Genomic DNA, 57,671 nt, shown 5'->3' on the forward strand with positions numbered 1-57,671 from the left:
ATCGCCGACGGCCGCCTCTGGATCCTCTCCACGCCCGCCGGCCAGTCCGGCTTCTTCTTCCGCGAATGGCACGACCCCTCCGCCGGCTGGGCCCGCTTCACCGTCAAGGCCACCGCCTGCCCCCGCATCCGCCCGGACTTCCTCGCCGCCGAACGCCGCGCCCTCGGCGAACACGACTTCGCCCAGGAGTACCTCTGTGAATTCCGCCCCTCTGAACACCAACTCATCCCACGCGACCTGATCGACCAGGCGGTCCTCCCCGGGGAAACCTGCTTCGGCGAAGAGGACGATGCCCTGCTGGCCGGCCCGGACCCGGACGCAGATCCAGCCGCCGCCGAACAGGAGGAGCCGGCCGCCTGAAGCCTGGCCGCCAGCCACTCACAAAGCAAAAGCCATGCGAAAACCAAACCCCCATTCCACTTACCACCTCGGGCTCGACCTCGGCTTCAGCCGCAACCCCTCGGCCCTGGCCTGCCTGGAGGACCTCACCCGGCCCACGGGCGAATTCGACTACGCCTACCGTGTGGAGAAGACCGAGACGGTGCTGATCCTCCGCGCCATCTTCCGGCTGCCGCTGCGCACGCCCTATGCGAACATCCCGCTCTTCCTGGCCAACTATCTGGAGCGGCTGGACGCCCGCACACCGCACTACCGCCCGGTCAAACATCTGGCCATCGACGCCACGGGCGTAGGCCTGCCGGTGGTGCAGCACCTCCAGCGCGCCGACCTGCCCGTCAGCCTGGAGCCCATAGTCATCACGAGCGGCGAATCCGTAGGCCAACTCGGCCACGCCGTCTCCGTCCCCCGCAACGCGCTCCTCCACAACCTCCGGGTCTTGTTGGAAACCCAAACCCTCCGCATCCCAAGCGGCCTCCCCAACCTCCCGGACCTATATGCGGAACTGGGAGGCCTGGGCGATCCCAAAGCAACAACCCCCAACGACATGGCCTTTGCCCTGGCCCTGGCCGCCTGGAGCGCCCGCCCCCACCCCTACGTCGGAGAGCGCGACCACCCTTTGCCCGTCCACCTGGTAGGCCCCAAGCCAAGGCTGTATTGAGGCAGTCGCCGCAGCAACATATGCATTGGTTCGTGGATGCCTCCAGCCGCTTCTGGGGTAGTCTTCAGGCTATGAAGGGCTCTAGACTGCCTCTGCGAACCCGAAGAGTTGCGGCCTCGCAAGTTTAAGCGGCCACGCCTACTCGCTCTGCCCACAAAAAGCCATGGAGTGACGTAATCCTTTCCGTCCAGCGACCCTTCCACTCCACGGCCTGAGAGGTCCGAAACCGACGCCGCTCTGAGCCTATCCCCCAAGTCATTCTCACCGATTCCCCCCTTCAATCGAGATGTGTCTGGGACCATGTTCTGGACCTCAAATGGATTGTCATTAATGTGCCTTGACCCTGTTCCAAGTACGAGGAAGCTAGAACCCCGCAGGTAATTCCGTGCTGGCGTTGGTTCGGAGAGCGGAGCAATTCGGCAGTGCGCGGCCCGGGGGCGACAGGTTCACATCAACAAGCGGCCTAGCCTATTGATGCAACACGCCTGACGCAAGAGCATAGCCCGTGCTAGCTCGCCTCAGACGATGGGCTGCCTCGGGCGTCAGCGTAGCTGACGTCGGCCCAGTCCTAGCATCGAGCCATTAGCTGTAGGCAGGCTTTGGGGTGGCTCAGTTGCATATTATTCGATATTCTGACCTGATATGCTTGATATGAAAGGTGATCCATCCGAAATGATGTCTGACTGGCTCCCCGACACCCCAACTCAAGCGGCCCCGCTCGGGTTCTTTGCCTATGCGTCTGCACCTCCCAGCATTCCCGAAACGATCAAAGCGGCCATTCAGGGCATCAATCGCAGTCAAGTTGCCAGTATCAGATCATGGGAAGATCTGGAAATCGGTGGGAAGATTATCATCGGCGACATTTGTGCTGCCATCGACCGTGCCGACTTCTTCTGTGCGGATGTCACAACAATAAATCCCAACGTGATGTTCGAGCTAGGCTACGCAATTGCTCAGAATAAGCGCATATGGCTAATTCGTGATGAGAGCTATGCCGATTCACGAAAAGAATTCGAGCAACTTAAGGTACTGACGACCGTCGCATACTCGCCATACGAGAACTCGGAAGAGATCATCAAAGCCTTCTTTGCCCACAAGCCTCACACCGCAACAGACGAAACTGTTTTCAGTCGATCGATTGAGCCCCTCCTTGCGCCCGCAGCTCCGGATGCACGCACTCTCGTCTACCTCAAGAGCCGTTTTGATAGTGAAGCAAGTGTGCGTATTACGCGAGTGCTGCAAGATACCACCCTGCCACTGACTATCGATGATCCTCGAGAGACGTCGGTTCGACCTCTAACATGGTATGGGCAGAAACTGTACGAAGGCATGGCATTCGTGGCCCACTTCTTGAGTGCTGCACGAGAGGGGCATCGCCTCCACAACGCAAGGTATGCGCTAGTCAGTGGTTTGGCTCGCGGCTTCAGGCTTAAGGCTCTCCTTCTGACTGAGCAAGACGACCTTCTCGCACCAGTGGACTACAGGGACGCCATTCGCGTGTACGCAACCCCGAGCGAGGCGGCTCGCCTTATCACTGAGTGGGTCGAGCCGATCACCGCCCAACATACGCCGAAGTCCATCAGTCCCAAGGCCTACGTCGACGTTGTCCGTCTCGCCACTGAACTAAAGGGATTTCACCTGCAACTTGGGGAGTACGTTGCCGAGAACGAAGCGAGTCGTCTAAACGAGTATTTTGTTGAGACGACAGCATATACCGACGTTCTGAATGGAACGCATACCGTTTTCGTTGGCCGCAAGGGAACTGGAAAGACCGCCAATCTATTACGCGCCGCAGATGCAATCGGTGGTGATGTGCAAAACTTAGTTGTACTGATAAAGCCACCTGGTTACGAAATCGAAGGGCTCGCGAGACTATTTGCATCATACAAGCAGCAGGATCAAAAGGGTTATGTGATTGAGAGCTTATGGAAATATATGCTCTATTCCGAAGTAGCGCATGCGCTTGCGCGCCAAGTAGAGGATGTTGCCCTTTGGCAACTGGCAGAGAAAGATGCGCAAGAATTAGTGGCACTTCTGGAAGAACCGAATAGTCCGTTCTCTGGTGACTTTACGGTGCGACTGGAAAGAGCCGTCAGCGCCCTGGCCAATTTAAAGCCAACCTTTGAGCCTGTCGAAGTATTTCGGCGAGGGATATCTGAGGCGCTGCATTCCGGCGCGTTAGGTCGACTACGCGAAAGGCTAACGGAGATTCTAGCAAGAAAACATCAGGTTCTGTTGCTTGTCGACAACTTAGATAAGCCCTGGACTAAGAGCGCCGACCTTGAGCAACTTGCTGATTTTCTATTGGGTCTACTTGGTGCTGCAAACAGGGTCGCCGAAGAATTTCGCCAGAAAAGCAGGCAAAAACGAACTGTTCGTTTCAATAGTGCCGTGTTTCTTCGCAGCGACATTTTTAACCGAGTTGCCAGTGTGGCGAGAGAGCCGGATAAATTATCCTTCACTCGGCTGCGGTGGGACGATCCTGAGTTACTGCTGCGTGTAGTGGAGGAACGCTATGTTGCCTCGCACGGGACGGCCAGCGACCCTGCCGAGATGTGGCACCGGTACTTCGGAACACAAGTGCGTGGCCTGCCGATGAGGGACTATCTGGTAAGCAGAATCCTGCCTAGACCGCGCGATATAGTATTCTTCGTCAAAGCTGCCCTATCATTTGCAGTCAACAGAAAACATGACCGAGTCGAGGAGCGAGATATACTCGACGGGGAAAGGCAGTACTCGCAATACGCGCTCGATAGTATCTTGGTTGAAAATGGTATCAGTATCCCGGAACTAGAAAGTGTCTTGTTGGAGTTTGTAGGTAGCCCGGCCATCATTACTGAGGCTGTAAGTCGCAGAATAGTGTCGCGCGCTGGAATTAGTACCGAAAAAGTCGACTCGGTAATTGCCCACTTGGTGAATCTTACATTTCTAGGGTTAGAAGTGACAAAGAATAAATTCGTTTACTCGGATGAGCCGAAAGAAGTGAAGAAAAATCGGGTTCTTGCTGAGCATTTTCGCCGCGAAAGTTTCATCGCCGAGCAGAGATATGAGATCAATCCTCCGTTTCGGTCATATTTGGAAATTAGAGAAGTATAGTATCCTTGATTGATCGTTCGATCGCCCCCCCCCTCCTGTCGATTGACAGGCAGAGGCATTGCTCCTCTGTCCAATCTGGGGGGAATGACTTGGCAGTTGGCTGGACTATGCATTAATCGATTCAACTATGAGCCGATTAAGTATTCTCAACCAAGGTTGTATTTTTGCCGTTTGTTCGCAGCTTTTCAAACTATAGCCGCCGGAATAGCGGGCGCCACCCCCTTTTCTCTACCCAGAGCACAGGCAGGCAGTTGTTAGGTACCTTGTTCTCAAAAACTACGGTAGCCTCGCTTCCCCCATAGCCAAGGGGCGAGTCAGGGAGAAGCTCCAATCCGTATTTGTATGCCACGTCACGTGCTCTATTGCGTTGAGCCTCCTGGATGAAGGCTGTAGATGACTCCCCGAAGACGCTTCCCGTTAGAGCCACCGTATCCATGACGTGCAAGCGAATTCGCAGACCCAGTCGATCAATGGCATTCTGCACGTTGGCCACTCCCGCCCCTAGCCCACAGATAACGCAAAGAAAGAATTTGTCCTCAACTATGGCGCTCATCTCTTGAAGATCCTTGCAGTGGCTCGTGAGGAGGCCGGAAAGAGTATCGCCCGTTCCAATGAAGTCATCAACCATCGCAACACCTTTAATGTCAGGTCGCTTCTTTGCTGCTTCTTGCAATTGCTCAATAGAAACGATATTGTCAGGATGAATCTCGTTCTCATCGCCATAACGTCGCGCGTACTCGGCCCCGCTGTGCCCTGGACCGTCCAGATAGGTGACTATAATATCACGACGTTTTGTACTTTCCCTGTACCTTCTGTGCCAAGTCGTGCCCCGGGTTAGAATGCCATGTGCCTCCCTGAGTTTTGCCCTTATCTGATCAGCCGAATAGAAATGGAGACCTTTTAGCACACATAGCATCAAATGGCGTTCCTCGAGAGTGGCAAACTGGCCGAGCCATGATCGAATCTGTTGCTCAGATATGCGTCTACCTAGGAAGAGGTCCCACGAATCAACAAGGGAGAGGATATCTTCATCTTTAATTCGGAGTGTTTCTTCGTCTCGGGAAGCCTGCGAAAGTCCTTCTTGGTCGACAAATGTCGTAAGAATCTGATAATAGCCCTGAGACACCAACCAATCTTGGAACAGTCGGACTTTGCAGGCATAGACTCCGTTTCGGCTTTCTAATACTTTACGCCGCTCGAAGCTTCTCAAATCGTGCTCAACCATGTGCTCATCCAATCCGAAGCCCTTTGCCCGCTTGGCAATCGAAGAGGATGTGGCCATCTCGCCGTTGCGCACACACTCGGTAAGAGAGAGCAGCACCTTGGCTCGACGAACCGCAATTTCTTCAGCGCGAGGTGGCGGATCGATGATTCCATCTTGCCAGAAGTACTGGACGCTATGGGCGCCCATTTCTGCGATTGTTTTGCTTACCCCTCTAGCTACTTCAACTTCAGTTACGTGAGAGTCACGTTTCTCAGTCATAGACTCGTAGATTGATCGACAAATCCATTTTGCAAAAAAGGGATTACCAGCTGAGTGCGCTTGTATGCTCACAATCGCAGAATCTGAATACTCCAAATAGGCAGAAGCAGGGCGCCTGACGAGATCAGCGAATGCGTTCCATTGCGATTCTTTGTCGAAGTAGTCGACGGGTATCTTTACGAACTTATTAAGAGAGTCTCCCTGATTGCTTAGGACATACTCCATCTTCTCACTTCCAACTAGCACAAATCCAAATTGTGATTTACTGCTAATGCTTCGGATCGTCCTGAAGAATGCGTCTCCAAGCGAGCCACGCTTGTAAAGATCGAGCGGAAGCTCGTCGAACTCGTCAAGAATAAATAGTAATCTATGGCGCGGTAGTCTATCCGTAATCTCTTCCAGGTACTCCGTAAGAGGTGAAAGCGCATCTATGAAGTGGGGTTGCGGTAAGTCAGTAAGTGATTTTATAGAGCGTCTAATGCTTCTACAGATTTGACGACCAAGAGTCTGTATGGTTGACGTCCCGTCGGGGGTTATATAATCACCTGCTTCCAAATACACCACGCAGTAATCGTGCGGGTGGAGTTCGAGAAGGCGTGTCTGAAGGGTCTTTGCTATCGATGTCTTGCCAACTCGTTTCTGTCCTCGGATGAAGGCAGATCCCATGTCGGAATTCGTTGTAAGCGCAAGGAGGCTCTCAATGATTGAATCGCGGCCAACGAGAATATCGAATTGCGAAACAGGCGATAGGCTGTATGGGTCATTCAGTCGCGCAGACTCCCAGTCAACATCGTCCTTTTGAGAATACACTTCAAGTAATTCCAAGAGAGAGTTAACGGTGTCGTCCGCGTTTCTCCACTCGACATGAATTTCGAGAAGAGCCAAGTCGCTTGGTTGCGTTACCAGTGCAGCTATTTCGACCAATGTCTCGCCAGGCTCCAGGCCGCCAATCTGAAGGGGAATAGCTGAGCAGGAGAGATTGTCAGAATGTTTCTGAACAGATATCTGAACTTCCAGGGCTACACCATCACTCGAGTTTCTGACTTGAATTGCGATAGGAATTGATTGGCCTAGCGATTTCAGCGGGTACTTCTTTGTCGAAGCGCAAACTGTTAGCGCTGCTGGGCGGCTGAATGGAGTCGCCTGGAAGTGTTGCAATAGGACTTCGCCGAGTCGTTTCGCGGCAACGCCGCAGAATCTCTCAGTATAGTCACCATCTATTGATTTACAATCATCGATGAATCGTGAAATGAGGGCTTGTGCGCGCCTGTATGCGACGATCGTTCCGGGTCCAACGCAGCCGGCGTACTCTTGGGCAATTTTAAAGATGGCGGACAGGTCAGAATCTCGCGCAGGTTTTGAGATGAATGGGTGGATTAATAGACAAGCCGTACCCGAGTTAAGCTTCTTTAGGTACTGGCTACGGAAGGTCTCGAGAGACTCAAGTGTCTTGAAGCTGTCAAGTAGTTCGTCTAGCTCTCTCTCTGTTCTTTGAACTAAATCAACGATAGCGCTGGCCTTCTGGAATGTCTGAGCGTCGCGACTTACCTTCGCTAAGCGATACACCGAATCATCAAGTACTTCATCAAATAGTTCAAAACAACGAAAGGCGATACGCGGCGAATTAATGACATTTGGATATGCTGCAAAGAGACGAACGAATAGCAGTGCGATTTCTTTTCTCTTTAGCGTAGAGTGTTCTCTGGACAGCAGCAGGGAGATTGGATCCGATGCCGTTGGGTCACCTTCGCACTTTGCAACAGCTGCAGCGGCCTTGCAGAATAGGATGAGAAGTCTTGCCTCGTGTTCCTCCGATTTCTTAGCATTAAGAGCTTGGGTCTGTCTGGAGAGCTCGGTGAGGGCGTTCAGGCAGCCATCCAGAACTGCGACTGGTCGGACTGTCATAAGGCTGGCCAGCATCTTCTCTAGTGCGTCGAGGGTCGGGGCGGGGTTGAGTTGGTGTGTCGGCATGCAAAGACAAAATCCCGGGGATATTCTATCGAATTAATCGATTCGGTGTCGGCACTCGAATATCTGGGGATCAATTCCGTATGTCTGCCTGGAGGGGGGACAGCCTGATGGACCCTTTCCAGAAAGGGCGACAGCCTGACCCGTCCCACCGCAATTGACCAGAATCCGAAAGGGCGGAAAGGGCGACAGCCTGACCCGCCCCGCCGCTATTGATCAGAATCCGATCTCCGGTTGGGCCTCCTCACCCACAAAAATGGCACCCGGACTCGAGTCCGCCATCCATCTCGACACGCCCTCCGCCCAACCTCCCCGAAATGACCGCGTCCATCTGCCCAACTCGCCCAATCCTGCGCCATATCCCACAAAAAATACAAAGTAGTCGGAATTCAGCTCGGACAAATTGCCATCGGGACGGGTGCCAGTGTCCCTAAACCAGCAAGGGTATAAACACCGCCGCGAAGACCCCACACCCGCCCCACTTCTCCCCCATTTCCACCCCACTCCGAAAATCAGTTCAGCAGATCGACATTTATCTTCGCCCTCGAATCAATCAGTTACGCTCCTCTTCCCAGAAATCGCTAGGTGCGCCGCAGTACAACCTCGGCCAAGGAGCAAGAACGATGGAAATGTTCAAACAGACTGCGGACGACTTCACACCGTCGCGCCGCTTTCTGCAAACCACTGGCGCCGAAAACGCTCTCCTCTTGGGAGACGATTCGGCCAACCTCATCACCTGCATCGAGGATCGCGCCCTCTTTGCCGGTCTGCGCGACGACGTGCACCAGCACTTCAACCCGGCCAACCGCTTCGAGCAGCACATGGCCGATTCCATCGCCGAAGAACTCTGGCGCAAATCGCGCTACGCCCTCGTCGAAACCACAGCCCTGTCCGCTTCCATCGAACGCGATTGGGAGGCCGTCAAAAAGACCTGCCCCAACGCCGACCCCGCCTACCGCACCTACTTCGCCTTCCGCAGCATGGACCCGCCGGACCTAGCCTGCGTCCGCACCACCCAGGACTTCGAGAACCGCTCCTGGCGTCGCAGCCGCGCCGACATCGCCGCCCTCCACGCCTTGCGGCACAAACCCCGCTGATGCTGGGCACCGGGAACCACCACCATGACGAAACAACCCATCTCCGAGCGCCGACTCGCTGCCAACCGCGCCAACGCCCAAAAATCGACTGGCCCCCGCACGCCCGAAGGCAAGCGCCGCGTCGCCCAAAACGCCAGCCGCCACAACCTCTATTCGAAGCTCCATCACCTTCCCGAGGAGGTCGCGGACCTCCTCTACCGCCAGGCGCTCGAGGAGACAGCGGACATCGCCGACCTGCGCTTCCGGGCCCTGCTCGTCCACCGCTTCATGCTCCGCGCTCACGAACGCCGCCTCTTCCAACTCGAAGGCAAACTCTGGGCCGAAGCCCTCCGGGTGAACGATGGAATCATCCCCAACGCCTCCCTCTGGATCCGCGGGAAGCAAGGCGACGTGGTCCAGGCCCTGGGCCGCTATCATGCCTGGATCTGCGTCCGCATCCGGCAGGTCCAGAAGGCCGCCTTCCCCTATCTCATAGGAGACGAAGCTCATCAGGCCTCCCTCCCCGCCAGGGCCGTAACCCTCCTGGCCTCCGTGGCCGGCTCCGCCACGCCCATAGCCGTATCAGTCCAGGCAGCCCCACCCCGCGAAACCGAGCGAGAGTCCTCAACCACCGGCAGTCCAAACCCCACCTCAATGAACCCGGGCCTGCAACTCCTCTTAAGAGGCCGCGGCTTCCGAGCCGTAAGACCCGTCCCAGCCCCCCAGGCAGTAAAGGCCATCCGCCCCCCCACCGTCCCCGGCCTAAGCCTCCGCTACCTGAACCAATCCCGCAAACCAAGCCCGTCCACCAAAACGGACACCCCTGCAACGAACCACGACCGTGAGGGAGTGGTCCCCACCGCGCAACGAACCCCGACTGGAAAGGAGTTCCGCATGCCCCTCCGAGCCGCCAAACCAGAGGAAGCCGCGCACCCGGCCCCAGTCCCCGAGCGTCAGCGACGGACTGACCCGACCCAATCCCCTCGCCCCGAGGCATCAAACCCAACGCCCGGGCCCACCCCAGCCCAGTCCCCAAGCGCAAGCCCCGCGTTATCCGCAAACGCCGCCGTGACGCCAAACGGAGCCGTGAGAACAAATAGAGCCGTGGCGCCAAACGGAGCCGTGAGCGTGAGCGAGCGGATAGCCAACCGAATCGCCCCAACCTCCCGATCCGTGACATCCCCAACCCCGCAATCCCCTCTCCCAGAAGCATCAAAGCCAATACTCTTGCCACTCGCCGCTCAGACCCCGAGCGCAAGCAACCGGATAGTCCCCCCAAAGCCCCCAACCCTCCCATCGGAAGAACCCTCAACCCAAGCGCCCACCGAGTCCAGCAAACCCCAAACACCCGAGCCCCAGCACACCACCGCGCTCACAGCCGCGCCAGAAAGGAGCGAGCGAGCCCCATCAACCCTCCAACCACCAACCAACCAGGGCGCCACCGCCCCGAACACAACCCCGCAATCCCCTCCCCGCGAGCCATCAAAGCCAACGCCTCCCCAACCCAACCCGCAATTCGACGCCGCACACCCCCGCGCCCCGGCCCCCACAGGCCAACCCTTGCCCTCTTCGTAAGGGCATAGCACGTAGCTTGGCCCACCCCATCCACGACCCCAACCACATCGTCCACACCAACACCGGCGGCCAGACGCACCCCAGGCGTCCCATCCCGCTTAGGTCATGATCTTTGACAATTAAACCCAGAACCCATCCAGCGCGCGAGCCACTCCGCCCGGAGGCCCCTTCCGCCTCCGGGCAATGCCGGCCGGCACAAGCAACCATTCACTCCATAGGAGCGATCAAACCCAAAACGCCCACAACCCGCCTCAACCCCGCCCCTCGCCGAACAGCCGCTCAAAATACTCCCGCGTCCGCCCCTGGATCTGCAACAATTCCAGCCCCAGCGGCTGGTCGCACAAATGCTCCGGCACCCACCGCCGCACCAGCTTCGTCAGCATCTGCAGTTGCCATTCCGAGTTCGGCAGGCTGCCCTCGGTATGCCCGGAGATCAGCCGCAAACCATGGTCCACCGCCCGGTAAAACGTCGCCGCGTTCTTCAGGAAATGAGCGTCGTTCGGATCCAGGTGCCCCATCTGCTCCAGCACCTCGATGCGGGCCGGCGTGTTCAGCACTTTGAAGAACAGGCCCGCACCCCGCAGCCGCAAATACATCAGCGAGAAGTCGATGTCGTAATACCCGCCCACGGCCGTCTTCAGCGGATTGTCCTCGCTCAGCTCCTTCTCGATCCGCATCCGCATGTGCCGCAACTGCTGCTTCGACCGGCCGCTCTGCCCATACCGCCGCCAGTCCACCTTTTGCAGGTCCGCCAGGAACGCCGTGGCCCGCTCCACGTCCCCAGCCACCGCCCGCGTCTTCATGTACGCCACGCCCTCCCACGCCTCCGCCGTCTTGGCGAAATACTCGTGGTACGTGCTCTCGGTCTGCACCAGCGCCCCGCCCTTGCCGTTCGGGCACAGCCGCGTGTCCACCGCGAACATCGTGCCGTCGCCCGTGTACGACGACAGGATGCTCACAATCTTCTCCGCCACCCGCGTCCAGAAGTGCAGCTCCGGCAGGTCTTCATCGGGGAGCACAAACAACAGGTCCGCGTCTGAGGCCAGGTCGAACTCCTGCATGCCCAATCGCCCCAGCGCGATCACCATCATCTTCGAGCCCGGCGCGGCAGTCTCCCCCGCCGTCTGCAGTACCGCCAACCGGTAAGCTGCCGCGATCGCCGCATCGGCCAGCGCGGAAGTCCGCTCCAATGTCTCGAAAATCGGAACCTGCAGGCAGATGCTCTCCACCTGCAGCCGGAACATCTGCCGCAGGAAGAACCGCCGCATCTCCACGGCATCCTCCAGCAGCGGCAGGATCTCTGCAAACGCCGTCGTCGACCGGCCGCGCAGCCGCATCGTCCGGATCTCTTCGAAGTACTCCGGCTGCCGCATCAACTGCTCGGCAAAATACGGACTGTGCGCGAACAGGTCCAACAGATACCCGCTCAACACCGCATCGTCGTTCAACGCGCCCAGCCACTCGTCCCGCTTGATCACGCGTTCCAGGAAATGCTCGAACGCGCTCAACGACCGCCCCAGCCGCGCCCTCGCCACTGAGCCCGCGAAGCCCGGCGCCTTCTGGTCCAGAAACCGGATCAGGTTGCTCGACGGAGCCGCATCCGGCCCGCTCGGCTCCGGCAATGTCTCCACGCTGACACCCCCCGGCGGAGGCTGCGCCGGCGTGTGCGTGTAATACATCGTCTGCTGCGCATGGATCACGCGCTCGTAGATCTCCTGCACATGCTCCAGATGCGCGTTCAACGTCATCAGCAACGCTTCCGGCGTGCTCTGGCCGCCCAACAGCCCCGGCGGCATCCGGCGCGCCACCAGCGCCTGCTCTTCCAACTTCTCCGGCAGCAGGTGCGTCTGGCGGTCCGCTGCAAACTGCAACCGGTGCTCCAGATGCCTCAGGTACTGATAGGCCGACGCCAGCCTCGAATACTCCGAGTCCGACAACAGGTCCTTGTCTCGCAACCGCACCAGCGCCAGCAGCGTCGACGAATTGCGGATCCACGTCTCCCGGCCGCCATGCAGCCGCTGCAGGCACTGCACCAGGAACTCTATGTCCCGGATCCCGCCTCGCGCCAGCTTCACGTCGATCCCCGTCGCCCGGCGCCTCGAACTCAGCTTCTCGTTCAACCGCTCCCGCGTCTCCGACATCGACTCAATGTGCGAGAAATCCAACGTCGTCGAATAGATCTTCGGCTGCACCCACTCCAGCAACTGCCGCCCCGGTTCCTTATCGCCCGCCGCCGTCCGCGCCTTGATCAGCATCTGCAACTCCCAGTCCCGGGCCCTGGTGTCGTAGTAGTTCTTCGCCGCGTCCATCGATAGGCAGACCTCGCCCAGCCGCCCGTCCGGCCTCAGCCGCAGGTCCACCCGGTAGATCATCCCTTCCGCCGTGTAGGTGCCCATCAGGTCCGTCAGTTGGTTCGAGATCTTCTTGAAGAACTCCTGGTTGCTGATCGGCTGCAGTCCGTCCGTGTTGCCCGGACCCTCGTACACAAACATCAGGTCGATGTCCGAGCTGTAGTTCAGCTCCCGCCCGCCCAGCTTGCCCAGCGCCAGAATCGAGTACCCGCACTCGTTCCCGTCCGCCAACCTCGGCAAGCCATACTTCTGCGCCAGTTCCGCCCGGATCCTGCCGTAAGCCGCGTCCAGCAGCGAATCCGCCAGGTTCGAAAGCTCTTCCGTAATCTCCGGCAGCGCCCCAAACCCCAGCACGTCCCTCAGCAGGATCCGCAGGATCTGCTTCCGCCGGAACTCGGCCATTCTCAATGCGGGCGAAGGCGATGACCCGGAAAGCAGCCAGTCCGCCAGCTCCGCATCAATCTCTTCCCGAGTCCGTCCGCGGTGCAGCCAGCCCGCATGCAGCAGGCCCAGCAGCCACACCGGATGCTGCAGCAGCTCTTCGGACAGGAAGTCGCTCGCCGAAAAGACCGCCACCAGCGCCTGCAAGCCAAACGGGGAATAAGCAATCTGCTGGAATTCGCTCGGATAGCGCGCGCAAAACGTCTCCAGCCGGCGCACCGCCACCTGCGGGTCGGCCGATTGGCTCAACAGGATTTCGAGTCCTTGCCGCAAATCCGGAGGGATGTCGTGTTCAACTGCCAGTAGAGGGTCGTGCAACGAGGCCGCCAGTCCGACTTAGACCTTCTGGTCTACTAGTGCGATTATAGCCCCGGGATAGATTCGGCCCGGCTGCACGACGCTGGCGTAGAACCCGCAACGGGCCCATTTCGCCGTGCCGGGTATCCCGTCCTTTTGATACACCGCCCGTTGAATCTTGCCCGGCTCGCCGCTGTTGTACACTTCCAGCGTCTTGCATGGCTGCCGCAGTTGCGTCAGCTCCAGCACCGCGTCGCCGGCCCGGAACCGCTGGCCCTCCCGCAGTTGGCGGAAATCGATGCCCTGCACCGTCAGGTTCTCGCCCAACGCACCCGGCGAGACCGTAAACCCCTCGGCCTGCAGCCCGTCCAGATCCTCCAGCGAGATCAGCAGCACCGCCTTGCGAGGCCCGCCGTGATACTTCAGGTTCCGCTGCACATCCCCCTCGAGGCCCAAAGGCCCAACCCACGCTTCCGGGATGGCAAGCTTAGGAACTCCGCCCTTCGAGATGCTCACTTGAACGATCTGGCCTGTCATTTATTTATGTGAGGCGCCGCGAGGGTGGAAGTAGTCCGCCGCGTTGAAGAAGTAAATGTGGGCGCCAGGGATGAAAACTCCATTCACTGACTCCCGATCGTAGGATTCGTCCTGCTTATTGTCCATGCCGAATGCGAGGTTGAGAATGGTAATCACACTCGCCTTGGGACTGACGAATTCGACAGAGCTGTAAAGCGACGAGGGAAGAGCCGGGGGGGCCTCCAGAGCGAGCCTCATCTCTTCGTAGAGCCGCAACGGCCCGATTGTATCCACATTCGGGCTGGCCAGTAGAAGTCGCCACTCATCATCTCTCAGCCACCACAACGCGGCAATGAGCGGGATCTGACGGCTGCGAATCCGTTGTACCAGGTCCCCTCCGTCGAGGATGTCGGGCATTACCAATGCTGTTTGACCCATGACAGTACCCCTTCTTCGTCGTGTCCAATCGCAAGGAGTAAATCCCTCGCTTCGGCTTCGCTCCGTGATTCGTACCGGCTCTGCTCCGACCAGCTACTGACAACCTTCCAGAAATTCTTGAAACTCGGCGACCCCACTTCCTTCGCCTGGCGTTCCTTTTCTAGCCCAGCCTTCTTCAGGAGCTTGGAAAGGTCGTGAATGTACAGGTCACTCAGGAAGGCCTTATCAGGGAAGTCGTACTGCTTGATCTGCTTGGCTACGCATGCCTTGAGGGCGCACTCAATAGAGTAACCAGACATGTAGAAAGCTGCCGACCACCGCTCTGCCGCAAGCAAGGCCTTTGCATCCTCAATCCGGTCTTCCGAAAGTCGCTGCAACTCGTCTCTATTCATGCCAAGGCACGCTCTCTTCTCATCGTAGCAATGCTGTCGGACGGCCTCCAGTGGAAGGCGAGACGATCAACCTTCCACTGGAAGTCAGAAAACATCCGGCCTAGATGTCGTAATACAGAGCGAACTCGTACGGATGCGGCCGCAACCGCACGGCATCCGCTTCATTCTTCTGCTTATACGTGATCCAGGTCTCCAGCAGCTCTTCCGTGAAGACATCGTCTTTCAGCAGGAAGTTGTGGTCCTCTTCCAGGCACTGCAGGGCTTCATCCAGCGACGCCGGCATCGAGGGGACGGCCTTCAACTCCTCCGGCGACAGGTCGTAAATGTCCTTGTCCAGCGACTCGCCCGGATCCACCTTGTTGATGATGCCGTCCAGGCCGGCCATCAGCATCGCCGCGAACGCCAGGTACGGATTCGCCGACGGATCCGGCGGCCGGAACTCCACCCGCTTCGCCTTCGGGCTCGACGAGTACATCGGAATGCGCACCGCGGCCGAGCGGTTCCGCCGCGAATAGGCCAGGTTCACCGGCGCTTCATAACCCGGCACCAGCCGCTTGTACGAGTTGGTCGTCGGCGCAATGATCGCCGAAAGAGCCCGCGCATGCTTCAGCAGGCCGCCGATGTACCACAGCGCCATCTGGCTCAGCCCCGCGTAGCCGTCACCGGCAAACAGCGGCTGCCCGCCCTTCCACAGGCTTTGGTGGCAGTGCATCCCACTGCCGTTGTCGCCAAACAGCGGCTTCGGCATGAACGTCACCGTTTTGCCGTGACGGTAGGCCACATTACGGATGCAGTACTTGTACAGCATCATGTTGTCGGCCGACTTCACCATCGTGTCGAAGCGCTGGTCGATCTCGCATTGCCCGGCCGTGGCGACTTCGTGGTGATGGCACTCGATGTCGAGCCCCACCTTCAACATCGTCTCCACCATCTCCGCGCGCAGGTTTTGATAGTGGTCCGTCGGCGGCAGCGGGAAGTAGCCTTCCTTGTAGCGCGGCCGGTAGCCCAGGTTGTTGGCCTCGCGCCCGGAGTTCCAGCGCCCCTCTTCCGCGTCAATAAAGTAGTACCCGCTGTGCGGATTCTGATCGAACCGGATGTTGTCGAAAATGAAGAACTCGGCTTCCGCACCGAAGTAGACGGTATCCGCGATGCCGCTGTTCTTCAGGTACAGTTCGGCCTTCTTGGCGATCCAGCGCGGATCGCGGTCGTACTTCTGCCGCGTGATCGGATCCTGTATATCGCCGATCATGCACAGCGTCGGCGTCTCGAAGAACGGATCCATATAGGCCGTGTTCGGATCCGGTATCAGCAGCATGTCGCTCTCATTGATCGCTGCCCAGCCGCGGATGCTTGAGCCGTCAATGCCGAAGCCTTCCTCGAAACTGTCCTCGGTCAACTGGCCGATAGGGTATGAAATGTGCTGGGCGAGGCCGGGCAGGTCTGTGAACCGCAAGTCGATCTGCCGTGCGCCCTGCTGTTTCGCGTACTCGATTACTTCATTGGGGGTCATCGTTATATTGGTCCTCTGGGGCCGTCGCAGTGTCGATTCTAACAGCGCAAGCCGGGGGCAGGAAGCGGAAACCCCTGTGTCATAAGGGCAACTGATGCCTCCAGACGCCGGCGCCACGGCCTGGCGGAACACCTATCGTCCAGGCGGGCGGCGTGCGCCGCTCTTTGCCCGCCCTTCTAAGTGATGACAGGTGAATAGGTTACGGGCATCGCTGGCCCCTCATCAATTCCACAAACCAAGCCCATAAAAAAATCCGATTACTAAAGACGCCCAAACCCGTTGCTGGCACAGGGGGGCTGTGGCGGATAATCAGTCTTTGGTTGTACTTGCTCGGTCGAAACTCGGTCGGGTGTGTCGTTGGGCCGGAGTCGACGCAGGTTGATGGTGCCCCTTCGATTGGTTCGTTCACGGCTTTCCACCCAGGAGAGAAATCTTAGATTCGTACGTCAGAGGAGATAGATGTCTAACCCACTGCAAGACTTTCTGAACCTTTCTTACGCAGAGCTCGAAGACCTGAATTTGGCTGCCAAGGAGCAACGTAAGAACCGCGTTCCCGCCGAGCAGATTCAGGAAGAGCGGCTGAAGTACCTTACCGATGAGAAGCGGATCAAGGCCGTCACTGTCCTGTTTAGCGACCTGGAAGGCCGCCTGCACATGCTCGACTATGACAAGAAGTTTCTTGTCAAGAGCTGGGACAACCTGACGTTCGATGGATCCTCCATCCGTGGCTTCACCGCGCAGCGCGAGAGCGACCTCCGCCTCGGCATGGACTGGAGCGCCTTCTACTGGGCGCCCTCCGACATCTTCGGCTCCGGCAAAGTGCTGGTGTTCGGTGAAGTCATCGACAAGGACGGCTCCGCCTATACCGGCGACATCCGTGGCGTCCTCAAGACCTTCTCCAACGCCCAGTTCCAGAAGAACGGCTACACGCTGAACGCCGCCAACGAGATTGAAGGCTTCCTGTTCAAGGGCGCCGACGCCGAGCGGACTTACAACGAGACCGGCAAGTTCGAGTACGTCAACACCGGCGGCTACTACCACTCGCTGCCCGGCGATCCGCTGCGCCAGTTCATCGACACCTCCGCTGAAGTGCAGCGCGCGATGGGCTTCGAGAACGAGAAGGATCACCCCGAAGTCGCCCCGTCCCAGTTCGAAATCAACTACGGCTACGGCGAAGTGGTTGCCGCCGCCGACCAGATCCAGCTCTACAAGCTGATCTGCCGCCAGGTCGCCACCAAGATGGGCCTCTCCGCCAGCTTCCTGCCCAAGCCGGTCGTCGGCGTCAACGGCAGCGGCATGCACACCAACGTGTCGATCAGCAAGAACGGCAAGAACATCTTCTGGGATCCCAAGGGCGAAGAGAAGCTCAGCAAGTTCGGCTGGCAGTTCATCGACAGGATCCTCACCCACGGCAACGACATCTGCCTGGCCCTCAACGCCAGCGTGAATGCCTACCGCCGTCTCGATCCGCACTTCGAAGCTCCGAACCAGATCAAGGCTTCGGCCGTCGATCGCGGCTCCATGGTCCGCATCCCCATCGGCAACGAGCGCAGCTCACGCGTCGAAGTCCGCTCCGTCGGTCCCGACGCCAATCCGTACCTCGTGCTCTTCTCGGTCTTCAAGACCGGTCTCGAAGGCGAGATCGCCAAGATCAAGAACCTGCGCCAGGCCGACCGCTACCTGCCGGACAACATCTATGACGCGCTGGCGAACTTCACCAACGCCGAATGGACCAGCACGATGCTCGGCGCCGACGTCAAGGCTCGCTACGCGGAACTGAAGCAGGCTTCCGCCGACCGCTGCCCCCGCCTGCTGGGCACGTTCGTCAAGCCGCAGGAAGTTCAGTACCATCACGAAGTCTACAACCAGTTCCTCTGGAACCAGTTCTAGAACAATCTCAACCTTCAACCAAAACGCCCCGGCACCCGCAGCCGGGGCGTTTTGCTGTCTGTGCGCCTATCGTGGGATTGTTTACGACTGTTGCAAATGTGACAAATCAATTTACCTTGATGACATCATGGGGGCGAAAGTTGATTTGAGCATCGGCCTGATCGATTTTAGTATCTAATTGGGGTAACTCATCCCTTAGCTTCAGGGATGTAATTTTGAGGTCCCAATGTACAGAATCGTCAACGCCACAAGTCTCACTATCCTTTTGGCGGCTGCGCTGTTTGGGCAGGCCGCCACCTCAGTCAACGGTACTGTCACCGATCCAAGCGGGTTACCAGTCCCGGATGCGAAGATTCAGCTCCGCGATCCGCAGACAGGCTCCAGCCGCGAAACCACTTCTGATTCACAAGGCCGTTATGCGCTGCCGCAGGTGAAGCCGGGTCTTTATCAGATCACCGCGAAAGCCAGCGGGTTTAACGACTTAATCGTAAATGAAGTCCGGCTGCTGGTAAACACACCCGCTACCGTGAACTTAACATTTGAAAGTGTCGGCTCCGTATCAACAGTAGTCTCCGTCTCGGCCGAATCCACACAAATCAACACCACTGATGCATCTATCGGAAATGCGATCGGCGAGAAGCCGATTCTCGAACTTCCGCTCGAAGCCCGCAACGTTGTAGGGCTGCTCTCCATCCAGCCCGGTGTCACCTATTTGGGGGAACCGGAGCCGGGCGTGCAGAGCGACTTCCGCAGCGGCTCAGTCAACGGCGGCAAGTCCGACCAGGCCAACGTGACGCTGGATGGCGTCGATGTGAACGACCAGCAGTTGCGCAGCGCTTTCACCAGCGTGCTGCGCGCCACGCTGGATTCCGTGCAGGAGTTCCGCACCATCACCACCAACGCCGGAGCCGAGTTTGGCCGCACCAGCGGCGCCCAGGTGAGCCTGCTTACCCGCAGCGGCTCCAACGACCTCCACGGGGCGCTCTACTACTTCCTGCGCAACACCGCCACCAGCGCCAACAGCTTCTTCAACAACTCCGCCGGGGTGCCGCGCGAGAAGCTGAACCGCAACCTGTTCGGCGGCCGGTTGGGCGGTCCCATCCAGAAGAACCGCCTGTTCTACTTCCTGAATTATGAAGGCCGGCGTGACAGCAGCGAGATCAATGCCGTCCGGGTGGTGCCCAATGCCGACTTCCGGAACGGGCTGTTCCACTATGTGCGCAAGGACGGCAGCATCGGGTCCCTCGGGCCGGCTGACTTCAAGCGGCTCGACCCGCTGGGCATTGGCCAGAACCAGGCGGTGCTCGACCTGCTGAAGACCTACCCGATGCCGAACGATTCGACCTCCGGTGACCTGTTGAATACAGCCGGGTTCCGGTTCAATGCGCGCGCTCCGCTGACGTGGAATACCTATATCGCCAAGGTCGACTGGACGGCCGACGCCTCAGGCCGGCACGTCTTCTTCCTGCGCGGGAACCTGCAGAATGACGACTACACCAACTCGCTGGGCGTCCCGAAGTTTCCCGACCAGCCGCCGCAGCGCAAGTATCTCGACAACAGCAAAGGTCTTGCCGTGGGCTACACGGCGACCCTCACGCCTTCGCTGATCAGCAGCTTCCATTACGGCTTCACGCGGCAGGGGTTGGACAACCTCGGCTCGCTGACGGCGAACTTCGCGGACTTCCGCGACATCGACGACCGGTTTGCCACCACCAGCACGTTGTCGCGCATCACGAGCGTCCACCAGGTGTCCGAGGACTTCTCCTGGAACCACGGCGCGCACAACGTGGCCTTTGGCGGGGTGATGCGCTTCATCCGCAACAACCGCCGGGACTTCGGCAACTCGTTCTCGAACGCGCTGACGAACGCCAACTACCTGTTGGGCAGCGGCCGCGAGTTCGAGGTCGCCGACGCGCAGGGCGGCACGGCCTACCGCCGGCAGTTCGTGAACCTGCTGGGCCTGATGACGCAGCTCACGGCCAACTACAACTACGATCTGCAGGGCAACCTGCTGCCGCTGGGGCAGGGCATCCAACGGAGTTTTGCCTCGGAAGAGTACGAGATGTACGTGCAGGATACGTGGCGCGCCACGCGCAGCCTGACCATCACGGCCGGTCTGCGGCTGTCGCTGATGCCGCCGGTCTATGAGCGCAACGGCTACCAGACGAATCCGAAAGTGCCGCTGGCGGACTGGTTCCTGCAGCGTCAACTGCTGGCCGACTCCGGCCAGTCACAGGCGGGGGTTGCTCCGGTGGAGTTCGACCTTGCTTCCCGGCTGGGCCGCGACCTGTATCCGTATCATAAGAACTGGTCGCCCCGGCTGGGACTTGCCTACTCACCGCAGGGCAACGACGGCTGGTCGAAGAAGCTGTTCGGCGGGCCGGGCAAGACGTCGATCCGCGCCGGCTTCGGGCTGTTCTACGACCTGTTCGGCCAGGGCATCATCACCAACTACTCCGGCAGCGCGCTGGGCCTCACCAGCCAACTGCAGCCGGCGCCGACCTTCACAGCCAGCGATGCGCCGCGCTTCACCGGCTTCTATAACTGGGATTCGTCGATCCTGCCGCAGGCGCCGGCCGGCGGCTTCCCGCAGGTGCAGCCCGACAACTTCGCGATCACGAACTCGATTGACGAGAAGCTGAAGGCGCCGTACACGATGAACACGAACTTCAGTATTTCGCGCGAGTTCGGTGGTGGCCTGATGATCCAGGGCTCGTATGTGGGACGGCTTTCGCGGCGCTCGCTGATCAACTTCGACATGGCGATGCCGACGAACCTGCGCGATCCCTCCTCCGGCCAGACCTATTTCCAGGCGGCGCAGCAGTTGGCGCTGATGGCCCGCGCCGGCACCTCCACCGCGAACGTGAAACCTATCGCGTTCTGGGAAAACATGTGGCCCGGGGCCGCCTCCGGGACCCGTACCGCGACGCAGAACATCTACAGCCTGTTTGCGGGCGCCTATCCCGACATCACCTCGGCTTTGACGGCCATCGACCTGCCGGACGAGACCGGCGAATGCTTCCCGTCGTGCAGCAAGCTGGGGCCGTACTCGATGTTCAACAGCCAGTTCTCTTCGCTGGCGGCCGCCCGTTCCGTGGGCAAGGGCTACTACCACGCCATGCAGTGGACCGTGCGGAAACGCTTCTCCACGGTCCAGTTGGACTTCAACTACACCTACGGCAAATCGATCGACTACTCCTCCTCGCGGGAAGTGGCTTCGGCTACCGGCGGGCAGATCATCAACTCCTGGAACACGCGCCAGATGAAGGATGTCTCCGACTACGATGTCACTCACCTGGTGAGCGCGCTGGGCGTGTGGGAGCTGCCGGTGGGCAAGGGCAAGCGCTGGTTGAGCAGCCCCAACCGTGTCACCGACAACCTGTTGGGCGGCTGGCAGTTGAGCGGCATCTGGCGTCAATCCAGCGGCTTCCCCACCGGCGCGTTTGCCGGTGGTGTCTGGCCGACGAACTGGAACGTGCCCAGCTTCGCTTCGCAGACCGGGTTCGTCCCCAAGACCGGCACGACCAAGAACGCGGGCGCGGCCATTGACGGCGCGGCCGGCGGCCCGAACATGTTCTCGGATCCCGCGACCGCCATCGCGGGTTACGACTACGCTCTGCCCGGGGAGAGCGGCCAGCGCAACGGCCTGCGCGGGGATGGGTTCTTCACCATCGACCTGGGCATGGCCAAGCGGTTCACTTTGTTCACTCACCGGGATGTGCCGCACACGCTGCAGTTCCGGGCCGAGGCTTTCAACGTGACCAACACGGTCCGTTTCGACGTGGCGACCTCGAACACGGATATCAATGATCCGGGTTCGTTTGGTAAGTACACTTCGCAGTTCGGCAGCCCGCGCGTCTTCCAATTCGCGCTGCGCTACGAGTTCTGAGGTTAGGTGAAGGCGGGGGCCGTGACGTGTCGCGGCCCCCTGGTTTATGCGGCGTTCAACTCGAGTTCGACGACGGAGACTGAGCCGGCGGGGAAGGTCCATTTCGGCGCAGAGCCCGCCGGGAGCTTGGTTTCCACGGGTTTGAAGGCATCCGGTTGGTCGAGGCCGACGTACTGGCGCAGGTCCTCCGGAGCAATCGCGATCACCCGACCGCCCTGGATCAGGCTGCCTTTTACGGCGAAGGACACTTCGACTGAGCCGCGGTAGTTCAAGTTAGCTACGTGGAGATAGACGCGGCTGCCCGTGCGGCTGGCCGCGATGTCCAGGCCGGAGGGAGCGCTCGATACGGCAACGCCCTGCTTCCCGTTGTGCCGTTTGAAGAGGCGGGCGATGGAGCCTACCGGCATGGGGTAAGTGAGGCCGCGCGGCGTCTGGAGGGTGAGGGCATTCACGGTCCAGCGATTGCCCTGGAAGTCGGCGGCGGTGGCGATCTTCACCGTTGCTCCATGCCGTTGGTAGATGTTGAGGGACCGGGCGTGATAGGCGGCGGTGAGCCACTCGGCCAGGATCGGGTTGGCATTGTGCGGCGGCAGGCTCAGGTGGCCTTCGGTGACGGCGATGCCCTTCTTCATGCCGGAGGCTGCGATGACGTCCTCGAGTTCCTTGACGCGGGTTTCTACGTTGTTGGAGAGCTCGAGCAGCTCTTCCCAGGCGCGTTCGGGTTCCTTCTGGTAGCGGAGCCCCTTGAGCACCGTGTCAGGCCGCTTGGGGCTCTGGCCCATCAGGTGGATGGCGACCATGTCGATGTGTTCGCCGGCCTGCTTCAGGAGCTCTGCCGCCCACAGCTCGTCGGTCTTTTTGCGCCGGTCGCCCCAACCGATGAGCTGAATCGACGGATCGCGCTGCCGCATGGCGCGCGCAAACTCGATGGTGTGCTGGATGGACTGTTCGCGGCTGAAGGTCATATCGCCGTAGGACGTCTCGTTGCCGAGTTGCCAGAGGCGGATGTTGAGAGGCTCCGCGGCGCCGTTCCTTTTGCGCTCGGCGTGGCCGGGGTCGTTGGCATAGGAGACCCAGTCGGCGGCTTCACGGGCGTCGCCGGTGCGGTCGCCTTCCGGCGTGGTATGGAAGCGTTTCTCGCCATCGGCCAGGAAGTTGACGCAATAGAGCGGCTGGGCCCCAACTCGGCGGCAGTAATCGACAAACTCGTGGGTGCCGACGCGGTTGGTCTCCTTGCCGCCCCAGAAGTAGTTGCGAATGGCGGGGCGCTTATCGGCCGGACCGACGCCCTCGCGCCATTTGTAGTGGCGGGAGTAGAGTCCGCCAAAGCGGATGACATCGGGCGCGAGGTCGCGCGTGGCTTCGACGAAGTCCTGCCGCCAGTCGTCTTTGTCATAGTCCCAGGCGGCTTCGACGCTGCTATCAGTGGTGCCCAGGGGTTCCATGAACTGCATGTAGAGCCAGGGGGAGATGTCGAAGAGTGGGGCGGGATCGACCACCAGGTTGCCCGCGGCCGCGGCCTGGACCGCGGCCGCACTACCCAACGCGGGTAGGACCCGTACGAAGGCTCTGCGATCGATTCCGTGACTGGACATGGGACTGCACCTCTGGAAGAGTTTCCGTCCCTATCCTACTGCACGGCCGGCGGGCTGGTTTCTAGCGCTGGATCTCGTCAAAGAACTGCTCCAGGGCCAGGCGCACCAACTGGCTGCGGGTGCGCACTTCGGTCTTCGCGAAGAGCTGTTGGAGAGAGGCCTTTACGGCGCTCTCCGAGATGAGGAGATGGGTGGCGATCTCCTTATTGGACAGGCCCTCGAGCAGGCAGCGGAGGATCTGTTTGTCACGCTCAGTCAAGCGGGGCGCCGGAGCCGGAGGCGCGGCGATGCCGGATTGGACCAGCGTGCGCAGGTACTCCTGCTCGATGAGGATCCGGCCGGCCGCGACCTCGCGGATGCAGCGATGCAGGGCTTCCGGCGACTGGTGTTTGTGGAAGATGCCGGAAACGCCTTCGCGAATGAGGCGCAGCGCTTCGCTATCGGGCAGGCCGGCGGTGACCAGCAGGGTTCTGCCGGTGAACCTGCGGGCGCGCAACTGCTCCAGCAGGTGGACGGCTGTGCTTTCGCCCAGGTCGTAGTCGAGGATCAGCACGTCCGGGGAGACGCGCGGAATCGAATCGAGGGCATCGGCGGCGGAACCAACCGCTCCGGCCACATGCAGGGTCTCGTCGGAGGCGAGCAGGCGAATGAGTCCCTCGCGGAAGAGGGCGTGGTCATCCACGATGAACAAGCGAATCGGATGCTCCGGCCGTGAGGGGCGGGACTCCACCATCATGCAATCTCCTTACAGGCTTGAGAGTCAGGTCAAAGCGGCAGCCTGAGGACCGCGGGACATGGACGAGGTCGCCCGAGAAGCTGCGGGCGAGGGCGCGCGAGATGTACAGGCCGAGGCCGGAGCCGTCGGAATTAGAGCGAAAGGGATGAAACAGAGTCTCGGGCTGGGAGACGCCGGGGCCGGAGTCGATGAAGGCGATGCGGACCGAGTCGCCGCCCACCTCCACCTCGACGCGGAGGGTTCTGACTGCGCCGCCGTCCACGGCCCGCAGGGAGTTCTGGGCGAGGTTGAGGAAGATCTGGAGAAGACCGTGCGAGTCGGCCTGGACGTCGGGCAGGTTGGCGGGCAGCAGCCATTCGAACTGGCCATCGATCTCGCGCCAGTCGGTTTCGACGACGACGCGCAGGTTGTCGAGAACGGCGGCCAGTGAGGCCGAGCGGGCGGTGGTGTTCTTGGCGAGTTCGAACGAGGCCAGTTTGGTGAGGCCGCCCACCAGTTGGTTGAGAGCCTGGAAATCGGCATCGACGGCGACTTCGGGGCGGCGGCCCAGGTTGGAGGCGACCATCGAGGCGGCGGAGCACAGGTTCCGGATCTCGTGCGAGACGGCCCCGGCGAGCAGGCGGTTGTAGCTGAGCACGTGCCGGAAGTTCTCCATCTCGCGGTCGCGCACCTCTTCCGAGACGTCGACGACGATGGCGGCCAGGTGATGATCGGGCCCGTCGCCGTAGGTGGAGAACCAGGTGGCGATGGGGAACATGGTGCCATCGGCGCGTTTGGCCCAGGTCCAGGCGGAGGTGCGGACCTGGCGCTGGCCGGCATGCAGCTTTACGGCGCTGCCGAGGGTAGGCACGAGTCCGCCGATGTCGCGGTCCATGAGGGTATCGGGTGGAGTGATGCCGAAGATGTCGTGGGAGGCCCGGTTGGCGGCGATGACCTTGCCGTCGTGATCCAGGGTGAGGATGGCGGCGGGGCTGCTTTCGGCCAGGATCCTGAGCTGTTCCTCGGCACGGCGGCGCAGTTCCTGCTCCAGTTTGAGGCGTGCGTAGTGGGCGATGACGATGCGCCGGTTGCGGCTCATCTCGAAGATGAGCAGGCCCATGCCGGAATAGGCGAGGAGGGCCATGGTGTAGCGGAGCCCGAACTCCAGGCCGGAATACTGCGGGGTGAAGAGACCGCGCAGGAAGGCGCAGGCGGCCGCCACCGCCAGGATCTGCCAGCGGCTGAGGGCGGTAGCCGCCACGGCTATGGGGAAGACGTAGAAGATACCGAGTGATACGTCGAGCTTGGAGCGCCACTCGAAGAGAACAAGAATGGCTACGAGTACGGCGGCCAGGGGCACGACCGTACGTGGTCTAAGTACTGTTTCTGAAAGGGGAACCCCCAGAATTGACAGCCTCGTCGGCAAGTGGAATCTCCTTCCTGTCGCATGCTGTCGTTTTTAGTTCAGACGGGCGAAGCCTTACTTTAGATACCAATCTTACGATAGACGAGAGATAGCCCGCCAAGGCGTTTGATTCCCAACCGATATCTGGTTCGGGACGAAAGCAGCGGGTAGTGTGGGGTCAGACACTATGATTGTTCGCGACCACCTTCCGCTGAAGCGAATCTGGCCGCAAGTATCGCAGCGGCTGTTACTGCTTCTCTTTTTCGATATCTCCGTGAGCGTGTTGTACACGTTTGGGGGATTCACCTTTCTGGCAATTCCGTCTGTCCCCCTGGCTCCGATGGCAGGGGCGTTGAGTATCTTCCTGGCGTTCCGCACCAATTCGGCGTATGGCCGGTGGTGGGAGGCGCGTACGTTGTGGGGCGGGCTGGTGAACAGCTCGAGGACGTTTGCGCGGCAGGCGTTGACGTTGATCGACGGCACGGGCGGCGATATGGCCTGTGTGACGGATCTGCGCAATCAACTGGTGAGGCTGCAGATCAGTTTTGTGCGGGCGCTGCGGTGCCATTTGCGGCGGCAGAATCCGTTCCCCGAACTGGAGCGGCTGCTGCCGCCTGAGGTCACCAGCCGGCTGCGGGCGCATACGAATGTACCTTCGGCGATTCTGCTGGAATCGGCGGCCATCCTGCGCAAGGCCAAAGAAGAGGGGCGGATGGACTCGTTCCGCTGGATCGCGATGGAGAACACGTTGACGGAGTTGACGAATATCCTGGGCGGCTGCGAGCGCATCAAGAACACTCCGTTGCCGCGCCAGCACGACTATTTCCCGCGCATTCTGGTGATGGCGTTCTGCCTGATCCTGCCGTTTGCGCTGGTGGAAGGGCTGCGGATGCTGACGCCGATCGCCTCCACTTTGATCAGCTTCATCCTGGTGGCGCTGGATACGGTGGGGCGCGAGATTGAGGCTCCGTTTGACAACACGGTTCACGACACGCCGATGACGAGCCTGACGCGAACCATTGAGATCAACCTGTTTCAGCAACTGGGCGAGCGCCGTGTGCCCGCCGAAGTCCACCCGGTGGACGGCTTCGTTTACTAGACAAATCGTACATAGGAGAAACCCGATGAGGAATCAATTTGGGAGACGCCTGCTCTTTCCCACGAGCTTTTCCGATGCCTGTTTCCGCACGACGCCCGTGCTGTCCGAGTGGATGGACGACCCGGAGGCGCGGCTGACGCTGCTGCACGTATATGACGCGAAGAAGAGCGGACGGCGGGAGATTGAACGGCAGTTGCAGTCGTTCTTCGCCGAGGCGGATCAGTATGGGCGCTGCGAGCGGATTCTGCTGGCCGGCGATCCGAAGGCGCAGATCCTGGAGCATTGCCGGCGGCACCGGTACGACCTGCTGTTCCTGCCGGCGTCGGAGCCGACGGGCTTTCCGCGGATTGGGCACCGGTCGTTGCGGGCGAGCCTGCTGCGGGAGGGGCATGTGCCGGTCTGGACGAACTCCGACTTTTCCAGGAGTGGCGCCTTGCGGCAGGCGCCGAAGAATGTGGCTTATGTGATGACGAACGAGCCAGGTTGGAAGGAGCACTGCGTGGAGGCGGCCGCCGCGGCGGCGCGTTGGAATGCGGTGTTCCACGTGATGTACGTATTCCCTGTGCCCGATGTGGATGACGGGACGATCGCCAGCGATCTGTTCACGGGCCGGGAGACGGGTCCGCTGGAGACGCTGCGGGCGATCGTCTCTCAGTTGCCGGTGACTTTCAAGGTGCACACTTCGACGGGCCACGAGCGGTTTGAGGTACGGCGCCTGCTGAAGGATGCGCACGCCGATATCGCCTTTATCAGCAGCGCCCGGGCGATGACCCGGGGACTATTCGGTTTGCGGATGAGCCCGATTCTCAACTCGGTCCAATGCCAGTTTGTGTGTTTCCCGGACAATCCGAGACCGGAGGTGCTGGAACAACCCAGGCTGGTGGACCGGGTGGCCTTACCGGACGCGGGCTAGCGTGCAGGGGACGCTGCTGAGGAGATGGCCGAGTGCGCGGAAGCCAGGGCTGCCTGGGCCGCGCCGGCCAGCAGCGTATTGTCTACGCCGAGGGCGATCATGGTGTAGCCGTCTTCCAGTGCCTGGCCGATGTTTTGGGGCGTGGGGTGCACGAGGTGCATCCCCGCCGCGATGCCGCGGCTGTTACAGGACGAGCGGAAGGTGCTGAGGGCCTGGACCATCTCCGGGCAGTCGAGTTGTCCGGTCTTGCCGAAGGAGCCGCTGAGGTCGAGCGGTCCGATGAAGGCTCCGTCTACGCCCTGCACATCGAGGATGCCGTCGAGGGCGTCGATGCCGTCGCGATGCTCAATCTGCATCACGATGGCAATTTCCTTGTTCGCTTCCTGGATATAGGGCGTGAAGTCGAGGCCGTGCGAGTTGGCCCGGCTGTAGCCGTAGCCGCGGCGACCCAGCGGCGGATACTTCGCCTGGTCCATGGCGGCCTGGGCCTCGGCCGGGGAGTTCACCATGGGAATGATGAGTCCGCCGGCTCCGGCATCGAGGACGCGTTTGATCCAGATGGGGTCGTTGAAGGGGAGGCGGGCAATGGGCACCGCTTCGTAGCGCTCGATGGCGCGGAAGAGGTTGGCGGTGGATTCCAGGTCGATGACGCCGTGTTCGAGGTCGACGGCAATCCAGTCGAAACCCACGCGGCCGAGCACCTCGGCGATGGCGGGATGGCCCATCTGGATCCAGGCTCCAAAGGTGGGGGTGCGATCGAGCAGCGCTTTGCGGAAAGGGTTCTTCATGACTTTTTCCCGGGGTCACAGGCATCCAGCATGCCGTCGGTGATGTATTTGCCCAGCAGGTAGTGCTTGCGGTCGGGGTACCAGAGATAGCGCTTGCCCTTGGACTCGAAGTAGCTGGTGTAAGTGGCGATTTCAGTGCGTTTCTCGGTGCCGAGGGGTTCGGCGTGATTGTCGACGAGGATGCGCGGCTGGCCGAAGCGGATGGGCTGGATGGGGTGGTTGGGGATTTCGCGGCCGACGGTGTACCAGGCGGGGGTGCGGTTTTTGAGCCAGGCTCCGGGGCCTGAGGGGCCGCCATCGTTATTGAAGAAGACGAGCAGGTAGCGGCCGTCGCCCAGGCGGTAGAGCGGGCAGGGGGCAATGGGGTTCAGGATGGGCGCGCCTTCTGGTTCGTAGCAGAGCGGGCGGGGCGTACCCCAGGTGCGTGCGCCATCGGGGGAGAGGGCGAAGTAGACCTTGCCGGTGTAGGTGCGCATGACGCAGAGCATGCGGCCATCCTTCAGGGCGTGGAGCGTCGGTTCCTGGATGATGCTCTTCTTCGGCTCCGGTTCGGCGTAGAGGCGGATTCCGGGGCCTTTGGGGTAAGTGGTGACCTGAAGTTTGGCCGGGTCCTTCTCGCGCAGGATGTTGTCGAAGGACAGGAAGGCGACTTCCGTGTTGCGGCCCCAGTTGCGGGGATCGGGGTCGGCAGCTTTGCTGGCCCAGCGGGTGAAGCCGGCGAGGACGCGGCCGTCGGGGGCGTAGAGGGGATTCTGGTAGACGATCCAGGTCTCGGGGATTTTGGGATCGGGATGGCTGAAGTCGGTGCGGCCCACGGGGTAGTCGTGGAATTCGCGGCTCCAGGTCTGGCCGCCATCCTCGGACCACTTGATGCGGAGGGCTCCCGTGTCGGCGGGGCGGACGTCCTGGATCCCGATGTTCTTGTTGTAGACGCAATAGACGCGCTTGAGCCTGGGGGCGACGATGGGGAACGCCCAACTGGCTACGCCGACCATGCGTGGTTGGCCGGGTTGGGGGCCGTCGACCTCGATGGGCGTGGTCCAGGTGCGGCCCTGGTCAGTGGAGCGGCTGCTGACGATGCGATGATTTGGAGCGTTTTCGCCGGCGCCTTGCGTCCAGATGGCGAGGAATGCGCCGTCGGGGAGCGCGACGACCTGGAAGTGCTGATTGGTGTTGTCGGCGCCGCCGGGTTTCTCCGGAATGTAGACCTTGAGGTCAGGCTTGGAGACGGCCCAAGGCGGGTCCTCGGCGCCGTGGAGGCAGGCGGCTAAGGGCAGGGTCAGGAAAGAACGCCGGTGGATCATCGTGGTCAAGTTCCTATGCGCCGCTGCTGGGCGGCAGGGATTGGAGTACTTCCGGGTTGAGCAGGTTCATCTGGCTGTAGGCGCCCTGTTCCGCGAGCAGGACATTGCGGAGTGAGTGCTGGGCCATGCGGGTGTTGGCGTCGGCGGTGTTGCTGCCGATGTGGGGCGTGAGGACGGTGTTGGGCAGCGTGCGGAGGTCCTTCGCCGGGTGGACGGGGGCGTAGGGTTCCGTTTCAAAGACATCGAGGGCGGCGCCGCCGATGGCACCCTGGGCGAGCGCGTCGTAGAGGGCGGCTTCGTCGACCACGGCTCCGCGGGCGGTATTGATGAGCCAGGCACCGGTTGGGAGGAGCGCGAGGCGCTGCTGGTTCACGAAATGGGCGTTGGCGGGTGTGGCCGGGATGTGGAGGCTGGCGAAATCGGCTTGGGGGAGCGCCTCAGCGGGGTCGCTGGTGAGTTTGGTGAAGAAGCCGGGTTCGCGCGGCGGGGTGTTTTGGATGACGCCGATGACGCGCATGTCGAAGGCGGCGGTGGCGATGCGGGCGACAGCGGAGCCGATGGGGCCGCAGCCGATGATGACGAGGGTTTTGCCGCGCAGTTCGCGTCCACCGACGGGAGCCCAGGCGCCCTGGGTCATGGCGGCGGCGACTTTGGTGGTGTGGCGGGCGGCGGCGAGAAGGAGAGAGATGGCGTGTTCGGCTACGGATTCGTTGAGGACGCCGGGGGTATTGGTGCAGAGGATGCGGGCCTGGGTGGCCTGGGCTTTGTCGATGCCGTCGTGGCCGACGCCGAAGCGGGCGAGGACGGCCGCGGGCTGGAGGACATCATATAAGGAAGAGCGGTAGGGCTGGATGCCGACGATGGCGTGGCGGGCGCCGTGGTGTTGGATGGCGGCGCAGAGGTCGGCTTCGGCGGGAGCGGAGGGGAGGCAGTTCAGGCCGGAGGCGGTGAAGATGTGTGCGCCTTTGGAGAACTCGGGTTCGGTGATGATGATGGTCGGCACAATTGAGATATCAGAATACTTCAACAACCAACTGAAGACAAGCGCGTATTTTATGTTCTCTGATATCTCACTAGCTTGCCCGGTAGACGGATCGGGCGTAAACTAGCTCGTGGTGATTCCATGAGCTCCTTCGCTGGCAATCTGACCGAACAGGTCTACATGACGATTCGCAACCGCATATTGCGAGGTGAACTACGGTTTGGAACGGGGCTTTCGCGCCGGGTCCTGGCCGAGGAACTGGGCGTCAGCATTGTCCCCGTGGGGGATGCGCTGCAGCGGTTGGAAAGCGATGGGCTGGTGGAGAGCCGGCCGAGGGTGGGGACGCGGGTGCGGATTCCGACGGCGCGGTCGATTCGCGGTCACTATATCCTGCGTGAGGCATTGGAGACGCAGGCGGCGCGGATTTTCGCGGAGAAGGCGAGTCCGGAGGAGCGGGACGAGATCCAGCGCATGGCGCACCAACTGGATGCGCTGCATGTGCTGCAGATTCCGGAGGATGACTCGGGTCGGGACCGGCTGTTCGAGATCCACCGTTTCCACATGCGGTTCCACATGCGGATTGCGGAGTGCACGGGTTGCGACGAGTTGTGCCAAGCCGTGGAAAAAAATCAGGTTCTGATCTTCAACTGGCTCTATGACACTGCTTTGGGGAACCAGCCGCCGCCGGCCGCATGGCATTCGCAACTGGCGGAGGTCCTGGTGTCCGGGGGGCCGGAGCAGGCGGATGCGGCGATGCGGAAGCACACGCGGTACCGGATGGAAGAAGTGCTGGCGCAGATGGAGCCGTACTTCGGGTGGAACGAGTCGCATGTGCAGACGTTTTCGAAGAGGTCGCGGAAGCATGGGCAGCAGGCGGCCGCGGCTCCGGCGGCTCCTGTACAACCGGATGGTGCGGAATGATGGGGCTGGGGGCCTCCTCAGCCGGCGGAGTCCAGACGAAGGTCCGGTTCCGGGTGCTGGCGATGCTGGTGCTGCTGGCCGGGATTACGTATCTGGACCGGGTTTGTATTTCGGTGACGGCTCCGCGGATGAGTGCCGATCTGGGGCTGAGCCGGATGCAGATGAGTTTTGTGTTCGGCGCGTTCACTTTGGCGTACGCCATCTTTGAGATTCCGACGGGGTTGTGGGGCGATAAGGTAGGGACGCGGCGGGTTTTGACGCGAATCGTGACCTGGTGGTCCTCTTTCACGATGCTGACGGCGGGGGTGTTCAGTTTTCCTTCGCTGTTGGGGACGCGGTTCCTGTTTGGCGCCGGAGAGGCCGGGGCGTGGCCGAATGTGGCGCGGACACTGTCGCGCTGGTTTCCGCAGCGGGAGCGCGGGACGGCGCAGGGGATCTTCTTCATGGGCGCGCACCTGGGGGGCGGAGTGACTCCGCTGCTGGTGACGGCGCTGCTCGTCCACTTTCACTGGCGGGCGCTGTTCCTGATCTTTGGCTCGATTGGGTTCCTTTGGGCGATCGCGTGGCGGTACTGGTTCCGGGACGAGCCGCACGAGCACAAGGCGGTGAGTCCGGGGGAGTGCGAGTATATCGAGTCGGGCCGTGCGATCTCGGCCGGGCACTCGTTGGAGGGCGGCGGCTGGAAGCGGCTGCTGTTGAATCCAAGTGTGTTAGCGCTGTGCGCGATGTACTTCACGCAGACATATGGGTTTACGTTCTACGTGACCTGGCTGCCGACCTATCTGGAATCGTCGCGCGGTTTTTCGGCCGGTCTGCTGGGGATCTTCGCGGGCCTGCCGCTGACCTTGAGTGTGCTGGCGGATCTGTTTGGCGGGATCACGACGGACCGGTTGACGGCGAAGCTGGGGCTGCGAGTGGGGCGTGCGGCGGTGGGCGGCGTATCGCTGGCCTGTGCCGGCATCTTCCTGATTGCGGGGACGATGGCGCCGAATCCACTAGTGGGGGCGACGTTCATTGCGCTGGCGGCGGCTTCCTCGAACTTCCTGCTGGGGGCGAGTTGGGGGGCGGCGGTGGACATTGGGGGACCGCACGCGGGGATGGTCTCGGCGGCGATGAACACCTCCGGCCAGATTGGCGGGTTTTTGAGCCCGATCATCCTGGCATACGGGGTGGACCACTATGGGAGCTGGATGGGTCCGTTGTATCTGACGGGGGCGCTTTACCTGGCTGGAGCGGTGTGTTGGTTGTGGGTGGACGCATCCCGGCAGATGGATTGATGTTTTCTGAGATATCACAATTGACAGAGACCAATTCCGGTGATAGAGTTCTGATATCTCAGAGTTGTAACCGGAAAGGGTCTCCATGTCGAAAGCTCACCAGCTAATGCTCGCCCTCGTTGCGGCGACGGCTATCGCCCACGCTCAATCCAGTTCTGGAACTATCCTCGGAACGGTCCGCGACAGCCAGGACGCCGTTATTCCCGGAGCCGTAGTCACGGTGACGGATATTGCGAAGAAGACCGTGCGCACCTTTACGACGAGTTCGGCAGGGGAGTACGTGGTGACCTTCCTCGACCCCGGCCAATACGCGATCACGGTGGAAGCGGCGGGCTTCAAGAAATACAACCAATCGGGCCTGACGGTGCGGGTAGCGGACCGGCTGACGATGGACTTCCATCTGGAGATCGGCCAGATGGTGGACCAGGTGACGGTGGAAGCGGTGACGCCGCTGGTGAATGCTGTGACGAATACCTTAGGCCAGGTGATCGAGAACCGGCGGATTATTGACCTGCCGCTGAACGGACGCGAGCCGTTTGCGCTGGCGACGCTGGCTCCGGGTGTGCTGCCGACGCCGAATAATACGGCCCAGCACCAAGGCGGGTCGGTGCCGAGCATCAGCGGCGCGGCGAACTTCACGAGCGAAGTGACGATTGACGGCATCCCGAATACGGCGCCGCGCAACCAGGGCCGGTTCAACTTCCTGATCTACACGCCTTCAGTGGATGCGGTGAGCGAGTTCAAAGTGCAGACCAATTCGATGAGCGCTGAGTATGGCCGGTTCAACGGCGGTGTGATCAGCGTGGTGACGAAGTCGGGCACGAACGAGATTCACGGGACGGCGTACGAGTTTCACCGGAACTCGTATTTCGACGCCAACACCTTCTTCAACAACCGGGCGGGCATTCCGTTGGGCGCCCTGCGGCGCAACCAGGCAGGCGGCGCGATTGGCGGTCCGGTGGTGCTGCCGAAGATCTACAACGGCAAGGATCGCACGTTCTTCTTCTTTGACTATGAGGCGTTCCGGGAGAGCACGGTGGCCTCGGCGAACTACACGGTGCCGACGGCGCTGGAGCGAACGGGCGATTTCTCGAAGACGGTGAATGCCGCGGGTGCGGCGGTGGTGATGTATGACCCGACCACGACACGGGTGGGTTCCGCCGGCACACTGATGCGGGATCCGTTCCCGGGCAATGTGATTCCGACGAACCGGATCAATGCCGTGGGCAACAATCTGGTGAAGTTCTTCCCGCTGCCGACGAATGGGCGGCTGACGGCGAACCTGGACATTGGCGCGGCGCGCGTGAATCGCGATGATACCTTTGACATCCGGATCGATCACTATGTTGGGACGAGCCACAAGATCTTCGGGCGGGTGTCGCGCCAGGAGCCATTCACGGGCGAGCCGAACTACTTCAACAACATTGCGAATCCGGGCAATCCGTCGCTGACGCAGCACCGGCGGTCGGCCGCATTGCAGGACATCTGGACGCTGACGCCGACGACGATCGTGAACTTCAACTACGGGCTGTCGCGGCAATACGGCACGCGTACGGCGTGGGGTGATGGCTATGACATTACGCAGCTCGGGTTCCCAGCCAATTTCCAGGCGAATCAGCAGGTGAGCGCGCTGCCGACCTTCTCGATTAGCGGCTACTCTGGACTGGGGAATGGCAACCAGAATTACAGCTCGCAGATGTCGCACATCCTGCAGGCGACGGTGACGCGGATCCAGGGCTCGCACACGCTGAAGGCCGGTGCTGACTATCGTGTGTATCTCGACAACCAGTTGCAGAATCCTTCGGCGCAGGGCGCGCTTTCGATCAGTTCGGCGTGGACCCAGGGTCCGAATCCCAACCAGGCGAGCACGACGGCAGGCAACGGCATCGCATCGCTGCTGCTGGGGATTCCGGGCGGGTCGCTGATCAACCAGCCGGCGATTGCCTCGGCCAGTCGCTACTGGGCCGGGTTCGTACAGGACGATTGGCGGATGAACCGCAAGCTGACGTTGAATCTCGGCTTCCGGTATGAGGTGAATGTTCCGCGCACAGAGCGATTTGACCGCATCAGCATCTTCGATGTCGGCGCGGCGTCGCCCATTGCGGCCCAGGTGCCTTCGATTCCCGGATTGCGCGGGGCGATGGCATTCCGCGATGCGAGCGACCGCCAACTGGTCGCGGGCGATAAGAACAACTGGGCTCCGCGGTTTGGGTTCGCGTATCAGTTGAACAAGGACACGGTGCTCCGCGGCGGATACGGCATCTTCTTCGGGCTGTCCTCGACGGACGCGGCCGGTGCCGCGGGCGGCTTTGTGGATGGCTTCCAGGCGACTACCAGCATTGTGACGTCGCTGGATGGCACGACACCGATCGCGAGCCTCTCGAATCCGTTCCCGAATGGCTTCAACCAGCCGTTGTCGCGCAGCCAACTGACGGACCGTTCGCTGCTGGGTCAATCGAATACTTCCGGCTTGCTGTCGCTGGCCACTCCGTACTTCCAGCAGTGGAACTTCTCGGTGCAGCGATCACTGGGCCAGGACCTGATTGTGGAGATCGCCTACACGGCAAACAAGGGTACGCATGTGCCGTATACGAACTTCAATCCAAACACGTTGACACAGGCGCAGAACGCGCTGGGCGCGGTGAATCAGCAACTGGTGGCGAATCCGTTCTACGGCATTATTACGGATCCGACCAGCTCGCTATCGCTGGCGACGGTGCAGCGCGGGCAACTGCTGCGGCCTTACCCGCAGTATGGGTCGGTCAACCTGGTGAACCCTTCGATCGGCAATTCGAACTACCATTCGATGCAGGCGCGCGTGGAGAAGCGGTTCAGCAAGGGCTACACGCTGCTGGCGGCGTATACGTGGTCGAAGAACATCACTGACTTTTCGAACGCGGCGGTGGGTTCGACGACGGGCGTGATGGATCCCTTTAACCTGAGGCTGGAACGGTCGCTGGATTCCCAGGATGTGCCGCACCGGCTGGTGTTGAGCGGGGTGTATGAGCTGCCTTTCGGCCGCGGCCGTTGGATGGGATCGCACTGGAACCGGGCGGTGGACATGCTGTTTGGCGGATGGCAGATGAACGGCATCGCCAGCTTCCAGAAGGGTGAGCCGCTGGTGATGAGCGCGATTTCGGGGACAAGGCCGATCCGGCTGCAGCAGAGTGGAGAGCTGAGCGGCTCGACACAGAGCCGGCTGTTGAAATACTTCGATACCAATGCGTTTGCGGTGCCGGCCGCGTTCACTTTGGGCAACAGCTCACGGACGGCTCCTGATCTGCGCGGGCCGGGGATTGCGAACTACGACCTCTCGTTGTTCAAGACCTTCGCGATCTATGAACGGTTGAGGGCCCAGTTCCGCTTTGAGACGTTCAATGCGATGAACAGGGTGTGGTTCGGGATGCCGAGCACCTCCATTGGTTCAACGAGTGCGGGTGTCATCAGCAGCCAGGCGAACTCGCCGCGGCAACTGCAACTGGCGCTGAAGTTCCTGTTCTAATCGGAACAACGACCATGACCAGACGAGACTTCTTCGCCACGAGCGCGATTCTAGGTGTTCCTTTGCATGCGGCCGGGCCGGGCCAGCCGGACTGGCGCAACGTCAAGCACGGCTGGCAGATTCCACGGGAAGGCTATAGCGATCAGCCCTACGTTGTGGTGACGCGCGATGGCAACTGGCTGTGCGTGTTGACGACGGGGCGTGGCGTGGAAGGGGAACCGGGGCAGCACATCATTTCGACGATCAGCACGGACCAGGGACAAACCTGGTCCGCGCCCATCGACATCGAGCCGGCGGATGGACCGGAAGCGTCGTGGGTGATGCCGTTCATTGCTCCGGGTGGGCGGGTGTACGTCTTCTATACATACAACTCAGAGAATCTGCGGCTGGACACGCGCAGCAACAATCCCAGGGTTGGGCGGCGGGTGGATACTCTGGGCAAGTACGCATACAAGTACTCGGACGATCACGGGCACAGCTGGTCGAAGGAGCGGTACTTTATTCCGATGCGGCCGATGCGGATCGACCGCGAGAACGCCTGGGCAGGGGAGTTGATGTACTTCTGGGGGGTGGGCAAGCCCATCCTGACGAGCAAGAAAGAGATGATCTTCGGGTACGCCAAAGTGGGGAAGTGGGGCGATCCGGGCAGCATGGTGACGTCGCAGGGCGTCTTTATGAAGAGCTCGAACATTGCCACGGAGAAGGATCCGGCGAAGCTGCATTGGGAGCTGCTGCCGGAAGGGGAAGAAGGACTGCGGGCCCCGAAGAATCCGGTGTCGGATGAAGCGAACCTAGTGGAGTTGAGCGACGGCAGCCTGTATTGCACGTATCGCAGCATCGACGGGTATAACTGTGCGGCGTATAGCAGGAACGGCGGGAAGACTTGGACTCCGCCGGCGTACGCGACGTACACGCCCGGAGGCCGGCCGATCAAACATCCGCGGGCGGCGAACTTTGTGCGCAAGTTCAGCAACGGGAAGTTCCTGCTGTGGTACCACAACCATGCGGGCGAAGCCGTGCACGCGCAGAAGTGGCCGTATTACACGGGCAGGAATCCGGGCTGGATTACGGGCGGTGTGGAAAAGAACGGGTTCATACACTGGAGCCAGCCGGAGATCCTGCTGTACGACGACAACCCGGATACGCGCATCAGCTATCCGGATTTTGTCGAGGACAAGGGGCGCTACTACATCACCGAGACGGTGAAGACGTACGCCCGTGTGCATCCGATTGACCAGACGCTGCTGGATGGGATCTGGAACCAGCTGGACAACAAGACCGTGGCGACGGGCGGGCTGGTGGCTACGGCGGCCGGGCCGGCTATGTCCGTGGCGCTGCCGAAGCTGGCGGAGCTTTCGGCGGGCGGCGGTTTCTCGCTGGAGTTCTGGGTGAAGCTGAGCGAACTGTCGGAGGGCCAGGTGCTGTTCGACACGGTGACTTCGTCGGGGCAAGGCGTATCGGTGCGGACGAGCGACCGGTTCACGCTGGCGCTGGCGATGAATGACGGGCGGACACGCGCGGCGTGGGACAGCGATCCGGGGACGCATGCGGGTACGCTGCGGTCGGGCACGTGGCAGCACGTCGTGTTCATTGTCGATGGCGGACCGAAGATCATCAGCGTGATGATTGACGGGATCCTGAACGATGGCGGAGCGGTTCGCGATTACGGGTGGGGGCGGTTTGGCGCCGAGCTCGGCGATGTGAATGGCGAGGCCCAGGCCAAGGTGGGCCCGAAGGTCTTTGGAGAGATGCGCAAGCTGCGGGTTTACAGCCGGGCGTTGCGGACCTCTGAGGCTGTTGGCAACTATCGCGCCGGCATCGACGCGTAAGAGAGTTTTCTCCCTCTGCCGGGGCTCGGCGAACTGGCCATCGCGATTCGCCGAGCCCCGATGAGCCGCTGTTTCCCGGCGGCTACTCCCCTATTGGTGACTGCCGCGTTGACGCTTCGGTTGCGCAGTGCTATCGTGAATCGACGATAGACTATGAAAAAGAAACCTGAGCCGACGCCGCTGTGCTGTCCCCCGTTGGAACCGCAGGCCGAGTCGCAGTTTGTGTCGCTGGAGGGGGCTGGCGCCGATGAAGAACTGGCTCGCCTGGCCAAGGCGTTGGGGCACCCCGCGCGGGTGCGGATCATCCGGATGCTGTCGTTGAAGGAAGCGCGTGTTTGCAGTCAGATTGTGGACGAATTGCCGCTGGCCCAATCGACGGTCTCGGAGCATCTGCGAATCCTGAAGGAAGTGGGGCTGGTGCGGAGCAGCCAGGAGGGTACGCGCATTGGCTATTGCATCAACTACAACACGCTGCGGAAGTTGAAGGCGCTGGTCGCGATCATCTAGGAGTTTGTCTGCCCATCGTCATCTGACGAAATGAGTATGAATGGGGCCCGGTGCCCGTGAAGTATACGAATATGTCCTCTGCCACAACAGCCCGCCTGTCTTTCCTGGACCGCTACCTGACCCTGTGGATCTTCACCGCCATGGCCATTGGCGTTGGGTTGGGGTACGGGATGCCGGGGATTGTCCCATTTCTCGACCGGTTCAGCGTGGGCACCACATCGATCCCCATCGCGATCGGCCTGATCCTGATGATGTATCCGCCGCTGGCGAAGGTGAAGTACGAGGAGATGGGCCGCGTGTTCCAGCACCGGCGAATCCTGGTGCTGTCGCTGATCCAGAACTGGGTGGCCGGGCCGATTCTGATGTTCACGCTGGCGGTGCTGCTGCTGCGGGACAAGCCGGAGTACATGACCGGGTTGATCCTGATCGGCCTGGCGCGCTGCATTGCGATGGTGATTGTGTGGAACGACCTGGCTGGTGGAGATCGTGAGTATGCCGCGGGCCTGGTGGCGCTGAACTCGCTGTTCCAGGTGTTCTTCTTTTCGGTCTACTCTTACTTCTTCCTGGCCACGGTGCCGCGCTGGCTGGGGCTGCGGGCGGTGGAAGTGGACATCTCGATGGGCGCGATCGCGCAGAGCGTCTTCATCTATCTCGGTGTTCCGTTCCTGGCCGGGATGCTCACTCGCTTCGTGCTGCTGAAGGCGAAGGGCCGCGACTGGTATGAGCAGAAGTTCATTTCGCGGATCAGTCCGCTGACGCTGATCTCCCTGCTGTTCACCATTGTGGTGATGTTCAGCCTGAAGGGCGAGATGATCGTCCAGTTGCCGTTCGACGTCATCCGGGTGGCGATCCCGCTGACGATCTACTTTGTCCTGATGTTCTTCGTCTCGTTCTGGATGAGCCGGAAGGTGGGGGCGAACTACGCGGAGTCGGCTACGTTGTCGTTCACTGCGTCGTCGAACAATTTTGAGCTGGCCATTGCGGTGGCGATCGCGACGTTTGGGATCCACCACGGGGCGGCGTTTGCCGCGGTGATTGGGCCGCTGGTGGAAGTGCCGGTGCTCATCGGCCTGGTGAATGTGGCGTTGTGGATCAATCGCAAGTGGTTTGGGGGCGTATTCGGGGCGGTGGAAACCTGCCGGCCCGGGCGGGTGTGAAGGAAGGAATCCCGATGAAGCGAATCCTGGTTCTGTGTACGGGCAACTCGGCCCGCAGCCAGATGGGCGAGGGCCTGTTCCGGCAGGCCGGGGCGGGCGCTTACGAGGTGGAGAGTGCCGGCACGAAGCCGAGCCTGGTGCGGCCGGAGGCCATCGCGGTGATGCGGGAGTTGGGGATCGATATTTCGGGGCATCGCTCGAAATCGGTGAAGGAGTTCGAAGGGCAGTCCTTCGACTACGTGGTGACGGTGTGCGACAACGCGCGGGACAGTTGCCCTGTTTTCCCTGCGGGCACGCAGCGGATTCACTGGAGTTTCGAAGATCCGGCGGCGGTGGAGGGCAGTGAGGCCGAGCGGTTGGATGCGTTTCGCAGGATCCGGGACCAGATTCGCGCGCGTGTGGACGAATTCGCCGCGCGGCACGCAGGCTGACAAGCTCCGGTTAATTCGTCATTTCATTTTTTACCGGCTATTCTGATACAACCTGAGTGGGCCGTTTGCGCCGCGCAAAGGGGGTTGTTTCGAATGCACCGAATCGCCGGGTTATCCAGTTGTCGAGGACAAAGACCGTGTGGGCGACGCCTGCCGGTGTTGCTCGTGCTGGCTCTGGCGGCCACCGCGTTCGGTCAGGCGCAGACCGGGGCTGCGGCGCCCGCACAGCGTCCTAAGCAGGTTCTGTTTATCGGCGACGAGAAGGGTTTCCGGCATGAGGCGATCTCTCATGCGATGGCTACTGTGGAGCGGTTGGGCCGGGAGACCGGCTTGTGGGAGACGCACCTGCGAACCGACACGGAGCCGTTGACGAAGAAGAAGCTCGAATACAACGCCAAAAACCTGAACGATTTCGATGCTGTGATTTTCTATACGGGCGGCACGCTGCAGATGGACGAGCAGCAGAAGGCGGACCTGCTCTCGTTTGTACACGAGGATGGCAAGGGCTTCCTGGGCATACACAGCGCGGCTATCACTTTTGTACAGTGGCCGGCTTACGGCGAGATGCTGGGCGGCTATTTTGACGAGCATCCATGGGGCACTTTCGACGCGCCGGTGGTTGTCGAGGATCCGAACTTTCCGGGGATGCAGAAGTGGCCCGCGGCTCTCCAGCTAAAAGACGAGATCTACCAGATGAAGAACTACTCGCGCGCGAACACGCGGGTCCTGATGCGGCTGGATGCGTCGAAGGTGGATCTTGCCAACAAGAAGGTGAAGCGGGCTGATCGTGATTTCGCGGTGAGCTGGGTGAAGAGTTATGGGAAGGGACGCGTCTTCTACACGACGCTGGGCCATGTCCCCTCCAATTGGGACCGGCCGGACATGCAGGCGATGATGATTGGAGCGATCGAGTGGGCCACGGGTCAACTGGATGCGGATCTAACGCCGCGGCCGTTGCCGGCGAGTGCGCAGAAGTAAGAGGAGTTCACGGAATGATGCAGACGCGGCGCGGTTTTGTTCGGGTGTTAGCCGGGGGCGCTGCCTGTGCTCCCCTGATCGCGGGCAGACGCCTAAACATCGGCATTGGAGCGTATACGTATCACGCGATTTCGGTGGACGCGATGATCGAGCAATTGCGGGCCCTGAAGGTCACCGAGATCGAGATGTCGCGCGGCGAGTTCATGAATTTCAACAAACCGCCGGCCGAGTTGTTCGGGAGCTTCCGGAGCAAGATCGACGCGGCCGGGATCCGCTGTGTGTCGTACTATGCGCCAACCATCAAGGATAGGGCGGATCTGGATGGCGCGATCCGGTTCGCGCGGATCCTGGGCTGCTCGAACATCACGGGCGACCCGACGGGCACGGTCCTGAAGTATGTGGATGAGCGGATGAGTTCGGAGGGCATGAGCTTCGGCATCCACAACCACTATTTCAAGAACCGGAAGTTCGACTACGAGAGTCCGGAGGACATTCTGCGGGCCTTGGACGGCCTGTCGAGTACGGTGGGCTGCACGTTGGATGTTGGCCACATTGTGTCTTGCGGGCATGACACCGTGGATGCCGTCAGGAAGCTGGGATCGCGGCTGAAGCTGGTCCACCTGAAGGACATTCAAGCGCGGGGCGGGGAAGTGAACGTGCCGTTGGGGCAGGGGCTGTGCCGGATTCCCGAGGTGATGAGGGAGTTGCGGCGGATCGGATTCAAGGGTCTGATCGCTTTGGAATACGAGAAGGACGGCGACATCCTGGACGATGTGCGCCGGCAGATTGCGGTTGCGCGGAAGCTGGCGTAGGCGGCGTGGGCGCGAGCTGGCTTGCCGACACCAATCACGATGAACCCGGCCAGCCATGCCTGGCGCCCCGGGGTGGCAGTAGCCGGACTGGATCGCATCTCGATGGCGCCGGACAAACCACGCCCGGCGCCCCCTGCTGCAATGCAATGTTCGCGGACTAGTCAGTGACTACGGCGCCGGTCGTGGCGTTCACGTAGGTAAAGTAGCCGTCCTTCGCGCTGCCCCACATGATGTACCACACGGGAGCCGGGAACCGGGACGAGTTACCGAGAGTCATTGTGTACTTCATGCCTGCGTGAGTCTTCAGCCAACCCGCGGCCTTTTCGCTGGCAGTCTTGAAAGCGGCGTCAGAATCGACAAGGAACTCACCATTGACGAAAGCCTTGCTGTTCGGCGTAGCGCCGCCCCAAGTCTGCTTGTCGCTGATGTTCATGCCCTTATGGATGTCGGGGCCGCTATCGGCCACAGCCCAACTGAACGTCCGTGCTTCCTTCTTGCTGGGGGAAACGAAGACCGCCGTCCAAAGACCAGCCTTGCCGTCTTCATTCTTGATGTTCGCGACCTCGCCGCTCTTCAGATTGAGCGTCAGGAGATCGGGCGCCCAGGTCCGGGCGACTTTATACATCTCGAAGTAGGCCATGCGGGCCGCGACGGGCCCGGCAGGCTTCGCGGCTTCCTTCTTGGCCTCGGTCTCGGCTTTCGCACTTGGCGGTGGAGCCTCAGAGCAGCTCGACAAAAGAATGGCGGCAACAGTCACGGTTGCGGCAGAGAAGAGTTTCATACCCATTAGTCCATACCTCCGGACAGCACAATCATACACACTCGCATCGCCGATTACATCCCTCCCCCGCGGCCCGGCGGATGGCGCGGTGTTCATCTGCGAGCACCTCAACGAGTGAGGGTCTGAAGCTCCCCGCGGCAAGCGGTCTTTCTCTGCATCCGTTTATGGACGCTCGGCTGACGCCTCTTGATGATCGAATACAGGTAATTTAGGATCTGATTAAATAATATGCATGCAGACTGAAGTTTAAGGAACCCAGCCAGGCAGCGGCTCGTAGTCAGGAAGGAGTCTGACAAACTCCGGGCGCGCCGCGGCGCTCCACACAGAAACCATGAACCCATCGAATGTCCGCTACCACGCCCTGGACAGCATGCGAGCCTCCATGATGTTGTTGGGGATTTATCTGCACGTCGTTGTGGGATACTCCGGCGACGGGCACTGGCCCTATATCGACCCACATCCCAACACAGCCTTGTCGTTCACGCTCGGCATCATCCATTCCTTTCGCATGCCGGCGTTCTATGTGATGGCTGGTTTTTTCGGCGCCCTGCTTTGGAATGGGCGGGGGCCGGCCTCTTACATCAGCAATCGAGTCAAACGGGTTCTGGTGCCATTCGCCCTGTTCTGGGCCCTGTTGTTTCCCGTAATGGCGGTAATCGTCATCAGCCTGGAGAAGGGCACCCAGTACGTGATCCCCGCTTTTCTCAGCGGCGCAGTGTTGCGGCGGCTGCATCCGCTGCATCTGTGGTTTCTCGAGTATCTCCTGATTCTCTATGCCGTCGGCGGAATAGCCGCGTGGGCTTCCCGGTGGTTCCCCTCGGGACTGATGCAGCGCATCCAGTCCCTGTACCGCTGGGCCCTGCTCAGGCCGTACGCGCCCGCCCTATTCGCTCTTTTCTCCTGGCTGCAACTAACAGCCATGCGCGGGAATTTGAAAGACTGTGACGGGTTCATGCCGGAACTGCCGATCCTGCTGGCCTACATTCCGCCATTCACTTTCGGATGGCTGCTCTACGCGAATCGCGATCTCCTGGATAGATTCAAGCGGCATATCGGCATTTATGCGGCGCTGGCCGTGCCGGCATTCCTGGTATATGGCCTGGTTCCCGGCGGCACTCATCCGTACATAAAGGCCGCGGGCAACGTTTTGCTGTGCTGGTTCAATATTTTCATCTGCACGGGTCTGTTCCTGAAGTTGTGCAGCCGGCCGAGCCCGCGCTGGCGTTATATGTCTGACGCCTCCTACTGGCTGTTCATCATGCACATGCCGGTTGTTGTGGGCCTGCAGGTGGCGCTGCTTCCACTGCCGTTGCCGGCGTTGGCCAAGGTGCCCATTGTCCTTCTCCTCGCCGTCGGGATGCTCATCCTCTCGTATGACCTCATGGTCCGCTCTACCTGGATTGGAGCGCTGTTGAACGGACGGCGGTATCCGCGGCGACTGCCGGTGGATACTCCGGAACCGCAGCCGAAGATTGGGGACATTCGCCGGATTGAATCTGCCTGATGTGGGACCTGCTGGCCGGGCCGGAATGGGGCACGATGGGCCGACTGCAAACGACGAAGCCGCAACCCGATGGGGCTGCGGCTTCGTCGTTTGGAACGAGTGGCGGAGGACGGCTAGAAGGTAATTCTCAGCCGCAGGCGAATGGCGCGCCTGCTATCGACACCGTCCTGCGTGTAGCTTGTCAGCAGCCGGCCGAAATCTGGATTCGCCTGGACATCCTGGATCTCCGGCTTCAGCGTTGTCGGGTTGACCTTCATGGTGAAGTTACCCAGCGAGCCGATGTCGTAATTGTCGGGCGACTTCAGCGGGTGGTTGAGGACGTTGTTGGCGTCGGCGCCCAACTCGGCTTTGATGCGCTCGCCAAAGCGGAACGACTTGCGGACCCCGAGGTTCAGTCCGTAGGTGCCGGGTCCGGTCAGCAGGTTGCGGACCGCGACCTTGGGATTCGTGAACAGGTCTCCGCCCAGTGGCATGAGGCCGAAGGCATCGGGATTCCAGATGCGATCGCCGCTCTTGAGATTCGGATCGCCATTGACCACCGGCCGGAAGGCAGTGCCGTAGAAGCCGCCGGTGGCATCCACCGAGCCGGAAGCCAGGTTGCCGGGCGTGATGGGGTCGCAGTTGTCGCACAGCCAGAACGGGGAGAAGCCGGTGCCGGTTTTGGCGAACGCCTGCCAGGAGAGCTGCCAGCCGCCGACAAAGGTATCGGCCAGGCGGGACATGCCGGAGCCGAAGCGGGCATTTCGTCCGAACGGCACCTGAGCTACACCGTAGGTGATGAAGCGGTGGCGGGACGTGAAGGCGTCCATGCCGTAATCGGCTTCCGGATTGAACTGATTGTAGGACGTGCCGCCGAGGCTGGCGTTGCCGGTGTCGGGAGCGGTGGATTTCTGGTCCAGGAAGGTATAGGACGCGCTTAGGGTGAACCCGCCGGAGAAGCGGCGATTCACTTCGGTCTGGAACGCATGGCTGCGGCCATGGCCGAAGTTGCCGAAGCTGGTGAGATAGTTGCCCAGGTTCGGGTAGGGCAGGCGCTTGCGATCGGCGTCGGAGTAATCGCAGTCTCCGTCATCCGGCGTGCAGGCCGTGACGCCGTCGCCGATCGTCGTGCCAAACGGCTGATCGCTGGGCGGAATCATGTTGGCGTCGACACCGGAGATGAGGCGGTGCATCAGGGTGCCGAGATATGACACGCGGACCCCGGTTTGCCAGCCCAACTCGCGCTCCACGGTCACGTTGTACTGGTGAAAGCGCGGCTGCTTCAGGTCGAACGGCACCCAGTTGCCTGAGGTGATGCCGCTGAGATTGTTCAGCGCGCCGCCCGACATCGGGCTGGTGCCATGCGTCGCGCCGGGCCAGCCGGAGAGGGGTGAATCCGCGGTATTGGTCTTCGTGAGGCCCACCTGGAACGAGTTGGTGGCCAGGGGATCGCGAATGCCCTGTGCGGCCGAGGTGGGGTAGAACATACCATAGCCACCGCGTAGCACGAACTTGTCGGTCATCCGCCAAGCCAAGCCGATGCGCGGAGCGATGTTCCCGTAGTCCGTCCGCACGAGCGAGCGAGGCAAGTCCAGTTTGTCGGCCGTTACCACGCCGTAGGCGATATAGCGAGGGTCAACATAGGCCAGCGTCTTCTGGGAAGGCACGACGTAGCGGCCGCGCTTGCCGTTGCCCACGAAGTTTGGGTCGAAGTTCACCATCAGGTCGTTGTTCTCGGTGAACGGAGTGACGATCTCATAGCGCAGGCCCAGGTTCAGGGTCAGGCGGGGATGGATCTTGAAGTCGTCCTGGACAAAGTAGCCTTGTTCCCAGTTGTGCACATCCATGGGCGGGCGGAACTGGTTCACAAAGCTGACAGTATTGGCTGGCAGGCCCATCAGGAAGCGGGCCAGCGGATCGGTGCCTGCGCCGCTGTAGTTGATGAGACCGCGCGGGTTGCCGCGGCCGCTCGTGAAGCCGTCTTTCGCGGCATTGTACACCGCGTCAGCGCCGGCCTTGATCGTGTGCCGGCCCTTGAGCCAGGTGATGGTGTCGCCGAAGGTCACGAGGTTCTGGTCCAGAGGCCGGTAGGTATTGCGGCCGCCATTGCCCAGCCCCTGGAAGTTCGCGCCCAGATTGATGGCGGGGTGGCCGAAGGTGTCCAGGGCGGAAGGCGTGATGACATCGCCGTAAGCTTTGATGTCCGCGTCGTTGAAGCCGATGTTCTGCAGGAACTGACGCAGGGTGTTGTTGGAACGCCGCAGATTCGGCACACGGTTGAAGCCGCCGCGGGCTTCGTTGATTACTGTGGGCGCGAACATGTGGATCTCCGAGATGGAGAGCGTGTCGTTGCGGCGGTCGTTCTGCGTGAGACCCAGCGGAAGGAACGGCGCCACAACCGCGGCATTGGCCGAGACCTGACTTTGGGCGTTATAGACCACGTACAGGCGGTCGGCCTCCCGGAAGTCGTGATCGACGCGGATCGTGCCCAGGTTGCGCACCGAGGTGCCGGGCGCATTCGTCGAATACTCCACCAGGCGGCCATTGGCGGCATTGATCGGAGCGCTGGTGCTGATCTGCGGGAAGTAGCTTTGGACCAGTTTCGCCGTCGTCGAGTTCATCAGGCGCTGTGGAATCGAGGTGAAGCGTACTCCGGCGCCATCCACGGTATTCTGTGCGATCTCGGACGGGGTCAGGCTGACGCCGGCAGGAACCAGGGGCTTTACGGAATCCGCGACCTTGGTGAAATCGCCGGCCAGCAGCGAGGGGTGGGGCAGCCTGGTATTGCGAATGTATACGGGGCTGTTCAGATACTGCCGCTCGTACGCCGCAAAGAAGTAGGTGTTCTTGATCTTTGGCAGCGGTCCGCCGAACGAACCGCCGAACTCATTCAGGTTGAAGTACGGGTTCGGGTAGGTGGCGGTGGCCGGCGTTGGCACGAAGGCCGCCTGGCCGTTCTTGTCCCGGATGTCCCAGGCTGCCAGGGCTGAATTCTTGTTATCCCAGAAGGCCGAGCCGTGGTATTGCGCATCGCCGCGGCGGGTGCTGACGCGGATGTTGGCGATGCCCGCATACTCCGCCGTAAAGTTGTTGGAAAGTACGGTGACTTCGCCTACGGTTTCGAGAGACGGCTGGCTGGTGGTGGGACCGCCGAAGACACCACCATTGGTGCGCTGGCCATCCACCGAGAAGCTCGCCCCGTAGCTCTGGGCGCCCAGGAATTTGAAGCTACCGTTGGAGCTGCTCTGTGTGATGTTGGGGCTGAGATAGAGGAAGGACGTGTAGTCGCGGCTGTCGCGCGGCAGAGCTGTTACCTGCTCGTTGTTCAAAGAGCCGCCGACGGTGGGGTTGTCCGTCTGAACCATCGGCGCTTCTTCCCTGACCACTACCACCTCATTCGCACGGCCGATTTCCAGGTGGCCGTCCAGACGAGCCGTTTCGCTGGTCCTCAAGGTGACCCCGCTGATTTCCAAGGTGTTGAACCCTGTGGCTGCGAAGGCAACCTTGTAGCTTCCCGATTTGAGGCCCGTGGCCTCGTATTCACCCTCTGAGTTCGTCACGAGCGATCGGACAGATTGTGTCCCCAAGTCTGTGATCGTCACCTTGGCATTGGGTACACGGGCCCCGGAGATATCGGTGACCGTGCCGCGGATGCCGGCCAAGTCTGTTCCTTGTCCCCAAAGAGCCGCTGGTGCGACGCAGACTGCGACCGCAAGCATCAAGCTTGTGATCAAACGTCGATTGAGATGCAGCATAAAGCGCTCCTACCCCACAAGACTTCGCACTAGGGCAACTTGCCCCTGCGAGATGGTACGAAAGTGATACCATGCGCGAAATCCAAACACAAGTCAAAAGGAAATCAAACGATAGCATTGGAAATGATACACAGCGCCTATGATATGAAAATGAAGGACTTGCGCCAAACGTGCACTTCTAGTTCCAGTTAGACTCCAGGTCCCACTGGCCACAACTTATGTGCGTCCCGGGCAATAGTAGTGATTCAGTATGTTCTGCCTACCGGAATGTGAGGGGCAAATCACGGAGGGATTATCTGGATTAGAGGAGCGGCGCGATTGCCTCGGAGGGGATGTGCTGTCTCGGGTGACAAAGCCAGGTGGCCTGCGTACAATGACCAAACGGTTCAGATTTCGCGGCCTTGCCGCCAGGAGAGGTGATTGCTGATGAAACTCAAAGTCGGGCTGCTGTTGGCGGTCCTTTCGGTCGGAGGGCTGCTGGGGCAGGACGAAGCTCAGTTTCCCGGATGGATGAAGACGATTGGCGGCAACATGGGCGCCACGAAGAAGGCGATTGAAGCCAAGTCGGTCGACGCCGCTACCTCGGCGGCCAAAGTTGCGGATGCTTTCGACAAGGTGCACGGCTTCTACAAAACCAAGGCCGTTTCGGATGCGGAGCAGGCTGCAGCTACCGCAAAGGGCGCCGCGGCGGATGTCGCCAGGTTTGCGCAGGCCGGCGAATTCGACAAGGCGTCCACTGCATTCGCGGCGCTGGGCGGCACCTGCAAGGGCTGCCATGAAGCGCATCGCGAGAAGGCCGCGGACGGCAGCTACAAGTTGAAATAGCCCTGGCGTTCCCGCTGCCCCGCCGCTGGATCACCCCGCAGTCCGGAACCCGATTCCGGACTGCGGTGTCCCAATCGTATGGTCCGAGTTCTGTTGTTGCTGGCTGTCGCCCTGTTGTCCGGATGTGGCTCGCCGTTCGAGTTCAACCCCAGCGAGATGACACCCGACCAGATTGTTGACCGTTCGAGCCATCTCATCATCGGCGTCATCGAGTATCAGGTGCTGGAGAGTTGGCCGCTGGTCAGGACACCGGGAGAGAGGTCCAAGTACTGGAAGATCCTCCGCCGGCGGGTTCGTGTCGAGACGGTTCTGCGCGGAACGGAAGACCGGCGATCAGTCGACATTTACGAGGTTTACTGGGTCGGAGGTGCCTCGGGCCAGTGGAACTCGACCCGAAATGGCGAGAGATGCCTGTTCCCCTTACGCGTGGAGCACGGGCGATACCACTTGACCCGCGATTGGCTGCGGAGTATCTACCCCATCAACAGCGGGCGACACGATCGCTTGCCCCTGGACGGTTCGCATCCCTTTGGGGAGCGCTTTGCGCTGCTGAACAACTCGGTCGGACCCGGTTGGAATTCACGGTTGGCGGACTGGACTGCCGATCCCTTTGGCGCTCTCAGTCAGTGGCGCAAGGTAAAGCTCTGGCGGGGCCTGCTCAAACATCCGGATCGCGATGTGCGCCTCGCTGTATGCGAATCCCTGCTTTACTTCGGCTGGGCTCAGGATGAATGCTGGGATCAGTTTCCCGAGGCTGAGCGGGCCCTTCTGGACCGGCATCACTACATCATTCCTCCGGAGCGTGCCTGGCGCGAGAATCGCCAAGCGGAGAGTCGAATGGCTGCTCGTTGGGCGATGAACATCTCCAGAGCTACAATTGCGCCGTGGCAGATGGACAGACTTCGGCTCCACACCACCGTGAATAGCCGCCCACTCCGCACCCGGTTCTGCCGAGACTTCCTACGCCGCTTTCCCCTCGACTAGGACAACGGCTGTCCGGCCAACCTCCCGCCCCCCGCCACCATCGTTACGGACGATGGAGGCGTGCCGTTGCGCGGGGAGTGGCCCAAAGAACTCGTGGAGGAATGGAAGGCCGCGAGGCAGTAGACGCGTCATCGCATCCTCCACGGGCTTCGCTCCAGCCGCCATCACCTGTCGTATGCGACCCTAATCCTACGGATGGAACAACTCACCTTCGACTCTGCGCCCTCCGTCTTCACCGTCACTGAGGTCACGGCGGCCATCCACCGCCTGCTCACCCTCAATTTCGACGACGTGCGCATCTCCGGTGAGATCTCGGGCTACAAGGTTTGGACCTCCGGGCACGCTTATTTCACGCTCAAGGATTCCGGCTCCCAGCTTCGGTGTGTGCTGTTCAAGAACACACTGCGCTACATGCGGTTCAAACCGGCGGATGGACTCGCGGTCGTCGCTCGCGGCTCAGTCGAAGTCCGCCAGGAGCGCGGCGAGTATCAACTCATCGTCTCCTCGCTGGAGCCCCAGGGGCTCGGAGCGCTGCAACTGGCCTTTGAGCAGCTCAAGGCCCGGCTGGCCGCTGAAGGTCTCTTTGCAGCAGAGCGCAAGCGTCCTCTCCCTGCGTTTCCACGCCGCATCGGTATCGTGACTTCGCCGCGTGGCGCTGTCATCCGCGACATGCTGACCGTGCTGCGCCGCCGCTTCCCTGGACTCCACATCCGCCTCTTCCCGACGCCCGTCCAGGGGGATGGCTCCATTGACGGCATCTGCGAAGGGCTGCTCCACTTCGCGGAATCCGGCTGGCCCGATGTCATCATCGTCGGCCGCGGCGGTGGCTCCATCGAGGATCTCTGGACCTTCAACGAAGAAGCCGTAGCGCGCTGCATCGTCGAATGCCCGATGCCTGTGGTTTCCGCCGTCGGACATGAGACCGACTTCACCATCGCTGACTTTGTGGCCGACCTGCGCGCGCCCACTCCTTCAGCGGCCGCTGAACTCATCGTCCGCAACCGTGCGGATGTTCTCGCAGCGCTCGACACGACAACTCATCGCGTGGAACGGGCCATTCACTTTCGTCTTTCGCAAGCCGGCCGCCGGCTGCACGAGCAGGGCATCCAGCACGCGGCCAGCCTGCTGCAGCGCCGAATCGCCCGGCTCGGCCAGCGGTTGGACGATGTGGATCAACGACTGCGCCAGCACGACCCGCGCACACGCCTGGCCACCAGCCGCCGTCGCCTGGATACCGCTGTACACGCGCTGGACGACCGTATGCAGCGCCGGATGCTCGCCGCGGCCCAGCGTGTCCAGAACGCGGCCCAGCCTCTGCCGGAACTCATGCGGCGGCGCCTCGATGCGGCTTCGCTACGGCTGAACCCGCTGGCGGCGCGTCTCCAGGCGCTGAGCCCCCTCGGAGTCCTCGACCGCGGGTATGCCATCGTCCAGAACGACTCCGGCCGGATTGTGAAGTCGCCGTCCGATGCGCCGCCAGGTATGGGCTTGGACATTCGGCTGCGCACAGGACGCGTCCGCGCAACGGTTGATGCCGGAGCTTCCGATTCGGATGAACCGCCGCCCGCCACCTGAATAACACGTACCCCTCGAGGGGTGCGTGTTATATTGGCGCCAAGGGATGCTGGGTTCCGCTCACCACAGTCGCTGGGGGCAACGTGTCGTTGCCGGAACACTGCTCGCCTTGTATTCGCTCCTGCTGCTTTTGCCGCTGGCGGCGGCTTCACCTGAGCGTTCCACGTCCGGGATGGCCTGCTGCCGCACCGGGAAGAAATGCTGCTGCCGGAAGACCAGCCCGGCCAACGCCATCCTTTCTGACAAGTCGTGCGGAAGCCAGTGTGGCCAGACCGCATCGGCCACCCGGTTGGGCGTGGATCTGCTGCTATGCTCTCCACGCGCCGACGCCCCACAGTGGCTTACCTCGACCTTCGTGACCGTTGCCGCCGCTGTCGCCGTACCTTCGGTGGAGACCTACAGCCTGCAGCAGCGCCCACCCCCGACCTCGTTCGCCTGACCCACTTCCAACCCAATCCAACCGGCGGATCGGAATCCGTCCATTCCGGGAGTCATCCATGCGAACGCGCGTCTGCGTGCTGCTTTATCTCGTTTCCTTCGGCCTGTGCCTGCCCGCACAGGAGAGCATTAATAACGCAACCGTCAGCGGCCGGGTCACTGACCCTGCCGGACTCGTCGTCCAGGGCGCGGTTGTCGAGGCCGGCCAATTGGAGACCAACCAGTTCATGTCCAGCGTGACCAACCGCGACGGCCGGTTCCGCTTTCCTTACCTGCGCCCGGGCTCCTACGAAATCACTGTCAAACAACCGGGCTTCACGCCCACCACACAGCGCGTCAATCTCACCGTGGGCGCGGCCTTCGAGTTGCCATTTGAACTGCGGGTGAGTGGGGCGGAGACTGCCGTGGAAGTCAGCGCCGAGGCCAGCCTGGTGGAAGCCGGCCGCAGCCAGGTGGCGGGCACCGTCCCCCAGGCCGAGGTGGCCAGCCTCCCGCTGAACGGCCGCAACTTTACCGACATCGCACTGCTGGTGCCGGGTGTCTCGCCCACCAATACGGCCAGCACCCAACTTTTCCCCGAAACGTCAGCCGTACCCGGCCAAGGCATCTCCATCGCCAGCCAGCGCAACTTCTCGAACAGTTTCATCGTCGACGGCCTCAGCGCCAACGACGACGCGGCCGGGCTGGGAGGCATGTTGTATAGCGTCGACGCCGTTAATAACTTCCAGGTGGTCACGGCTGGCGGACAAGCCGAATTCGGCCGCGCGCTGGGCGGCTATGTCAACGTGATTACGAAGAGCGGCACCAACCAGCTGCACGGGAACCTGTATGGCTATTTCCGCAACCAGCGGCTCAACGCCAGCAACACTCTCTCCGGAACCCGTCTGCCTCTCACCCAGGCTCAGTACGGCGCCAGTCTCGGCGGTCCAGTCCAGGCCGACCGCACTTTCTATTTCGCCAACTTCGAGCAACGCAACCTGAACCAGTCCGGCCTGGTGACCATCTCTCCCGCGAACGTCGCCTCCATCAATTCACGCCTGGAGGCCACCGGGTATCAGGGGCCTCGACTCGCTACAGGCATCTATTCGAATCCGGTGCGGCTGACCAATGTCATTGGCAAGCTCGACCACCAGTTCCGGCCGGCAGATCAGTTCAGCCTGCGGTTCAGCCTTTACGACGTGAGCAGCAACAACACGCGCGGCGCCGGCGGGCTGAGCGCTATCACCGCCGCGGCCGGTCTCGAGAACACCGACTACAATTTCGCTGCCAGCAACATCATCACGCTCTCACCCCGGCTGGTGAACGAGACTCGCGGCCAGGTCACGGCAAGCAGCCTGGCGGCTGAACCGAATGACGCGTACGGGCCCAGCGTCAGCATCGCCGGTGTAGCCACGTTCGGCCGCCTCGCCGGCTCGCCTACCGGCCGGAAGAACAAGCTCTTCGAACTCGTGGATAACGTCTCTTATCAGGCCGGAACCCACGCCTTCCGCGCTGGCGCCAACTTCCTCTACAACTCCACCACCATCACCTACCCCCGCACGCTGCGCGGCAGCTATTCGTTCTCGTCCCTGGCCAACTTTCTCAGCGGCGTCTACAATAACGCCGGCTTCACGCAGACTTTCGGCAACTCGGTCAATTCGCAAACCAACCCGAACGTGGGGTTCTATCTTCAGGATGAGTGGAAGGTTGCGCCGCGCCTCACGCTGAATCTCGGTGTGCGGTACGACCTGCAGTTCCTTGAATCCATCCACACCGACTCCAACAACATCTCGCCCCGTGCCGGCTTCGCGTGGTCTCCTTTCGCGGCGCGCCGCACCGTGGTTCGCGGCAGCTTTGGACTGTTCTACGACCGCGTGCCCTTGCGCGCCCTGGCGAACGCCCTGCTCTCCAGCGGCAACTCGACCGCAGTGTCTCCGGCCAGCCAGATCAGCGTCAGCCTCAGCCCAACTCAAGCAGGAGCGCCCGTCTTCCCGAATATCATCGGAGCCCTGCCGGCTTCCGTCCTCCCCAACTTCTCCACCATGGACGTCAACATGCAAAACGCATACTCCACGCAGGGCAGCCTGGAAGTCGAACAGCAGTTGGGCGCCCACAGCACCCTGAGCGTGGGCTACGAACATCTGCGCGGTCTGCACCTGATTGTGTCCATCAATCAGAACGTGCCCACCTGTGTGGCCGCCGGCACGAACAACGGCTGCCGGCCGAATCCAAACTACGCCAACAACACGCAGTACGCGCCGCAGGCCGATTCCCGTTACGATGGCCTACACGTCTCGTTCGTCCAACGGCCGTCACGCCGGGGGAGCTACCGGATTTCGTACACCTATTCCAAAGCACTCGCCAATGTAGGCGAGTTCTTTTTTAGTTCACCGGTCGACCAGTACAACATCTGGCAGGATTGGGGCCGCTCGGATGACGACCAGCGTCACCGCGTCGTTTTCAACGGCACTATTCATTCACCCATGAGCCCGGCGAAAACGGCATGGCAGATCCTGAGCCACGGGTTCCAACTCGGCGGCATGCTGCAGTACTATTCGGCGCTGCCCTTCAACATCACGTCCGGCAGCAACACGGTGCAGGGTACGGCGGCGCGGCCCATCGTGAACGGCGCGTTCATCGAGCGCAACGCCGGCCACGGCTTTGATCTATTCAACCTGAACGTACGCCTCAGCCGCGGTTTCCAGTTCACAGAGCGTCTGCGGGTGGAAGCCATTGCCGAGACTTTCAACTCACTCAACCGGACCAACGGCGTTACCCTGAATGGAGTATTCGGATCGGGCGCCTACCCCGCCGCTCCTTCATCCACCTTTGGGCAGGTCACTTCCGTGGCCGATCCTCGCACCACGCAACTCGCCGTCCGCATCTCGTTCTGACAGGAGACCGTCATGCTCTTTCTCGCCTTCCTGATGTTGATGAACTCCGATGGCCCGGCAGCGCCGCCCGGGCCCATGAGGCAGTCCCAGGTGGCCGCCGCGAATGGACAGGTGGCCATGACGTACGGTGGTCCGGGCGCAGTGTACTTTGCCGCGTCCCCGGATCAGGGCAAAACCTTCGGTGCCCCCGTCAAGGTGGCCGCCACACCCGCCCTGGCGCTCGGGCGGCACAGGGGCCCGCGCCTCGCAATCACCGCTTCCGCACTGGTCATTACCGCTGTCGCCGATCCCGCAGCCGCACCGGGATCACAGCCCGGCAACCTGTTGGCCTGGCGCTCCACCGATCAGGGTAAAACGTGGAGCTTCGCCGGGCCGGTGAACGATGAGCCGGGCTCGGCGCGCGAAGGCCTGCACGCCATGGCGGCCGGTCCCAATGGCAGGATCTTCGCCGTCTGGCTCGACCTGCGCTCGAAGGGCACCAAACTCTACGGCTCGCAGTCGGCCGATGGCGGCAATACGTGGTCAAAGAACGTTCTGGTCTACGAGTCGCCCGGCGGCACCATCTGCCAGTGCTGCCATCCCTCCGCCCTCTTCGATGCCCAGGGCAACATCTGGGTGATGTGGCGGAATGCATTGGATGGCTCGCGCGATCTCTATGTCGCCAAGTCCAGCGACGGTGTGCACTTCGAAGCCGCTGCGAAACAGGGTGAAGCGACCTGGAGACTGGATGCCTGCCCCATGGATGGAGGCGGGTTCTTTGTTGAGAACGGCAAGGTCACCTCCTCCTGGAGGCGCGAGTCCGACATCTTCCTGGCGGAACCCGGTAAGCCGGAGCGGCGCCTGGCCGCGGGCAAAGACACGGCCATCGCCAAGGGACGGAAGGGCGCCTATGTAGCCTGGACCAAGGGCACCGGTGGCGTGGAACTCCTGACGCCCGGCTCCAGCCAGCCGCAGTTGCTGTCGGCGGATGGTTCCTTCGTGAACCTCACATCCCTGCCGGATGGCGCCGTACTGGCTGCGTGGGAAACGCCCAAAGGCGTCGAGACGAAGCGGCTGGATTAGCTCTTCTTGGCGTGCCGGGCTTCCTTCATGATGGGCCCGTAGACCAGCTTGTCGAAGGGTGGGCACCCCGCTGGGTACTGCCCCAGTTCGTTCGATTTCTGGCGCATCAGGAAGGTGCAGTAGGTGAGGGTCTTGCACACCCGGATCTCGTCCAGTTCGCCCTTCTCGATGACGTCCTTCGCAAAGTCGGGGTAGGACAGCACGCCCCGGCCCAAGCCCAGGAACGACACGTTGCCGTCTTCCACATTCGCCGCGCCCGCATTGATGGCATACTTCTGCAGCCAGCTATAGCCGGTGCCGACAATCGGCAGTTTGGGGAAGGTGCGCTGTAGCTCGCCGGCGATGCGGAAATGCCGGTCCACGCCGTGGAACGGATGCTCCGGCTGCTCGTAATTCCCATCGTCGGGCTTTTCAAAGGGACGGCCGATGTGCGGGTTGTAATAGGGGCTGCCCAGCGAGACATTCAGCAACTGGATGCCCCACTCCTGGAACCAGGTGATCGCCTGCTTCACTTCGCTGAGGTCTTCTTCCAGCGGATTTTCGGGATTCACCCCCCAGCCCCAGGGATACGGGGTGGGGAAGGGCAGTGGACGTCCCAGGCCGGTCGCCTCATCGCGTACGAACGGCACACTGTCAAAACAACCCAGCCGCATGCAGAGCAGCATGCTGTCGCCGAACCGCGCGCGCATCTTGCCCAACACATTCTTGAGGAACCGCGTGCGGTTCTCCAGCGATCCGCCGTAGCGCCCTTCCCTCGTCTTGGCGCCCAGTAGTTCCGCCAGCAGATAACCGTGCGTCGCCTTCAGATCCAACGCCGTGAAGCCCGCGCGCTGCGCCAGCGCGGCGGTCTCGACATAGGAGTCCTCCAGCCTCTCCAACTCGTCATCCGAGATCACCGGGTAGTCGGCCGGCACGCCGTTCTTCTGGTCAATCAGCGGATTGTGATACGCGAGGGTGCGCGTCGGTACGGAATACCGGCCCGAAGAGGTGAGTTGGATCGGGATGAGCAGATCGTCGGTCGTGCCCCACACTTCCGTATGGGACCGGATCATCATCTCGTACAGCCGGGCAAACGAATCGTAAGTGTTTTCGTTGAGCCAGATCTGGCGCGGATTCGCCCGCCCGCCCTGGTGGACGGCCGTGGCTTCAAACCAGATCAGCTTGCAGCCCCCGCGCGCAAACCGTTCGTAACGCCGCCAGGTCAATTCGTCCGGATGACCTTCCAGCGTGCCGTCGCAGCCCTCCATGGGGTGGATCGCCATGGAGTTGCCCGCGATGCGGTCGCCTACCGGCACCTTGCGCAGCAATGCCTGCTGCACCTTGGCGGGGTCGTGCTGAAAGCGTACGTGTTGTGTGCCAAGATCCCGAGCGCCGGCTTCGAGCTCAGCAAGAGAACGGTAAATGAAGTGACGCATCCGTAGTATCTAGTTTAGTTGGCCTGGCTGAACGACTTGTGTCGGGGCAGCAGGGCAATCGCCAGTGCGCCGACAAAGGCGACGCCCAGGACAACCCCCATGGCGCCCGTATACGAGCCCAGCTCCCGGCGCAGCACGGAAACGAAGAACGGAAACCAGGTCTGGCCAATCGTGTTTACCGGCAGAATTACCGCCATCGCGCGGGCCAGGGAATTGACGCCAAACTGGTCGGCCGCCATCAGCGGGATCATCATGTAGTCCGCGCCCATGCCGAAGCCGAAGAGGA

41 protein-coding genes (2 of these 41 only partly in view) are annotated in these 57,671 nt (G+C 61.3%); 24 read left to right on the forward strand and 17 right to left on the reverse strand.

All coding sequences use genetic code 11. The annotated features are described in order from the left end of the window. From ACR9Y2_RS12040 to ACR9Y2_RS12050, 3 genes are all read left to right on the forward strand, one after another. Positions 1-360, forward strand: partial view of a terminase large subunit domain-containing protein gene (locus tag ACR9Y2_RS12040; RefSeq protein WP_435041532.1) — the 3' end only. It extends 534 nt beyond the left edge of the window; only the last 360 of its 894 coding nucleotides appear in the window; its start codon lies beyond the left edge, outside the window; its stop codon occupies positions 358-360. 34 nt (positions 361-394) lie between these two features. Continuing rightward, complete coding sequence (locus ACR9Y2_RS12045) at positions 395-1,057, forward strand: hypothetical protein (protein ID WP_435041533.1); 663 nt, start codon at positions 395-397, stop codon at positions 1,055-1,057. Positions 1,058-1,699: 642 nt separating this feature from the next. After that, a complete protein-coding gene (locus ACR9Y2_RS12050) occupies positions 1,700-4,153 on the forward strand; it encodes a P-loop ATPase, Sll1717 family (RefSeq protein ID WP_435041534.1) in 2,454 nt (817 codons plus the stop codon). Positions 4,154-4,343: 190 nt separating this feature from the next. Here ACR9Y2_RS12050 and ACR9Y2_RS12055 read toward each other — a convergent pair whose 3' ends face one another. Continuing rightward, the gene (locus ACR9Y2_RS12055; RefSeq protein WP_435041535.1) at positions 4,344-7,607 is read right to left on the reverse strand and encodes a phosphoribosyltransferase-like protein; all 3,264 of its coding nucleotides are present in this window, start codon (positions 7,605-7,607) and stop codon (positions 4,344-4,346) included. 620 nt (positions 7,608-8,227) lie between these two features. On the opposite strand from ACR9Y2_RS12055, the gene ACR9Y2_RS12060 reads away from it, so the two are divergent. Further along, the gene (locus tag ACR9Y2_RS12060; RefSeq protein ID WP_435041536.1) at positions 8,228-8,701 is read left to right on the forward strand and encodes a hypothetical protein; all 474 of its coding nucleotides are present in this window, start codon (positions 8,228-8,230) and stop codon (positions 8,699-8,701) included. On the opposite strand, the gene ACR9Y2_RS12065 is transcribed toward ACR9Y2_RS12060, so the two are convergent. The 6 genes from ACR9Y2_RS12065 to glnA form a co-directional block, all read right to left on the reverse strand. Then, positions 8,600-9,190 (reverse strand): hypothetical protein, encoded by a 591-nt coding sequence (locus ACR9Y2_RS12065; RefSeq protein ID WP_435041537.1) that lies wholly within the window; start codon positions 9,188-9,190, stop codon positions 8,600-8,602. The genes ACR9Y2_RS12060 and ACR9Y2_RS12065 overlap by 102 nt on opposite strands. Positions 9,191-10,506: 1,316 nt before the next feature. After that, positions 10,507-13,365, reverse strand: a complete 2,859-nt coding sequence (locus tag ACR9Y2_RS12070) for a glutamine-synthetase adenylyltransferase (protein ID WP_435041538.1) — start codon at positions 13,363-13,365, stop codon at positions 10,507-10,509. A gap of 18 nt (positions 13,366-13,383) precedes the next feature. Beyond that, the gene (locus ACR9Y2_RS12075; protein WP_435041539.1) at positions 13,384-13,881 is read right to left on the reverse strand and encodes an MOSC domain-containing protein; all 498 of its coding nucleotides are present in this window, start codon (positions 13,879-13,881) and stop codon (positions 13,384-13,386) included. Further along, positions 13,882-14,298, reverse strand: coding sequence for a hypothetical protein (locus tag ACR9Y2_RS12080; protein WP_435041540.1), 417 nt, complete (start codon positions 14,296-14,298; stop codon positions 13,882-13,884). Continuing rightward, positions 14,277-14,690: a HEPN domain-containing protein gene (locus tag ACR9Y2_RS12085; RefSeq protein ID WP_435041541.1), complete on the reverse strand. Its 414-nt coding sequence runs from the start codon at positions 14,688-14,690 to the stop codon at positions 14,277-14,279. The genes ACR9Y2_RS12080 and ACR9Y2_RS12085 overlap by 22 nt, the downstream gene beginning before the upstream one ends. 100 nt (positions 14,691-14,790) lie before the next feature. Further along, the gene (glnA, locus tag ACR9Y2_RS12090) at positions 14,791-16,200 is read right to left on the reverse strand and encodes a type I glutamate--ammonia ligase (protein WP_435041543.1); all 1,410 of its coding nucleotides are present in this window, start codon (positions 16,198-16,200) and stop codon (positions 14,791-14,793) included. A gap of 459 nt (positions 16,201-16,659) precedes the next feature. Here glnA and ACR9Y2_RS12095 point away from each other — a divergent pair, with 459 nt between their 5' ends. Then, positions 16,660-18,090: a glutamine synthetase family protein gene (locus ACR9Y2_RS12095; RefSeq protein WP_435041544.1), complete on the forward strand. Its 1,431-nt coding sequence runs from the start codon at positions 16,660-16,662 to the stop codon at positions 18,088-18,090. Positions 18,091-18,316: 226 nt separating this feature from the next. After that, positions 18,317-21,979, forward strand: coding sequence for a carboxypeptidase regulatory-like domain-containing protein (locus ACR9Y2_RS12100; protein ID WP_435041545.1), 3,663 nt, complete (start codon positions 18,317-18,319; stop codon positions 21,977-21,979). A gap of 44 nt (positions 21,980-22,023) precedes the next feature. On the opposite strand, the gene ACR9Y2_RS12105 is transcribed toward ACR9Y2_RS12100, so the two are convergent. The 3 genes from ACR9Y2_RS12105 to ACR9Y2_RS12115 all read right to left on the reverse strand — a co-directional run bounded on the left by ACR9Y2_RS12105 (position 22,024) and on the right by ACR9Y2_RS12115 (position 25,715). Then, positions 22,024-23,574, reverse strand: a complete 1,551-nt coding sequence (locus tag ACR9Y2_RS12105; RefSeq protein WP_435041547.1) for an alpha-L-arabinofuranosidase — start codon at positions 23,572-23,574, stop codon at positions 22,024-22,026. A gap of 61 nt (positions 23,575-23,635) precedes the next feature. Then, on the reverse strand, positions 23,636-24,310 hold the full coding sequence (locus tag ACR9Y2_RS12110; RefSeq protein WP_435041548.1) for a LuxR C-terminal-related transcriptional regulator: 675 nt from the start codon (positions 24,308-24,310) through the stop codon (positions 23,636-23,638). Next, the gene (locus tag ACR9Y2_RS12115; RefSeq protein ID WP_435041549.1) at positions 24,249-25,715 is read right to left on the reverse strand and encodes an ATP-binding protein; all 1,467 of its coding nucleotides are present in this window, start codon (positions 25,713-25,715) and stop codon (positions 24,249-24,251) included. Before ACR9Y2_RS12115 ends, ACR9Y2_RS12110 begins: the two co-directional genes overlap by 62 nt. A gap of 166 nt (positions 25,716-25,881) precedes the next feature. On the opposite strand from ACR9Y2_RS12115, the gene ACR9Y2_RS12120 reads away from it, so the two are divergent. Both ACR9Y2_RS12120 and ACR9Y2_RS12125 read left to right on the forward strand, forming a co-directional pair. Further along, a complete protein-coding gene (locus ACR9Y2_RS12120; protein WP_435041550.1) occupies positions 25,882-26,793 on the forward strand; it encodes a bestrophin family protein in 912 nt (303 codons plus the stop codon). 25 nt (positions 26,794-26,818) lie between these two features. Beyond that, positions 26,819-27,706, forward strand: a complete 888-nt coding sequence (locus tag ACR9Y2_RS12125; RefSeq protein ID WP_435041551.1) for a universal stress protein — start codon at positions 26,819-26,821, stop codon at positions 27,704-27,706. Here the strand turns inward: ACR9Y2_RS12125 and ACR9Y2_RS12130 are convergent. The 3 genes from ACR9Y2_RS12130 to ACR9Y2_RS12140 are packed head-to-tail and all read right to left on the reverse strand — an operon-like array spanning position 27,703 to position 30,801. Continuing rightward, entirely contained in the window at positions 27,703-28,494 is a 792-nt protein-coding gene (locus tag ACR9Y2_RS12130; RefSeq protein WP_435041552.1) for an HpcH/HpaI aldolase family protein, read from the reverse strand. The genes ACR9Y2_RS12125 and ACR9Y2_RS12130 overlap by 4 nt on opposite strands. Then, positions 28,491-29,798, reverse strand: a complete 1,308-nt coding sequence (locus tag ACR9Y2_RS12135; protein ID WP_435041553.1) for a sialidase family protein — start codon at positions 29,796-29,798, stop codon at positions 28,491-28,493. The genes ACR9Y2_RS12130 and ACR9Y2_RS12135 overlap by 4 nt, the downstream gene beginning before the upstream one ends. A 13-nt stretch (positions 29,799-29,811) precedes the next feature. Further along, on the reverse strand, positions 29,812-30,801 hold the full coding sequence (locus ACR9Y2_RS12140; protein ID WP_435041554.1) for an NAD(P)-dependent oxidoreductase: 990 nt from the start codon (positions 30,799-30,801) through the stop codon (positions 29,812-29,814). 120 nt (positions 30,802-30,921) lie between these two features. On the opposite strand from ACR9Y2_RS12140, the gene ACR9Y2_RS12145 reads away from it, so the two are divergent. The 9 genes from ACR9Y2_RS12145 (at position 30,922) to ACR9Y2_RS12185 (ending at position 42,194) form a co-directional block, all read left to right on the forward strand. Further along, positions 30,922-31,701, forward strand: coding sequence for a GntR family transcriptional regulator (locus ACR9Y2_RS12145; protein ID WP_435041555.1), 780 nt, complete (start codon positions 30,922-30,924; stop codon positions 31,699-31,701). Then, complete coding sequence (locus ACR9Y2_RS12150) at positions 31,698-32,978, forward strand: MFS transporter (RefSeq protein ID WP_435041556.1); 1,281 nt, start codon at positions 31,698-31,700, stop codon at positions 32,976-32,978. The genes ACR9Y2_RS12145 and ACR9Y2_RS12150 overlap by 4 nt, the downstream gene beginning before the upstream one ends. 85 nt (positions 32,979-33,063) lie before the next feature. Then, positions 33,064-36,480, forward strand: a complete 3,417-nt coding sequence (locus ACR9Y2_RS12155) for a TonB-dependent receptor domain-containing protein (RefSeq protein ID WP_435041557.1) — start codon at positions 33,064-33,066, stop codon at positions 36,478-36,480. Between the two features lie 14 nt (positions 36,481-36,494). Next, positions 36,495-38,309 (forward strand): exo-alpha-sialidase, encoded by a 1,815-nt coding sequence (locus tag ACR9Y2_RS12160; protein WP_435041558.1) that lies wholly within the window; start codon positions 36,495-36,497, stop codon positions 38,307-38,309. Between the two features lie 153 nt (positions 38,310-38,462). Next, a complete protein-coding gene (locus ACR9Y2_RS12165) occupies positions 38,463-38,816 on the forward strand; it encodes an ArsR/SmtB family transcription factor (protein WP_435041559.1) in 354 nt (117 codons plus the stop codon). A 71-nt stretch (positions 38,817-38,887) separates the two neighbouring features. Further along, complete coding sequence (gene arsB, locus ACR9Y2_RS12170) at positions 38,888-39,973, forward strand: ACR3 family arsenite efflux transporter (protein WP_435041561.1); 1,086 nt, start codon at positions 38,888-38,890, stop codon at positions 39,971-39,973. 14 nt (positions 39,974-39,987) lie between these two features. Beyond that, entirely contained in the window at positions 39,988-40,404 is a 417-nt protein-coding gene (locus ACR9Y2_RS12175; RefSeq protein ID WP_435041562.1) for an arsenate reductase ArsC, read from the forward strand. A gap of 156 nt (positions 40,405-40,560) precedes the next feature. Beyond that, complete coding sequence (locus ACR9Y2_RS12180; RefSeq protein WP_435041563.1) at positions 40,561-41,382, forward strand: ThuA domain-containing protein; 822 nt, start codon at positions 40,561-40,563, stop codon at positions 41,380-41,382. A gap of 14 nt (positions 41,383-41,396) precedes the next feature. Further along, positions 41,397-42,194: a sugar phosphate isomerase/epimerase family protein gene (locus ACR9Y2_RS12185; protein ID WP_435041564.1), complete on the forward strand. Its 798-nt coding sequence runs from the start codon at positions 41,397-41,399 to the stop codon at positions 42,192-42,194. Between the two features lie 157 nt (positions 42,195-42,351). Here the strand turns inward: ACR9Y2_RS12185 and ACR9Y2_RS12190 are convergent, their stop codons facing one another. Then, entirely contained in the window at positions 42,352-42,975 is a 624-nt protein-coding gene (locus tag ACR9Y2_RS12190; RefSeq protein ID WP_435041565.1) for a hypothetical protein, read from the reverse strand. Between the two features lie 331 nt (positions 42,976-43,306). Between ACR9Y2_RS12190 and ACR9Y2_RS12195 the strand changes: the two genes are divergently transcribed. Next, positions 43,307-44,479, forward strand: a complete 1,173-nt coding sequence (locus tag ACR9Y2_RS12195; RefSeq protein WP_435041566.1) for an acyltransferase family protein — start codon at positions 43,307-43,309, stop codon at positions 44,477-44,479. A gap of 113 nt (positions 44,480-44,592) precedes the next feature. Here ACR9Y2_RS12195 and ACR9Y2_RS12200 read toward each other — a convergent pair whose 3' ends face one another. Beyond that, a complete protein-coding gene (locus ACR9Y2_RS12200; protein WP_435041567.1) occupies positions 44,593-48,120 on the reverse strand; it encodes a carboxypeptidase regulatory-like domain-containing protein in 3,528 nt (1,175 codons plus the stop codon). Positions 48,121-48,639: 519 nt separating this feature from the next. Between ACR9Y2_RS12200 and ACR9Y2_RS12205 the strand changes: the two genes are divergently transcribed. The 6 genes from ACR9Y2_RS12205 (at position 48,640) to ACR9Y2_RS12230 (ending at position 55,970) form a co-directional block, all read left to right on the forward strand. Next, positions 48,640-49,038, forward strand: coding sequence for a hypothetical protein (locus tag ACR9Y2_RS12205; protein ID WP_435041568.1), 399 nt, complete (start codon positions 48,640-48,642; stop codon positions 49,036-49,038). Positions 49,039-49,116: 78 nt separating this feature from the next. Then, complete coding sequence (locus tag ACR9Y2_RS12210; protein WP_435041569.1) at positions 49,117-50,022, forward strand: hypothetical protein; 906 nt, start codon at positions 49,117-49,119, stop codon at positions 50,020-50,022. 195 nt (positions 50,023-50,217) lie between these two features. Further along, on the forward strand, positions 50,218-51,597 hold the full coding sequence (gene xseA, locus ACR9Y2_RS12215) for an exodeoxyribonuclease VII large subunit (RefSeq protein ID WP_435041570.1): 1,380 nt from the start codon (positions 50,218-50,220) through the stop codon (positions 51,595-51,597). Positions 51,598-51,643: 46 nt separating this feature from the next. Beyond that, positions 51,644-52,036, forward strand: a complete 393-nt coding sequence (locus tag ACR9Y2_RS12220) for a hypothetical protein (protein WP_435041571.1) — start codon at positions 51,644-51,646, stop codon at positions 52,034-52,036. A gap of 58 nt (positions 52,037-52,094) precedes the next feature. Next, the gene (locus tag ACR9Y2_RS12225) at positions 52,095-54,908 is read left to right on the forward strand and encodes a TonB-dependent receptor (RefSeq protein WP_435041573.1); all 2,814 of its coding nucleotides are present in this window, start codon (positions 52,095-52,097) and stop codon (positions 54,906-54,908) included. A 12-nt stretch (positions 54,909-54,920) separates the two neighbouring features. Then, positions 54,921-55,970, forward strand: coding sequence for a sialidase family protein (locus ACR9Y2_RS12230; RefSeq protein ID WP_435041574.1), 1,050 nt, complete (start codon positions 54,921-54,923; stop codon positions 55,968-55,970). On the opposite strand, the gene ACR9Y2_RS12235 is transcribed toward ACR9Y2_RS12230, so the two are convergent. Together ACR9Y2_RS12235 and ACR9Y2_RS12240 are read right to left on the reverse strand one after the other, a co-directional pair. After that, complete coding sequence (locus ACR9Y2_RS12235; RefSeq protein WP_435041575.1) at positions 55,967-57,385, reverse strand: NADH:flavin oxidoreductase; 1,419 nt, start codon at positions 57,383-57,385, stop codon at positions 55,967-55,969. The genes ACR9Y2_RS12230 and ACR9Y2_RS12235 overlap by 4 nt on opposite strands. A gap of 14 nt (positions 57,386-57,399) precedes the next feature. Then, positions 57,400-57,671, reverse strand: partial view of an MFS transporter gene (locus ACR9Y2_RS12240; protein WP_435041576.1) — the end only. 961 nt of this gene lie beyond the right edge of the window; 272 of the gene's 1,233 nt are visible here — the last part of the coding sequence; its start codon lies off the right edge, out of view; it ends in the stop codon at positions 57,400-57,402.

The organism is Paludibaculum fermentans (assembly GCF_051172195.1).
Taxonomy (GTDB): domain Bacteria; phylum Acidobacteriota; class Terriglobia; order Bryobacterales; family Bryobacteraceae; genus Paludibaculum; species Paludibaculum fermentans_A.

Excerpts from the sequence above, each read along its gene's own strand:
- ACR9Y2_RS12050 (WP_435041534.1), top strand. The coding sequence starts at position 1,700 with ATGCTTGATATGAAAGGTGATCCATCCGAAATGATGTCTGACTGGCTC.
- ACR9Y2_RS12120 (WP_435041550.1), top strand. The coding sequence starts at position 25,882 with ATGATTGTTCGCGACCACCTTCCGCTGAAGCGAATCTGGCCGCAAGTA.
- ACR9Y2_RS12065 (WP_435041537.1), bottom strand. The coding sequence starts at position 9,190 with ATGAGCTTCGTCTCCTATGAGATAGGGGAAGGCGGCCTTCTGGACCTG.
- ACR9Y2_RS12110 (WP_435041548.1), bottom strand. The coding sequence starts at position 24,310 with ATGATGGTGGAGTCCCGCCCCTCACGGCCGGAGCATCCGATTCGCTTG.
- ACR9Y2_RS12175 (WP_435041562.1), top strand. The coding sequence starts at position 39,988 with ATGAAGCGAATCCTGGTTCTGTGTACGGGCAACTCGGCCCGCAGCCAG.
- ACR9Y2_RS12080 (WP_435041540.1), bottom strand. The coding sequence starts at position 14,298 with ATGGGTCAAACAGCATTGGTAATGCCCGACATCCTCGACGGAGGGGAC.
- ACR9Y2_RS12235 (WP_435041575.1), bottom strand. The coding sequence starts at position 57,385 with ATGCGTCACTTCATTTACCGTTCTCTTGCTGAGCTCGAAGCCGGCGCT.
- ACR9Y2_RS12225 (WP_435041573.1), top strand. The coding sequence starts at position 52,095 with ATGCGAACGCGCGTCTGCGTGCTGCTTTATCTCGTTTCCTTCGGCCTG.
- xseA (WP_435041570.1), top strand. The coding sequence starts at position 50,218 with ATGGAACAACTCACCTTCGACTCTGCGCCCTCCGTCTTCACCGTCACT.
- arsB (WP_435041561.1), top strand. The coding sequence starts at position 38,888 with ATGTCCTCTGCCACAACAGCCCGCCTGTCTTTCCTGGACCGCTACCTG.
- ACR9Y2_RS12230 (WP_435041574.1), top strand. The coding sequence starts at position 54,921 with ATGCTCTTTCTCGCCTTCCTGATGTTGATGAACTCCGATGGCCCGGCA.
- ACR9Y2_RS12165 (WP_435041559.1), top strand. The coding sequence starts at position 38,463 with ATGAAAAAGAAACCTGAGCCGACGCCGCTGTGCTGTCCCCCGTTGGAA.
- ACR9Y2_RS12145 (WP_435041555.1), top strand. The coding sequence starts at position 30,922 with ATGAGCTCCTTCGCTGGCAATCTGACCGAACAGGTCTACATGACGATT.
- ACR9Y2_RS12190 (WP_435041565.1), bottom strand. The coding sequence starts at position 42,975 with ATGAAACTCTTCTCTGCCGCAACCGTGACTGTTGCCGCCATTCTTTTG.
- ACR9Y2_RS12155 (WP_435041557.1), top strand. The coding sequence starts at position 33,064 with ATGTCGAAAGCTCACCAGCTAATGCTCGCCCTCGTTGCGGCGACGGCT.
- ACR9Y2_RS12055 (WP_435041535.1), bottom strand. The coding sequence starts at position 7,607 with ATGCCGACACACCAACTCAACCCCGCCCCGACCCTCGACGCACTAGAG.
- ACR9Y2_RS12095 (WP_435041544.1), top strand. The coding sequence starts at position 16,660 with ATGTCTAACCCACTGCAAGACTTTCTGAACCTTTCTTACGCAGAGCTC.
- ACR9Y2_RS12150 (WP_435041556.1), top strand. The coding sequence starts at position 31,698 with ATGATGGGGCTGGGGGCCTCCTCAGCCGGCGGAGTCCAGACGAAGGTC.
- ACR9Y2_RS12085 (WP_435041541.1), bottom strand. The coding sequence starts at position 14,690 with ATGAATAGAGACGAGTTGCAGCGACTTTCGGAAGACCGGATTGAGGAT.
- ACR9Y2_RS12220 (WP_435041571.1), top strand. The coding sequence starts at position 51,644 with ATGCTGGGTTCCGCTCACCACAGTCGCTGGGGGCAACGTGTCGTTGCC.
- glnA (WP_435041543.1), bottom strand. The coding sequence starts at position 16,200 with ATGACCCCCAATGAAGTAATCGAGTACGCGAAACAGCAGGGCGCACGG.
- ACR9Y2_RS12205 (WP_435041568.1), top strand. The coding sequence starts at position 48,640 with ATGAAACTCAAAGTCGGGCTGCTGTTGGCGGTCCTTTCGGTCGGAGGG.
- ACR9Y2_RS12135 (WP_435041553.1), bottom strand. The coding sequence starts at position 29,798 with ATGATCCACCGGCGTTCTTTCCTGACCCTGCCCTTAGCCGCCTGCCTC.
- ACR9Y2_RS12195 (WP_435041566.1), top strand. The coding sequence starts at position 43,307 with ATGAACCCATCGAATGTCCGCTACCACGCCCTGGACAGCATGCGAGCC.
- ACR9Y2_RS12060 (WP_435041536.1), top strand. The coding sequence starts at position 8,228 with ATGGAAATGTTCAAACAGACTGCGGACGACTTCACACCGTCGCGCCGC.
- ACR9Y2_RS12160 (WP_435041558.1), top strand. The coding sequence starts at position 36,495 with ATGACCAGACGAGACTTCTTCGCCACGAGCGCGATTCTAGGTGTTCCT.
- ACR9Y2_RS12210 (WP_435041569.1), top strand. The coding sequence starts at position 49,117 with ATGGTCCGAGTTCTGTTGTTGCTGGCTGTCGCCCTGTTGTCCGGATGT.
- ACR9Y2_RS12045 (WP_435041533.1), top strand. The coding sequence starts at position 395 with ATGCGAAAACCAAACCCCCATTCCACTTACCACCTCGGGCTCGACCTC.
- ACR9Y2_RS12125 (WP_435041551.1), top strand. The coding sequence starts at position 26,819 with ATGAGGAATCAATTTGGGAGACGCCTGCTCTTTCCCACGAGCTTTTCC.
- ACR9Y2_RS12105 (WP_435041547.1), bottom strand. The coding sequence starts at position 23,574 with ATGTCCAGTCACGGAATCGATCGCAGAGCCTTCGTACGGGTCCTACCC.
- ACR9Y2_RS12100 (WP_435041545.1), top strand. The coding sequence starts at position 18,317 with ATGTACAGAATCGTCAACGCCACAAGTCTCACTATCCTTTTGGCGGCT.
- ACR9Y2_RS12185 (WP_435041564.1), top strand. The coding sequence starts at position 41,397 with ATGATGCAGACGCGGCGCGGTTTTGTTCGGGTGTTAGCCGGGGGCGCT.
- ACR9Y2_RS12075 (WP_435041539.1), bottom strand. The coding sequence starts at position 13,881 with ATGACAGGCCAGATCGTTCAAGTGAGCATCTCGAAGGGCGGAGTTCCT.
- ACR9Y2_RS12130 (WP_435041552.1), bottom strand. The coding sequence starts at position 28,494 with ATGAAGAACCCTTTCCGCAAAGCGCTGCTCGATCGCACCCCCACCTTT.